Here is a 44,742-nt window from a genome sequence, read left to right as displayed (position 1 = left end):
CTTCGCAACTTTGAGTGCTTTCCCCCTCGTACCTGCCCATGCCAAAATGGTCCCCCTGAAAGGGAAAGTACCTGCGTTTCAAGCATCCTCCCGGAAAGGGCATCACCTGCGTTTCAAGCATCCCCCCGGAAAGGGCATCACCTGCGTTTCAAGCATCCTCCCGGAAAGGGAAAACATCCTCCGGAAGGCGATCAGGCTTCGGTTTCATCATGGAACTGCGGGATCGGAGTTACCGGAGGATAAGTATCCACCGGAGGTTCATCAAACTCTCCGGAAATATTCCGATAGAAAACTGCCATACAGGTTTCTATATAAGGCACCAGCCAGATCAGTGCCAGATACAATGTAAATATGGAAAAAATGATCCACGGAACAAAACTTAAGAGCATTTTCATATATTCCCAGTAATGTCCCTTCATAAGCTTCGCACTGGCTTTCAGTGCCTGTACTCCTTTTATGTCCGAATTATCGGACAGGATGTAATAGCTCATGGTGAACGGCATAGCTGCCAGCAGGTTCAGCGCGAACCCGAGAAGTGTGAGCAGCATGTAAGTTACTGCCCAGTTCATCTGCTCCTCCGTTGTATTTCCCATATTGCTTGTAAAAGAAAACCACGCCAGTGGAAGTGATGTCACCAGATTGATCAATGCCAGCACAAAGGATGCCACGATCACATGATCCGGCTGATGGCTGAAAAAGTACAGAAGGTCTCCGAAAGAGTAGGCTTCCCTTCTGGAAATATTCAGATAGATCCGGTAAAGTCCTGCGGAAAAAATACAGATCACCAGAGAAAGGACAAAGCTGAATACCTCTCCTCCAATGATCGCATACAGGGAATCTCCCGGAAAAAGTGCTGTAGAAATATAGCTTGAAACTGCGCTCATCGCCGCAACCGCAATACTCCCGATCACAGGGACCGTAAAATTACCGGCCAGAGTTTCCCCTGCCAGCTTCTTACAACCCTTCAGATTTTTTCTCATAATTCTGTATCCCTTCGTTATAGAAGGCGGAGACTCATCCAAGCCTCCGCCCCGTCATTTTTTACTTCAGATATATCATATTCTCATATTTCACATCTGTTTAGTCTGCAAGATTAAACGCATCATGTACCGCATTCATGGCACGTACGCCATCTTTCTCGTTAATGAGAACCGTCACACGAATCTCAGATGTTGCGATCATATTGATGTTCACACCCTCATTGTAAAGGCTTTCGAACATTTTTGCAGCAACACCCGGATTGCTCATCATACCTGCTCCTACAATAGAAAGCTTGGCAATGTTTTTCTCCGCATGAAGCTCAGAATAGGCGATGCGTGCCTGGTTAGCTTCCAGAACACCCATTGCATCGTCCAGATCATTTTTATCAACAGTAAAGGAAATGTCCTTGGTTCCGGCACGGCCGATAGACTGAAGGATCATATCCACATTGATATTTTTCTTAGCCAGGGTATCAAAAAGCTTAAATGCCACTCCTGGTGAATCTTTAAGTCCGATCACAGCAATACGTACTGCATCTGTATCCAGAGCAACACCGCTGATCAGCATTCTCTCCACTGTTACTTCCTCCTTTACCACAGTTCCTTCGCTGTTGTTGAGACTGGAACGTACCACCAGCGGCACGCCGTATTTCTTTGCCATCTCCACAGAACGGTTATGAAGCACTCCCGCACCCAGAGTTGCCAGATCCAGCATTTCATCGTAAGTGATCTCCTTAAGCTTGCGGGCATTCGGAACCTTACGCGGGTCAGCGGTATAAACACCGTCCACATCGGTATAGATCTCACAGGCATCTGCATGAAGCGCTGCCGCAAGAGCTACAGCTGTGGTATCAGAACCGCCACGTCCAAGTGTGGTATAGTCATTATATTTATCAATGCCCTGGAAGCCTGTGACCACAACGATCCTGCGGTTATCCAGCTCTCTGCGGATACGTGCCGCCTCGATCTTTTTCAGGCGTGCGCTGCCATGTGCACTTGTTGTGTGCATAGCTACCTGAAAAGCGTTCAGAGAAACAGCCGGTACTCCCAGACTGTCCATAGCCATGGACATCAGTGCCACTGACATCTGCTCTCCGATGGTAAAAAGCATATCCATCTCACGTTTCGGAGGTTTGTCATTGATATCCTTTGCCATGGTGATCAGCTCATCGGTATACTTACCCATTGCAGAAAGCACGATCACCACGTCGTTTCCTTTTTTGTAATCTTCGATACATCTTCTTGCAACATTAAAGATACGCTCTTTGTTTGCCACAGAAGTACCGCCGAATTTTTTTACAATCAACATGTTCTTTTCTTCCCTTCGGCATCAATCCTTTACACGGATCATTGCCAGTACTTTTCCGGTGAGCTTGCTGATCTTCTCATAATATTCAGCCTGCTTCATCACCGGTGTGATAAATCCGAATTCGTCCGGAAGGTCATCCGGCTCGATGGTCTGTACATCACCAAAAGCTTTTTCCACTTCATCCATAGTAGTATCAGACACACGTACGAAGAAACGTCCCTCAACTTCATCCATATCCATAAGCTTCAGGGCATAGCTGCTCCAGTTTGTCATGATATTTCTGTGGAGATGCTTTGCTTCATCCACAACATCTGCAACTACTGCACTTGCAGTCGGAAGCTTACCTGCTCCGCTTCCGTAGAACATGGCATCTCCAAGAACATTTCCGTGCACAAATACTGCATTGAACACATCATTTACACTGTAAAGCGGGCTACTCTGGCCTACCAGGAACGGCGCTACCATTGCATAGAAAGAATCTCCGATCCTGCGGCTTGTGGCAAGAAGCTTGATAGTCATGCCAAGCTCTTTTGCATATTCCATATCTGCCGGTGTGATCTTTGTGATTCCTTCTGTATAAATATCCTCGTAATTCAGGAATTTTCCGTATGCAAGTGAAGAAAGGATGGCGATCTTACGGCATGCGTCAGCACCTCCTACGTCTGCAGTCGGATCTGCCTCTGCATAGCCCTTTGCCTGAGCTTCCTTCAGAACCGTATCAAAATCACAGTTCTCTGTGCTCATCTTGTAAAGCATGTAGTTGGTGGTTCCGTTAAGGATTCCTGTGATCTCATCGATCTCATCTGCTGTCAGTGAAGAATTCAGTGCGCGGATGATCGGGATACCGCCGCCGCAGCTTGCCTCAAAAAGGAAATTGATATTTTTTTCTTTTGCGATCTCCATGAGCTCGGAACCATGCTTGGCTACCAGAGCCTTATTGGATGTGCTTACGCTCTTTCCTGCCTGAAGCGCTCTTTTTACAAAGGTATAAGCCGGCTCGATCCCGCCCATAACCTCAACAACAATATCTACCTCCGGATCGTTTACGATCACTTCATAATCATGAACCAGAACTTTCTCAACCGGATCTCCCGGAAAATCTCTTAAATCAAGAACGTACTTGATGTTAATCTCATCTCCAGCTCTCTTGTTAATGCTCTCATGATTGGTGTTGATGACTTCAACAACTCCGCTTCCTACTGTACCGTAGCCTAATACTGCTATGTTTATCATATGCTTACTCCCTGCCTAAAATTTTCAAATAGTGTATACCGTCTCTCTGCTCAATATTCTCCACCATAGCCTCTGCGTCACCTTCTCCCGGAAGGATGTCAACGCTCAGCGTCAGCGTTGCGACTCCGTTAATGGGAATACTCTGATGTATGGTCAGGATATTACCGTGAAAACGGGCAATCGTCTGCAGCACCATTGATAAAAGCCCCGGCTCATCGTCCATCTGAATGATAAAGGTGATGGTCTTTCCCTTGGTCTCCTCGTGGAAAGGAAAAATATCGTCCTTATATTTGTAAAAAGAACTGCGGCTGATCCCGGTCCTTTCAGCAGCTTCCTGAACAGTAGCCACCCGTTTGGATTCCAGCAGTCTCTTGGCCTCAACCACCTTGAGAAGTACCTCCGGCACTGCCCGTTCTCTTACTACATAGTATTTTTTCTTTTCAACCTGTTTCTGCATAGCAACCTCTCTAACTGCTGTTCACATTGTGGCCAGCAGCCTCCTGTCCGTTTCATAAAGACAACTGTTTTTGTACAAGAGATATATTATCATAATAAAAGAAACTCCACAAGCGCTTTTTTGCCTGCGGAGTCCTTTTCTCTGTCTTTATGGGGTTCCGTGACAGTAATGTTATTCTTTCTTTTTCGCCAGCGCGATCCATTTCAGGTATGCATTGATAAAAATGTCAATACCACCGTCCAGAACTGCGTCAACATTACCGGTTTCTTCATTGGTTCTATGGTCTTTTACCATGGTGTATGGCTGCAGGACATAGGAACGGATCTGGTTTCCCCAGCCGATATCTGTCACTTCGCCTCGAATGCCGGAAAGCTTCTCCTCGGCTTCCTGCTGTTTCAGCAGATACAGCTTGGCCTTCAGCATCTGCATGGCCTTGTCCTTGTTCATGTGCTGAGAACGTTCATTCTGGCACTGTACCACGATTCCTGTCGGGAAATGGGTGATACGGATCGCAGAGGATGTCTTGTTGATATGCTGTCCACCGGCACCACTGCTTCGGTAGGTATCGATACGGATATCGTCATCATTGATCTCAACATCCAGATCCTTCTTGATATCCGGCATAACATCGCAGGATACAAAAGAGGTCTGTCTCTTTCCTGCTGCATTAAACGGAGAAATACGTACAAGACGGTGAACACCCTTCTCGGATTTCAGATAACCGTAGGCGTTCTCTCCGTTCACCTGGAAGGTTACGGATTTCACACCGGCCTCATCACCGTCAAGGTAATCCAGGACCTCCAGCGCAAAGCCTTTCTTCTCCGCCCATCTGCTGTACATACGGTAAAGCATTCCGCACCAGTCGCAGGCTTCTGTACCGCCGGCTCCTGCGTTCAGCTTGATGATGGCATTCTCTCCGTCGTACTCTCCGGAAAGGAGTGTCTTCACACGGATGCTGTCAAAGCTTGCCTGGAACTCGTCCAGCATTTCCTGGATCTCAGGGACGATCTCTGGATCATTCTCCTCATATCCCATCTCGATCATGGTTTCCATATCTTCCATCTGTGTTTCCAGATTATGGTATGTCTCAATATCGTCCTTGAGACTCTTTAACTGTTTCATCTTCATCTGGGATGCTTCCGCATTATCCCAGAAATCAGGCGCCTCCATCTCGCGCTCTAATTCTTCGACCTTCTGCTCTTTGTTAGCGAGGTCAAAGTGAATCCCTCACTTCCACTAATGGCTCTGTGTATGTTGCAAGAATACTCTTGAACTGATCTAACTCAACCACAGCTTCACCTTCTTTCTATATATTGATACAGGATTTCCTGCCTGTCTTATACAATACCATATGGGCATGGAAATTACAACGAAAACGTGGTCAGGGCGTAAATATCCCCTCTCCTGTGCTTCAGAAGCGGCAGCTGCTCACGGACTTTTTTTACCTCGTCCAGTTCCAGTTCCACAACCTTCACAGCCGGCTTCTCTTCCATCTCCATGAGGACTTTTCCCCAGGGGTCTGCGGCAATGGAGTGGCCCCAGGAATGATACCCGGCGTTCAGGTCTCTGGCGGGGGCAGCTCCGATGGTGTATACCTGGTTATCCACGGCTCTCTGGCGGAACATCAGCTCCCAGTGAAGGGGCCCTGTTGTCATGTTAAAAGCAGCCGGCACGATGATTACCTGGGCGCCTTCGTCCACCATCAGCCTGGCAAGCTCCGGAAAACGGAAGTCGTAACAGATGCAAAGGCCCATCTTTCCAAATTCTGTATCAAAAACCGTCACCTGGTCTCCCGGTGTCAGAGTATCGGATTCTTTAAAATACTGGCCGCCTTTTACATCAATGTCAAAAAGATGCATCTTCCGGTGCTTACCGATCTGATGACCATTTCTGTCAAAGACATAGGAAGTGTTATAAATATTGCCGGCTTCATCTCTCTCCGGCATACTTCCTGCTACGAGATAAATTCCGTGTTCTGCCGCCAGTCGGGAACATTTTTCCCAGGTATATCCCCTCTCTGGTTCCGCATATTCCGGGAAGTATTTGTTCTCGTAGGGGCAACAGAACATTTCGGGCAGGACTGCCAGATCGATCCCCTGAAGCTCCGGGCTGGCAAGAAGTTCTGCTGCCTGGGTGATATTGCGAAATTTATCAGTATATACATGTGTCTGAAGAATTGCAGTTTTTATAATTGCCATATTATCATGTCCCTTCTCTTACAGCGAAAATTAAGTATCTGCTCTATTGACGCAGGATGACTTTCTCATATGCAGGGCGGGAGAATGAAGCGTAGCGGTGGCTACGGCGATTGACGACAACGCAGCATATAAAAAATCAGACAAGTCTATATGACTATTATTTAATATTCGCTGTACTCTGTTCCTATGTAACAGAAATCCCAGAAAAAATAGCCCCACCACATCATCCGGGTGAGACTATTTTTATCTTCCTTCTCAGATCTTGGCAGCCTTACGTCCGCAGCACTGTTTGTATTTCTTGCCGCTTCCGCATGGGCACGGATCATTCGGGTATACTTTATCTTCTTTTCGCTGAACCGGTTTCTTCGGGCCTGCGCTGTCATCTTTGTTTGTGCCGGTTACCTTAGCAACCTGCTCACGCTCGATCTTCTGCTCCACATGAACATGATACAGCATACGTACAGTGTCTTCCTGAATGGAGCTGATCATGCTGTTAAACATCTCGAATGCGTTCATCTTGTACTCAACAACCGGATCTCTCTGGCCGTATGCCATCAGACCGATACCCTGACGGAGCATTTCCATATCATCGATGTGATCCATCCATTTGCTGTCGATGCATTTCAGAAGGACAACTCGCTCAAGCTCACGAAGCTGCTCCGGTTCCGGGAACTCAGCCTCCTTCGCTTCATAAAGCTTCACAGCCTCTTCCTTCACAATGTGCTTAATCTCATCTTTCTTATGGCCTTTTACCTTCTCTGCGGTCAGCGGGTGGATCGGGATGATCGGAGTGATCGCAGTGTTAAACTCATTAAGATCCCACTCAGAAGAATCCATGTCATCGGAAAAGCACATGTCTGTCATGCTGTCTACGATATCTGTGATCATCTTATAGATGGCATCACGCATATTCTCACCGTCAAGTACCTGGCGGCGCTCCTCATAGATGATCTCTCTCTGCTCATTGTTAACCTGGTCATAGTCGAGAAGGTTTTTACGGATACCGAAGTTGTTGAACTCGATCTTCTCCTGAGCTTTCTCGATGGCATTGGAAAGCATCTTGTGCTCGATCTGCTCATTCTCCTCAACACCAAGGGATGTGAACACCTTCATCAGTCTCTCGGAACCAAACAGACGCATCAAGTCATCCTCAAGGGAAATGTAGAAACGGGATTCACCCGGATCTCCCTGTCGTCCGGAACGTCCACGGAGCTGGTTATCGATACGTCTTGACTCATGACGCTCGGTACCGATGATCTTCAGACCGCCGGCCTCTCTTGCCACATCGTCAAGCTTGATATCGGTACCACGGCCTGCCATGTTGGTCGCGATGGTAACGGCATCTGCCTGTCCTGCCTGAGCTACGATCTCAGCCTCAAGCTCATGGAACTTGGCATTCAATACATTGTGGGGGATTCCCTCTCTCTTCAGCATTCTGCTGAGAAGCTCAGAAGTCTCGATGGTGATCGTACCAACCAGTACCGGCTGATGTTTTGCGTGAGCTTCCTTAACTGCCTCTACAACGGCGTTGAATTTCTCTTTCTTTGTCATGTAAACAGCATCGTCAAGGTCTTTACGCTGTACTACACGGTTGGTCGGGATCTCTACAACGTCCATGCCGTAGATATCACGGAACTCTTTTTCCTCGGTGAGGGCTGTACCTGTCATACCGCCTTTTTTGTCATATTTGTTGAAAAAGTTCTGGAAGGTAATGGTTGCGAGAGTCTTGCTCTCTCTCTTAACCTTCACATGCTCTTTCGCCTCGATCGCCTGATGAAGACCATCGGAGTAACGACGGCCCGGCATGATACGTCCGGTAAACTCATCAACGATCAGGATCTCGTCATCTTTTACAACATAATCCTGATCCTTGTGCATCAGATTATGTGCACGAAGTGCAAGGATGATGTTGTGCTGGATCTCCAGGTTTTCCGGATCTGCCAGGTTCTCGATATTAAAGAATTTCTCAACCTTCTTGATACCCTGCTCGGTAAGGTTGACGATCTTATCTTTCTCATTTACAACGAAGTCACCGGTCTCGATAACCTCCTCACCCATGATGGCTGCCATCTTGGTCATCTCATGGCTGGCCTCACCACGCTCCAGCTGCTGTGCAAGGATATCGCACACCTCATAAAGCTTGGTGGACTTGCCGCTCTGTCCGGAAATGATCAGAGGTGTACGTGCCTCATCGATCAGGACAGAGTCGATCTCATCGATGATACAGTAGTGAAGATCTCTCTGAACAAGCTGTTCTTTATAGATGACCATATTGTCACGAAGATAATCAAATCCAAGTTCGTTGTTTGTTACGTATGTGATGTCACATCCGTATGCCGCACGACGCTCTTCCGGCTTCATGTCGTTAAGTACCACGCCTACAGTCAGGCCAAGGAACTCGTGAACCTTACCCATCCACTCAGCATCTCGTTTTGCCAGGTAGTCGTTGACGGTTACGATGTGGACACCTTTACCCTCAAGGGCATTCAGATATGCAGGAAGTGTGGAAACAAGAGTTTTACCTTCACCTGTTTTCATCTCGGCGATACGGCCCTGGTGAAGGATGATACCACCGATGATCTGTACACGGTAATGCTCCATTCCAAGTACACGTTTGGCTGCCTCACGTACGGTGGCAAATGCCTCCGGAAGAAGATCATCCAGTGTTGCACCTTCTGCAAGACGTTTCTTATATTCTCTTGTCTTGTCTCGTAACTGCTCATCCGTAAGCTGCTGCATCTGAGACTGATAGCTCTCGGTTTTTTCAACCAGCGGCATGATACGTTTTACCTCACGCTGGCTGCGGGTTCCAAATACTTTTGAAAAAACATTCATGTTTCTGCTCCAATCATTTTATTCGAATAAGACTGCTGTCTCTGATCTGTCCAATTTTGGATCATTCCAGTTCTCTGTTGATATCCGTTATACTGGATCACATATGGTATATATTCTACCACTTTCCTGTTATAAAAACAATGAACAATTATTTAACAAATCATGTCAGGAATAACAGAAAATATCCCGCATAGGATCCTGTTTTCGAGGATCCCGCGGGATATTACAGATCTTATTTTCTTACTTTTACATTTTTCACACTGCTCCAGGCACCGTAATATGTCTTTCCGCTCACTTTTTTGTATGCACGGATACGAACATAATAAGTGCTTCCCTTTTTCAAACCGGAAAGTGTTCGGGTCAGTGCACTGGTGGACACTGTTCTGGCCCCTCTCATGGACCTTGAGGCCGCATACTGGATCTGATAGCCGGAAGCGCCAGCTGCTTTTTTCCAGCGGACAGTCAGCTTCCCGGAAGCCTTGCTGGACGGTTTGTACTGCACCGGAGCTGTCAGACGGACGATCCGGCTGCCGTTTTTGTTATAAGCACTTAAAGCAGAGCCCTTGTATGCGCGGACTGTATAGATATACATGGTTCCTGATTTTACTGATCCGTCTGTATAGACCAGCGTATTGCTTCCGCTTACGGTAGCGATATTGACCCACTTGCTGCTGTTTCCGGTCCTTCGATAGATCTTGTAGCCGGAAGCATTTGCAGCTCTTTTCCATTTGAAGACGATGCCGGCAGGACTGTTGGAAGTGCCGGATAACCCGGGCGTGGTAAGCTTTACCGTTGTAAGGGCCGCGGAACGGAACTGGTATACGGCTGACTGTACTTCATCAGTCTTTTTCCATTCAGCTTTCTGATAAACATACTTCTGGAAAAAGATATACATGTTATAAGTTGCGGCTTTGTTTATTCCTTTGGCAGATCCGATCCGCCATGTAGTATTCTTCCTGTTATCGGTTGGATTTGGTGAAGTACTCCAGTAAACTGGCACCCACTTCACATCTCCAGGCCCGGGATTTGAATTTGTAGTTCCCGCACCGGTCACGGTAAAATTATAATATTTATTCGGAGTAAATTTCAGCGGAGAATCCAACCCTCTTACAAAACTATCTTTGACATCTGGTATAGAAGGTATATAGGTCGGTGTCGGCGTCACATCATATTTCGGGCGGGTTCCCCTGTAATTCAACTTTAATTTTTTCAGGTTGCTGGTTCTTCCGTCTGAACCCAATACCTTAAGATACAGATCAAATTCTTTCTCTGTATCCAGATTCTTAAGATATATCACAAAGCTTCTGTTTGCAGTAACCGCCACACGAGAGTTTCCCGTATCGACCCTCGGAACATCAGATGTTCCGTCCTTTTTTCTCGCTACAGCTTTGTAGTAGCAGGCTCCGTTTGCATCAACTTTAAGTGTCACATTTACAGAATTGCGGCTTACCCATTTTTCTCCGGTCCATTTTACGTTTATTTTTGGCACCGGTGTTGGTGTCACTGTCAGTTCAGGATCCGCTGTCGGTGTCACTGTCGGTTCCGGATCCGTTATCGGTGTCACTGTCGGTTCCGGACCCGCTGTCGGTGTCACTGTCAGCTCCGGATCTGACGATGACATAGCTTCTGCGTTTTCTTCTTCCATACTGTCTCCTGCTTCTTCAGGTATCAGTTCTGTCAATAATACTTCCGGATCATCCTCACTGGAGATCTCTTCTGAAACTCCTTCCTCAGCTCCGCCGAAAGCATCCTCGCTGTTCTCCGCATTTTCTGCGTTTTCCACATCTTCCATGGTTGCATCGGAAGAGTTATCCACCATTTCCTCAGAAATATCCTCACTGTCTTCTGCAGGCTGCTCAGTCTCTCCCATAGACTCTGTAGTTTCCTCTGCGGAAAACACTTCCTGGCTGTCCGCAGCATTTTCTGTGATTTCTGCATCACCGCTGCCAAACTCTGCAGCCATACCGGTTGCCGGAAGCACCGTCACACAAAGTGCAGCACTTAAAAAAAGTGCCAGAACTTTTTTCTTCATTTACCTTCCTCCTTTTCTCCGTGAGTTACATATTTGTTATGTCAAGGAGATATTCGCACTCCACACAGTATTATTTTTCAGAAAGTGGGGCTGACTGAAACTTGTACTGTACAGACTGTATCTTATCCGTAGACTGCCATTTGGAATCCTTGCAGGTATATTTGCGGAAGAAAACATACAGATTAAAAGTTCCCTCCTGGTCGATTCCTTCCTTGGAACCGATCTTCCAGGTGCTTCGGATCCGGTTGGAATTCGGATTCGCAGATGTGCTCCAGTAAACAGGCACCCACTTAATGTCTCCGTTTTCCGGATCCTCATTATCGGTACCGGCACCGATAACCTTAAAATCATAAAATGTATCCGGGTAGAATTCCAGAGGAGAATCCAGCCCCTCTACCGTACTGTCCTCTGCCTTTGGTTTGGATGCTTTATGTTTTTTTGCAGAATCTGTTTTTTTCGCCGGGCGGCTGTCCTGATCCAGCTCCATCCGCTTCAGATCACTTAATTTCCCATTCTCATCCTCAATCTGGATATACAGATCAACTGCCTGGTCTGTATCCAGGTCTGCAAGTGTGATCCCGAACTCTTCATCCTCACTGATCAAAACCTCATCATTCACGGTATTTCCGGTCTCGATCTGAGGCACCTGGGGATTTCCGTCTTCCCCCCGCTCTGCCCATTTATAATAGCAAACGCCGTTAACGGCTGACGTAAGCGTTATCTCTGCCTGGGAATAGCTGTCCCATTTAAATCCTGTCCATTGTATTTCTGACTTTTGGAAATCCTTTGTATTGTTTTCTCCGGAACTCAGTTCCAGGTCCTCCACAGTCTGTTCTTTTATGGTGTCACCACTGTTAAATTCCGCTGCCATACAGGTAGCCGGTATCATGGTCATACCAAGAGCTACACTTAAGATCACCACAGGAAGCTTCTTTTTCATTTTTCCTTTCTCCTTTCGCATATGTCTTCATTATATAATTCTCCCCTATTGCTTGCAACAGAAAAGAAGCCTGATTTTGCTGTGACATAAAAGGCTCCGGAAACCTGCCGATTTCTCACACAGATTCCCGGAGCCTTCCATTCAATATTCAGTTGTGATAATAAAATCCCCTATCAGAACTCTGGTTCGATCAGTCCGTAAGTATTTCCTTTACGTTTATAAACTACGTTAACCTGCTCTGTCTCAGCATTAAAGAATACAAAGAAATTATGTCCGAGAAGCTCCATCTGTACGCATGCATCTTCCGGATACATTGGTTTGATCCCGAATTTCTTGGTACGGATGATCTTAACTTCCTCATCTTCTTCATAATCCTTATCAAGGTATGCCTTCTGGAAGTTTGTGGATTCCTGCTGCTTGTCAACGATCTTGTTCTTGTATTTACGAAGCTGACGCTCAATTACCTCTTCAACTAGATCGATGGATACATACATATCATTGCTTACCTGCTCGGAACGGATAATGTTACCTTTCACAGGGATCGTTACCTCGATCTTCTGGCGATCCTTCTCAACGCTTAAGGTTACTGAAATCTCAGTTTCAGGAGTGAAATACCTTTCAAGTTTACCAAGCTTGTCCTCAACAGCTGTTTTAAGTCCTTCGGTTACTGCTATATTCTTTCCACTAATAATAAATTTCATGACTTCCATCCCCTTTGCTGTTTTATGTTGCTATTATAACATATTAAATTGAATTTTAACATCACTTTTCAAAAATTTCATAAATTTTTTCCAAATTTATTCGATATATTCCTTCAAAATGTTTTTTTTGTCGTGAATGCGCAACTATTAGAGTATTTCATCTAATTAATTCATTACAAATGTATATCTGCACACCAGTGCCAGAAGATTGATGGGACAAAAGCATCTGCTTCACTATTTGTATATACTATTTCATTTTAGCCAGAGCTTCAAAGGGTATACTTCCGCCAAAAATATCCAAAGCACTGCCAACAGTCACATCCAATCTGCCCTGACCTGCTTTTCGAAGCTCTTCAATATCTGCCATAGAACCCACACCGCCTGCATAGGTCACTGGATGAGCTGTATACTGTCCCAGAAGCTTTGCAAGCTCTGTTTCCACACCTCGGGCCTTTCCTTCCACATCCACTGCATGGACCAGAAATTCGTCGCAGAAGCTTCCAAGCCTTTCCATCAGCTCCGGTGTCACGATCTCTTCTGTAAATTTCTGCCATCGGTCTGTGACAATATAATATTTGCCATCTTTTTTGCGGCAGCTCAGGTCAAGTACAAGATGTTCTTTCCCTGCAGCATCACGGATCTTCTCCAGATTTTCCCAGGAGATCACTCCGTTTTTAAACACATAGGAGGTTACGATCACGTGGCTGGCGCCAGCCTCCAGATATTCTGCCGCATTCTCCGGGCAGATGCCGCCTCCGATCTGAAGCCCTCCGGGATATTTTCCCAGAGCCTGAAGTGCCTGGGCTTTCGTTGCTCCATAGTTCGGGGAATCCTTTCCGTTCAGAAGGATCACATGACCGCCCTTTAATCCTGCCTTCTTATAAAGCTCTGCATAGAATGCCGCATCCTGCTCTGACACAAAATTTTCTGCCGCCTGATCCCCCTGATCCTTCAGGCTTCCTCCTACGATCTGTTTTACCTTTCCGTTATGTATATCAATGCATGGTCTGAATTTCATAATCCTGTCCTCCATTTTCTTTCCATGCACTGATAATAGCATCTGAAACAGTTTTATGCAATGCTGTGGTAAAATATCTGTTATCTTCCTTCTACCGCATTTCCCACTGCGTTTCCGATATCATCCACTGCATTACCTACGCCGTCGCCAAGGTCCTTTACACTGTCACCCAGCTCACCGGATACAGTTCCGTCATTTTCGTTTCTGTCAGCATCCGCAGCTCCGGGTGCTGCTGTCCCGTTATTTCCATTTCCTGCAGGCGTCACGGTAATATTTCCATCGGATATCTCATTGTTATCCGTGCCGGAATCCTTAATGCTCTCTCCATTGTCCTTCACACCGTCATTGTCTGCTTTTTCTTCCATAGTTTCATCTTCTGCGGCAGTATTTTCGTTTGTATCTTTTTCCTTATCCTTCGTGTTTTTATCTTTTTCATCCACTGTTTCATCCGCATTGTTTACCTCTGTGCCGCAGGCTGTAAATGTACACAGAGACAGGGTAAGCAAAGTACCAAAAAGAATCGCCTTCCATTTTTTCATATGATCTTCTCCTTTTTCTAAAAAATTCTGTATTCCTAATATGGCACTTTTTCCGCTATCCTATTCTGGGAAAAATTTCAAAAACCGCAATTTCATCAAAAAAAGACGGGGTCCGATCTTACACGAACCCCGTCTGTATTACCTGTAATTTTATTCTGTTGCGGCTCAATCTGTCAGGATCAGCCGATCACGTCACTCATATCATAACGTCCTGCCGGTTTGCCTGCAAGGAATTTGGCTGCTTCTACAGCACCTTTTCCAAAAATAGCCTTGGAATATGCAGTATGCTTGAACTCGATCACTTCGTCCTGACCTGCAAAAATTATCTCATGCTCACCTACGATAGTTCCGCCGCGAACTGCGGAGATACCGATCTCCTTATCATCGCGTTTTTCACGTTTCTGGCTGCGGTCATATACATAATGATACTGATTATCCATAGCTTCATTAATGCTGTCTGCCAGCGCAAGTGCAGTACCACTTGGTGCGTCTAATTTCAGGCGGTGATGCTTCTCTACGATCTCCATATCAAAGCCTGCAGCCGCAAGAACCCTGGCTGCGTCCTGAACCAGCTTCAGAAGTGTGTTGATACCAAGAGACATGTTTGCGGATTTCAGCACTGCTACCTTTCGGGATGTTTCTTCCACTTTTGCAAGCTGCTCCTGGCTTAAACCGGTACTGCACAGAACAACCGGGATCTGGCGTGCCGCGCTGTACTCAAGAAGCTTGTCTGTTGCCTTTGCGGAAGAAAAATCAATGATCGCATCTGCCTCTACCTGACATGCGTCAATATCGGTAAATACCGGATAGCTGTTTTTTCCCTGATCTGCAATATCAATACCTGCTACGATCTCAGCATCCGGATCTTTCTCCACAATGCCGCTGATGACCTGGCCCATATGTCCGTTGCAGCCGTGCATGATGATTTTTACCATAGTATATTCTCCTTTACCTTTCGCTTACAGTCAGATCACTTAGCAAGCTTAAGGCCGAATTTCTCGATCTCTTTTGCAAGAGCTGCCTTTGTGTCCTCTTCCATCTCGCAGAGCGGCATACGAAGCGGCCCTACGTTCATTCCCATAAGATTCATAGCTGTCTTAACAGGAATCGGATTTACTTCGCTGAACAGCGCATTGATCAGCGGAAGAGCTTTCAGCTGATCCTCTGTTGCTCCCTTGGTGTCGCCGTCGAAATATTTCATGACCATGTCATGTGTAAACTTCGGTGCAACGTTGGAAAGTACGGAAATAACTCCAAGTCCGCCAAGAGAAAGAATCGGAAGTACCTGATCATCATTTCCGGAATAAAGCTCAAGCTGTCCGTCTGCCAGAGACATCATCTTGGCGATCTGGGAAAGATCTCCTGTTGCTTCCTTGATTCCGACAATGTTCTTTACATTCTTTGCAAGGTAAGCTGCTGTAGCCGGCTGGATGTTGCAGCCTGTACGGCTCGGTACGTTGTACATGATGAGCGGAGTTTCCGGAACTGCATTGGCAATTGCTGTGTAGTGAGCGATAAGACCCTTCTGTGTAGCCTTGTTATAGTAAGGTGTTACAATAAGAAGAGCGTCTGCGCCATAGGAAGCTGCTTCCTTGGACATCATGATCGCTGTCTCTGTACAATTGGAACCTGTTCCTGCGATAACAGGCACACGTTTGTTAACTTTATCAATTGTGAACTTAATTGTCTGAAGATGCTCTCCGTGTGTCAGAGTAGAAGATTCTCCTGTTGTTCCACAGATAACGATGGCGTCTGTGCTGTTCGCGATCTGATCCTCAAGGATTTCCTCAAGTTTCTCAAAATTCACCTTACCGTCTTCATGCATAGGTGTTACGATTGCAACGCCTGTTCCTTTAAAAATTGCCATTTGTCTTCCTCCTTCTTTCTTCTGTGAAATATTGCTTATTCCCGTTCCTGGTCAGTCAGCTCTGTTGTTATCGTGGTAATACTATCCACATAGGGCTTCAAAGCATCCGGAAGCCAACGTCCGGTCATAATTATATGCATACTTTCATCCTTCTGCTTAAGCATATCGATGATCGTCTCAACTGGAGCGATTCCTTTATCCATAAGCCCGAGGATCTCATCCAGTAGCAGAAAATCACACTCTCTGGTAGCAATTACCTTCCGTGCGAAATTAAGGCCATTGAGAATATTGGTTCTCTCTTCTGCCTTTTCCTGCTCACTTAGGTCATTATAGCAGGTGTCCATTTTTTCGAAACGGAAAATCTTGAAATCAAAATTATCCAGTTCCTCAAGGAAATCCAGTTCTCTGCGTTCCCTGCCCTTGAGGAACTGTATGATGATCACACTTTTTCCCTGTGTAGCAAAGCGCAGCCCCCGGCCTACAGCCAGAGTTGTCTTTCCTTTCCCGTTCCCGCAATAAACCTCTGTTATTTCTCTTTCCATGATTTTTCCTCTTACTGTTAGTGAAACCGGTAATTCCCCATTTTTCTGATTTTTTTAATATTACCGCAGATTGGCTGGAAATGCAAGTGTTACCTTAATGTTCTCACCACTATTCCAAAATATATCCAATGTTACTCAACATATTCCAATTTACTCACCGAAACTTCATAGGCAATCCTTTTTTCTGTTTCGTTTTCACTAATCCGTTTCATGTACTCCCTGCTCTGGATCCTGCCCCAGATCAGTACATGCCCGCCTACTTCAAAAGCAGAAGCATATCTGGCATTTCTTCCCCAGCATATACATGGTATGTAATCGGATTTTCCGTAAGGTCGATTGACTGCCATCAGAAGATCTGCGATCTCTCTTCCCAACGGTGTTTTTCTGTATACAGGCGGTTTACAGATATATCCGTCCAGAAAGATCTGATTGACCGGCACAGTTTCTTCTTCCTCCCCCACAAACTTCACTTCCCGGGCAAAGACTGAAAGCACAAGCCGGTTTCTCTTTTCTTCATGACGGTTATAGGATCGGAACTGTCCGTGGATCTCGATATATTCTCCCACATAATCCTGTGTGATATCGATCAGCCGCTCAGACACCATCACCGGGATCCTGTCCTCCGAATCGCTGAGACGTTTTACCAGGATATCCATCATGTAAAATCCTTCTCCAAAGACCTGATGGCTGAAAGTAAACCCCGTAGCGATCCGTCCCATAACGGATACCTGATTGTTTTCAATAATTTTATCTGCCATAATAAGTAGCTCTCCTTCCTCTTCGTGTATTTCGTCTATATCAATCTATGTGTATTTACGGTATAATATGCCTGAAAAATGAAAAACCAAAAATATTTTTTTATGTCTTGTAATCTCACAAAAATGTGATAGACTATAAATTTGGACATCATTTTTAACAAAAAAGATTACTTATATATGGAAAGAAAGGATTTGGATTATATGAAGACCAAGCGTGAAGATGTTCGTAACGTGGCCATTATCGCCCATGTCGATCACGGTAAAACAACACTTGTTGACGAGCTTTTGAAACAGAGCGGTGTTTTCCGTGAGAACCAGGAAGTCCAGGAACGTGTCATGGACTCCAACGATATTGAGCGTGAGCGTGGCATTACGATTCTCTCCAAAAACACCGCAGTTCATTATAAGGATGTAAAAATCAATATCATCGATACTCCAGGTCATGCGGACTTCGGCGGCGAGGTAGAGCGTGTGCTGAAGATGGTAGACGGCGTTATTCTTCTTGTGGACGCCTTCGAGGGTGCCATGCCTCAGACTAAATTTGTACTTCGTAAAGCTCTCGAACTGAACCTGCATGTTATTGTCTGCATCAATAAGATCGACCGTCCGGAAGCACGTCCGGAGGAGGTTGTCGACGAGGTTCTGGAGCTTCTCATGGATCTGGACGCATCTGACGAACAGCTGGACTGCCCGTTCCTGTATGCCTCCGCAAAAGCCGGCTATGCAGTTCGTAACCTTGAGGACAAGCCTGAGAATATGGCTCCGCTTTTTGAGACCATCCTTGATGCAATTCCTGCTCCGGAGGGAGATCCGGACGGAGATACACAGGTTCTTATCAGCACCATCGACTACAATGAATATGTAGGCCGTATCGGTGTCGGTAAAGTTGAGCGCGGAACCATTTCCGTGAACCAGGAGCTGATGCTTCTGAACCATCATGACCCGGACAAACACGAGCGCGTAAAGATCAGCAAGCTCTACGAATTTGACGGCCTGAACAAGGTTGAAGTCAAGAGTGCTACCATCGGAGCCATCGTTGCGATCTCCGGTATTGCAGATATCCACATTGGAGATACACTCTGTGCAGGAGATAACCCGGAGTCCATTCCGTTCCAGAAGATTTCCGAGCCTACCATCTCCATGAACTTCCTTGTAAACGACAGCCCGCTTGCAGGACAGGAAGGTAAATTTATCACTTCCCGTCACCTTCGTGACCGCCTCTACCGTGAGCTGAATACAGACGTCAGCCTTCGTGTGGAAGACACAGATACAACTGAGTGCTTCAAGGTTTCCGGCCGTGGTGAGCTTCACCTTTCCGTTCTTATTGAGAACATGCGCCGTGAAGGATATGAATTTGCAGTCAGCAAACCGGAGGTTCTCTATCATACAGACGAGCGCGGACGCAAACTGGAGCCGATCGAGATCGCATATGTTGATGTTCCGGAGGAATTTTCCGGTACCATCATCCAGAAACTCAGCGAGCGTAAAGGTGAACTTCAGGGTATGAGCACAGCAAGCGACGGAACTGTACGTCTTGAGTTCTCCATCCCTTCCCGTGGACTGATCGGATTCCGTAACGAATTCCTTACCTCCACCAAGGGTACCGGTATCCTGAACACCATGTTTGACGGATATGCACCATACAAGGGAGACTTCCCGTATCGTAAACAGGGTTCCCTCATCGCTTTCGAGGCAGGCGAGACTGTAACTTACGGTCTTTTCTCCGCTCAGGAGCGTGGTACTCTCTTCGTCGGACCTGGCGAGAAGGTTTACAGCGGTATGGTTATCGGACAGAATGGTAAGGCTGAGGATATCGAGCTGAATGTCTGCAAGACCAAGCACCTCACCAACACCCGTTCTTCTTCGGCAGACGATGCGCTGAAGCTTGTTCCGCCTAAGGTATTAAGCCTTGAGCAGGCAATCGAGTTCATCGACCAGGATGAGCTTCTTGAGGTAACTCCTAAGAGCCTTCGTATCCGTAAACGTATCCTGGATTCCAGAGATCGAAAACGTGCTGCATTCCGCAAGAGCTGATAGAATTTTGACGATTATTTATTGTTTACTGGATTCTGGCAGTGTTTTGCAGTTATAAAGGATTCGGATATATCTTTAACACGATTTACACAACTGTCATACGGGAATCATTTCCTGTATGGCAGTTTTTTTCTGGAATCATTTCCTGCATGACCGTTTCTTTCTGCAGGAAGAATCCAGGCTGCAGGATTCTCTGCCTGTGGCGAATTTCCCTGAACAACATCGGGCTTTCCTGCTCGCAGGATTCTGGCAGTTATCTCCTGCCCTGTTTTTCATTTTCAGACAAATCTATCCATTTCTTTCTGCATTCCTGAAAAAATTCTCCATATATTTTGCTTAATTGTTCTGAAAACTCAAATAATTTCAAGTTTTTTTGTCAATTATGGTTTGACGCTTTACCGTGACATGATATTTTTGTGAATTATTTATCAAAATTCTTCGTTATTTTCGTTAATTATTTATCATATTCGCTATTGACGTCTGGAATCTGTTAAATTATAATGTGTTCATGATCGATTGACAAAAGTTTAACGTTAATGTTTTAACTGCATGATACGTTTTATCTTTTGCCCGCCCCTCATATGTGTGCATGTTTTTTGTCAGTGCTGACAAATATTTAACATGTTTTTTGTGCACAGTGCTGAATTTAAAGATTTTTTTGAAAGGATTTTTCAATAATTCAGCGTTCTGCGGAGTGAAATTTACAGTATTTTCCCCTGATTTTCTGTTCGTCATTTTGCACATAGCGGCAAAATTCAGAATTTGCGTTTTTTTCTGAATTTTGATACTATATAATCATTGAAACAGAAAATTCAATCAGATTGAATCAACAAAGAAACGCAGCGCGGGGACTTACAAAAACTCTGCAGCATCTGCCGGCGAAAAAAACAGGCCCGCAGAACCACAGATCATTATCATATGAAAACAGGAGGATTCCACATGGCAAAGAAAGAAACTATCCCTACCATCATCGACACTCCAGAAGCCCTGACCGCGAAAATGGCTGCAATGAAAGAAGCACAGAAGATCTTCGCTACCTACACACAGGAGCAGGTTGACAAGATCTTTAAGGCAGCTGCTACTGCCGCCGACAAAATGCGTATCCCACTTGCCAAAATGGCCGTTGAAGAAACAGGCATGGGTATCATGGAAGATAAGGTTATCAAGAACCATTACGCAGCAGAGTATGTTTATAATGCATACAAGAACACACAGACATGTGGTGTTGTAGAAGAAGACAAGGCATACGGAATCAAGAAGATCCTGGAGCCTGTAGGACTGGTTGCCGCAGTTATCCCGACTACCAACCCGACTTCCACAGCAATCTTTAAATCTCTTATTTCTCTGAAAACACGTAACGCAATCATCATCAGCCCGCATCCGCGTGCCAAGAAGTCTACCATTGAAGCAGCGAAAGTTGTTCTGGATGCAGCTGTTGCCGCTGGTGCACCGGAAGGAATCATCGGATGGATCGATATCCCGAGCCTTGAGCTGACCAACATGGTTATGCAGAACGCAGATATCATCCTCGCAACCGGTGGTCCTGGAATGGTTAAGGCAGCTTACTCCTCCGGTAAACCTGCTGTTGGTGTTGGACCTGGAAATACACCTGCCATCATTGATGACAGTGCAGATATCCGTCTTGCAGTTAACTCCATTATCCACTCCAAGACATTTGACAATGGTATGATCTGTGCTTCCGAACAGTCCGTAACTGTTCTGGAGAGCATTTATAAAGAAGTAAAAGAAGAGTTCCTTTACAGAGGATGCTACTTCCTTAAAAAAGACGAGATCGAGAAAGTCAGAAAGACAATCCTCATCAACGGCGCTCTGAATGCCAAGATCGTAGGCCAGAAGGCAGCTACCATCGCCGAGATGGCAGGCGTTACCGTACCGGCTGAGACCAAGATCCTTATCGGTGAGGTTGAGTCCGTTGATATCAGCGAGGAATTCGCACACGAGAAACTTTCCCCTGTACTTGCCATGTACAAGGCTAAGAATTTTGACGATGCTATCGCAAAAGCTGAGCGTCTTGTTGCTGACGGCGGCTACGGCCATACATCTTCCCTCTACATCAACGTGAATGAGACAGAGAAGATGGATAAATTCGAGGCAGCTATGAAGACCTGCCGTATCCTTATCAATACGCCTTCTTCTCAGGGTGGTATCGGTGACCTTTACAACTTCAAACTTGCTCCATCCCTCACTCTTGGCTGCGGTTCCTGGGGCGGTAACTCCGTATCCGAGAACGTTGGTGTCAAGCACCTTCTGAATATCAAGACCGTTGCTGAAAGGAGAGAGAATATGCTCTGGATGAGAACACCGGAAAAGGTTTACTTTAAGAAAGGCTGTATGCCGGTTGCTCTTGACGAGCTCGGTACTGTTATGGGCAAGAAACGCTGCTTCATCGTAACAGACTCCTTCCTCTACAAGAACGGTTACACCAAACCTATCGAAGATAAACTGGATCAGATGGGCATCGTTCATACATGCTTCTCTGATGTAGCACCAGATCCATCTCTCGCTTCCGCAAAAGCCGGAGCCAAGGCTATGACAGCATTTGAGCCTGACTGCATCATCGCTCTTGGTGGTGGTTCCGCAATGGATGCCGGCAAGGTTATGTGGATGCTTTATGAGAATCCGGACGCTGACTTCTCCGATATGTCCATGGACTTCCTGGATATCCGTAAGAGAGTTTACACCTTCCCGAAGATGGGTAAAAAAGCTTACTTCGTAGCAATCCCGACATCTTCCGGTACAGGTTCCGAGGTTACACCTTTCGCCATCATCACAGATCAGGATACCGGCGTTAAATGGCCGCTGGCTGACTATGAGCTTCTTCCGGATATGGCGATCGTAGATACCAACAACATGATGAGCGCACCGAAGGGACTGACCCGTGCTTCCGGTATCGACGTTATGACACATGCAATCGAGGCTTATGTTTCCATGATGGCTTCCGATTACACAGACGGTCTTGCACTGAAAGCGATCAAACTGGTATTTGAGTATCTGCCACGTGCATATAAAGACGGCAACGATGTAGAGGCAAGAGACCATATGGCTAACGCTTCCTGCATGGCAGGTCTTGCATTCGCCAATGCATTCCTCGGTGTTAACCACTCTCTCGCTCACAAACTTGGTGCTTTCCATCACCTGCCACACGGTATCGCAAACGCAGTTGTTCTTCTGGATGTTATGCGTTACAACAGTGCTGAGGTTCCGACCAAGATGGGTACCTTCCCACAGTACCAGTATCCAAAGACACTTGCCCGCTATGCTGAGATCGGCCGTTCTGTAGGTCTTACAGGCAAGAACGATGCAGAAGTATTCGAAAAACTTCTCGCCAAACTGGATGACCTGATGAGAACAATCGAGATCATGCCTACAATCCGTGACTACGGCGTAGATGAGAAATACTTCTTGGAGACTCTGGATGAGATGTCCGAGCAGGCCTTCAATGACCAGTGCACCGGCGCTAACCCGAGATATCCACTTGTATCCGAGCTGAAAGATATCTATCTGAAGGCATACTACGGAGAAATGCCAAAGAAAGAAGAGAAAAAAGCCAAATAAATGTGGAACACCCTTCTAAGGGAAACACGGCCGGGAGTTTATTCGCTCCCGGCTGCGTTTCCTTTGCTTATTTCCCTCTTGCAAAAGATCCCCGATACAGTTCTGTATGAACAGGCTGTACCGGGGATCTCTTATATAATCGCTTTATAATTATCGTTTATTCTCGTTAATTTATTTCAGGCCATACTCTGCTGCAAGTTTCTTAAACTCCGGAAGAGAATTTACAATGGTATCATAAGATACACAGTATGCCAGTCTCACATAACCAGGGCATGCGAAGGAGCTTCCCGGTACCATGAGGATGTTATATTTCTTGCCGGCCTCGCAGAAAGCTTTTTCATCAGCTACCGGAGATTTTACGAAGAGATAGAACGCACCCTGTGGTTTGATGCACTCAAAGCCGCATTCTTTCAGGCCATTGTAAAGTGCCTGACGGTTTTTATCGTAAGCTGCAAGATCTGTCTTTGCATCTACACATTTCGCAACTACTTTCTGGATCAGGGATGGTGCATTTACGCAGCCAAGTGTACGGTTTGCGATGGTTGCAGCTGAGATCAGTTCTTCACTTCCGTCCGCCTCATCCGGGATCACCAGATATCCGATACGCTCTCCCGGAAGGGAAAGAGATTTGCTGTAAGAATATCCCACAACTGTATTGTCATAATATTTCGTCAGGTACGGAACTTCCACGCCATCGTAAGCCAGTTCACGGTATGGCTCATCGGAGATCAGGTAGATCACGGTTCCGAACTCTTTTTGTTTTGCTTCCAAAATTGCGGAAAGTTTCCTGATTGTTTCTTCTGAATATACAACTCCGGTCGGATTGTGCGGAGTATTTACGATAACTGCTTTTGTCTTCGGTGTGATCTTCTGCTCAAATTCAGCGAGATTTGGCTGGAAGGTTGTGGTATCCGGAGAGATTTCCACAAGGACACCGTCATAATTGCGGACATATGCACCGTATTCCAGAAAATATGGTGCAAAAACGATCACCTCTTCTCCCGGGTTCAGGATCGTCTTCAGAATTACGTTCAGGCCGCTTGCAGCGCCTACTGTCATGATCAGGTTCTTTGCAGAAAATTTTGTATCAAAACGTCTGTTTAAAGATTCTGCGATAGTCTGGCGTACATCTTCAAAACCTGCGTTGCTCATATATCCGTGAAGGACGGTCGGGTCCGTATTATTTACAAGATCGATAATGGCTTCACGAACACTGTCCGGCGCCGGTACACTTGGATTTCCAAGGCTGAAATCAAAAACCTTATCTGCGCCGTATTTTGCACGGAGGCGGTTTCCTTCCTCAAACATCATACGGATGGCAGAATTGTTTTTTACGTAGGGTTTCATTTTTTCTGATATCATTTCGTGTTCTCTCCTTATTTCTGCGTCATCATTTTCACTGTTTCCTGACAATCTTGTTTATAATTGTACCCCGTTTCCGTCTGGCATGTCAATACTTTATCAGATTAAAGTGCACTTGCAAAATTCCTGGGAAAGTGACACACATTCCCAGGGAACTTCCTTGATTCGGTTAATCCCATCCTATATACCTCTGTTATCAAACTTATCGATTTCCCATCTTCATCCTCACAATCCACACAGCCACCGTACTTCCCACCAGTGCGACCACGAACCCAACCAGGACATCTGTTGGATAATGGACACCAAGATATAATCTTGAAAATGCTACCAGCGCTGCCAGGACTACTGCCGGAATTCCGATTTTCTTGGGAAGCATCCGAAACATTACCAGGGCAACGGCAAAGGATGCTGTGGTGTGGCCTGAAGGAAAAGAGAAATCCGTCGGTTTGGCGATCAGCGGGATCAAGGCTTCGATTTCCGCAAAAGGTCTTGGCCTTGCCACTATGTTTTTGAGAAGCAGGTTGGTAACGATTGCTCCGAAAATCAGGGAGAAAACTGCTGCATAGCCTGTTTTTCTTGTCTTTGGAATGGCAAGTAGAACAACCGCACAGAGGATCCAGAACCATCCTCCGTTTCCCAGAAATGTAACGATCTTCATAAATGGTGTCAGCATATCTGTTCTTAAATGCTGCTGGATCTGGAGCAGGATTTCTCCGTCCAGATTCTGTACTGACTGTAAAAAAGTATTCATATGTATTCCCTTCTCTTTCTGCTGCGACAGACAGATAAAATACCAGGACTCATCTTCCGCCGCGCATTCTTTACTGTTGATTATTATACCGTACATCTCTTGATTTTCTGCGAACGAAAACTAAATATTTTATAAATAAAACGCCCCTACACTGTCCAAAACATCGCACAGCACAGAGGCGTCTCCTTCCCGTTACGTAAAACTTTCTATATCAATTTTTCTTTTTCTTACAAGATGCCTGCGCTTTGTGTTTTATGCTTTACGCACCGCGCTCGGCTTCCCGCTCCTTGTAATGATGTGCTTCCTCCAGCATCATATCTTTCACCTTCATCAGTCGGATCTGGGTACTTCTCTCGTTCTCATCCAGCTTCATGGTGATGTATTTGATGTTTGCCTGTGCTTCCGGTATGATAACATGCTCCAGGGCGTTTACACGGCGCCTTGTTTTTTCGATCTCAGAAGCCATCAGCTGACAGGCTTTTTCCACTTCTGCCAGGCGGAGCATGTCCGGAAGGATATCCGCCAGGGATTTCACCGCTCCGTCCAGATCACTGGAGGTAAAAGCAAAACCATAGGAATAGATATCGTTGGCGTCCGGTGTTCTTGTTTTGTATTCAAAAACAGGAATATCCACACTCATGACATTCTTTTTGCCGGTTTCCAGATAGACTTCCTGCTTGGGAGCCATCAGGGCGGTGTTCAGAGTCTCCTCCGACATTCCGGCTTTTGCAATGACAAAATTCGTGTTGGCGCTTCGGATACCAGCTTCTACTTTTTTACGCAGTTCCATGTTCTCGCGCACCAGATCCAGGAACTGTCTCATCAGCTCGTCCCGCTTATCCTTCAGAAGCTTATGGCCACGTACTGCAGTCACCAGCTTTTTTTTCTGCTTCGTAAGCTCCATACGGGTAGGATTCACCTGTGTTGATGCCACAAATCATCCCCCCTTTATACTTTTCCGTAATACTGGTCAAGGAATTTGTCATCGATACGTTTCAGCTCGCTTCTCGGAAGAATGGAAAGCAGCTTCCAGCCGATGGCCAGGGTTTCCTCGATATCACGGTTGGCCTGATAGCCCTGGGAAACATATTCCTTCTCAAAAGCATCCGCAAATTTTGCATAGATCAGGTCAATGTCAGAGAGGGCAGCCTCACCAAGAATGGTCATCAGCTCTTTGGCCTCTTTACCACGGGCATATGCGGCAAACAACTGGTTCATGGTGTTGGCATGGTCTGCTCTTGTCTTGCCTTCACCGATACCTTTATCTTTCAGTCGTGACAGAGACGGAAGAACATCAATGGGCGGTGTGATTCCTTTACGGTAAAGCTCACGGCTCAGAATGATCTGTCCCTCTGTGATGTAACCGGTAAGGTCAGGGATCGGATGGGTCTTGTCATCCTCAGGCATGGTCAGGATCGGAACCATGGTGATACTTCCTGCTTTTCCTTTCTGACGGCCTGCACGCTCGTAGAGAGAAGCAAGGTCTGTATACATGTATCCGGGATATCCACGACGGCCCGGAACCTCTTTACGCGCTGCGGAAACCTCACGGAGAGCATCCGCATAGTTTGTGATATCTGTAAGGATTACCAGTACGTGCATATCTTTTTCGAAGGCAAGATATTCTGCTGCTGTCAGTGCCATTCGCGGAGTAGCGATACGCTCAACAGCCGGGTCATTTGCCAGGTTTACAAAAAGAACAGTACGGTCTATAGCTCCGGTTTCCTTAAAGCTCTCTACGAAGAAGTTTGACTCCTCGAAAGTGATACCCATGGCAGCAAATACAACGGCGAACTGCTCGTCTTTTCCGCGAACCTTCGCCTGTCTCGCGATCTGTGCCGCAAGCTGTGCATGAGGAAGACCGGATGCGGAGAAGATCGGAAGTTTCTGTCCACGTACCAGGGTGTTCAGTCCGTCAATAGCGGATACACCGGTCTGGATAAACTCCTCCGGATAACTTCTGGCTGCCGGATTCATCGGCAGGCCGTTGATATCTCTTCTCTCTTCCGGAAGGATCTCCGGACCGTCATCAATGGGACGGCCCAGTCCGTCAAAGACACGGCCCAGCATATCGCCGGATACACCAAGCTCCATGCTTCGTCCCAGAAAACGTACTTTACTGTTGGAAAGGTTGATACCTGTGGAACTCTCAAAGAGCTGTACCAGCGCATTGCTTCCATCAATCTCCAGAACACGGCATCTTCTTGTTTCGCCATCGGCAAGTTCAATCTCGCCCAGCTCGTCAAATGCCACATCTTCAACGCCTCGTACCAGCATCAAAGGGCCGGCAACTTCCTGTATGGTCCTATATTCTTTTGGCATTTTACAGGCCCTCCTTTCCCAGAAGTTCCGCAGTCTCTGCTGCAAGCTGGTGGGTTACCTTCTCATATTCCGCTGCCAGCTGATCTTCTTTTGTATATTTGTAACGGCCGATCTGCTCACGTACCGGCAGTTTTACGATATCATTGATATCTGCACCCTGTTTCAGCGCATCCAGGCCTGCATCATAGAATGCAAGTACCAGGCGCATCATGTTGTGCTGTTTTTCCAGAGATGTATAGGTATCGATCTCATGGAAAGAGTTCTGATGAAGGAAGTCCTCGCGGATGGAACGGGCTGCTTCCATTTTCAGGCGGTCGCCCGGAGAAAGTGCATCCATACCTACCATCTTTACGATCTCTTCCAACTCTGCCTCTTCCTGGAGAAGGGTCATCATTCTCTGACGGAGCTCCATCCAGTCCGGCGCCACATTTTCATCAAACCATCCACCTACACTGTCCAGATACAGGGAATAACTGGTCAGCCAGTTGATTGCCGGGAAGTGACGTTTGTATGCAAGGTTTGCATCCAGTCCCCAGAATACCTTCACGATTCGAAGTGTTGCCTGGGAAACAGGCTCGGAAATATCACCACCTGGAGGAGATACCGCACCGATAGCTGTCAGGGCACCTTCTCTTCCGTCTTTTCCATTACAGATCACGTGTCCGGCACGCTCGTAGAACTGTGCAAGACGGGAACCCAGATACGCCGGGTAACCTTCCTCACCTGGCATCTCCTCCAGTCGTCCGGACATCTCACGGAGAGCCTCGGCCCATCTGGAAGTGGAATCTGCCATCAGTGCTACAGAGTAACCCATATCACGGAAATACTCCGCAATGGTGATACCTGTGTAAATAGAAGCCTCACGTGCCGCAACCGGCATATCTGAGGTGTTTGCGATCAGAACAGTTCTCTCCATCAGAGACTGTCCGGTTTTCGGGTCTTTCAATTCCGGAAACTCGTTCAGAACGTCTGTCATCTCGTTTCCACGCTCACCGCAGCCGATATAAACTACGATATCTGCCTCTGCCCATTTTGCAAGCTGATGCTGGATAACGGTCTTGCCGCTTCCGAACGGGCCAGGAACTGCTGCCACACCACCCTTGGCGATTGGGAACATGGTATCAATAACACGCTGGCCTGTTACCAGAGGTTTTGCCGGCGGAAGTTTTTTCTTGTATGGACGGCCACGTCGTACCGGCCAGTGCTGCATCAGTGTCAGTTCTTTATCTCCGTCTGCCGTGGAAAGAACTGCAACGGTCTCATCTACGGTAAACTCACCGGATCTGATCTCTTTCAGAGTACCTTTCATATTGGGTGGTACCATGATCTTCTGTGTAACAACGATGGTCTCCTGAACAGTTCCGAGAACATCGCCGCCTTCCAGCTCATCTCCCACTTTCGCAACCGGGACGAAATTCCATTTTTTGTCCCGCTTCAGTGCAGGTACCTCAACACCTCGTTTCAGGTTGTTGCTGCCTGCTACTTTCATAATGTCATCCAGCGGACGCTGGATTCCATCGTAAATACTTGTGATAAGGCCAGGTCCCAGTTCCACGGAAAGGGGAACTTCCATAGACTCTACCGGTTCTCCCGGGCGAAGTCCTGAAGTCTCCTCATATACCTGTATGGAAGCCTCATCTTCATGCATCTCAATAATCTCACCGATCAGACGCTGGCTGCTTACACGAACCACGTCATACATATTCGCATCTCGCATACCTTTGGCAATTACCAGCGGTCCTGCTACCTTCTTAATGGTCCCTCTGCTCATCTGAACCAATCACCTGCTTTCTCAGGGGATCTGCTGAAACTTTTTCAAAAAAGTTTCCCCCTTCTTATTCATATAAAGCGTTCAACATGCATCACGGAATATTTCCTGATGAATATCATTCATTGCTGAAAAGAATATCGGAGCCAACTGCCGTCTCCACAGATTTCTTTACATTTTCAATTCCTGCGCCTGTATTTCCGGCAATTCCCGGTATCTGAATGATCGCCGGCATCAGCGTTTCACTGTATTTACTGATCTCAGCGGAAAGCTGGGCTGCCAGCTGTTCCGTAATATAAATAACCGCATATTCACCGGCTGCCAGACGGTTTAGCTTCTCTTTTCCCTCTGCGGGATCTTCCACCGGAAAGGTATCAAGGCCAAGCGCCGCAAACCCGTAAATGCTGTTATAATCACCCAAAACCGCGATCTTATACATACATTTCCCTTGCCCTTTCCCGGATAAACTCTTCCGGAAGGCCGCTGCGCTTTCCGGTGAGAATGATCCGCACCGTCTTGATCTCATTCTCACGGGCGAGCACATAGGCTACCAGCGGTCCCAGTGAAAATGAATTGTACAGCTGAGGTCGGATAGTCTCCATGATCTGGTTGTCACACCATCTCTCAAAAGCGGAAGCCGATTCCGCCAGTGCCAGAGCTCCGTCCCCGTATTTCGTTTCTGCCAGATAACTCATGATCTGATCCATTCCGCTGACTGCAGCGTGGATCAGTCTTTCCTTATCCAGTGTGTCACATTCTGCCATAGCTTTTTTCATGAAGTCCGAACTTTTTCCTGTTTTGCAGGCACGGACTGCGATCCGGATATCTGCTACCGCAACTGTAGATTCCGCATACTGCCGGACGATCTCTTCTTTCGATCTCTCCCCGGCCGCTCTTATGGCATCCAGTGCCGCCCGGTCTACGATAATATCCGCAAGCTGTCCATCTCTTGTGTGCAAAAAGGTCTCATAGGCTTCTCTTGCCGCTTCCCGCATATCTTCCGGAAAACGGTCGTATTCTTTATCCTTCAGGAATTTCACCATATCCTCGCCGTCAATGGCACAGTCGCTGAAAAAAATATTCGGCGTTGTCCCATCCAGGATGCTGGCCTTCACAGCCGCTTTCAGGTTATGGAAAAGATCCTGATAAGAGAGAACGGAAAAAACAGATCGGTCCGCTACCAGCGAATCCATGATCTCCCAGATCTTTTCTCGCTCCCTGGAAAGAATGGCGTCCGCACCGGCTGCAGGATCACCGTTTCCCCAGCCCTTCTCTGTAAGGATCTGAAGGCACTGCTGCTCATCCTGACATGCCAGAAGCTGTTCGATCGCCGCCTGATTCAGAAGTCCGGTCTCCAGAACACGTATCCGCGCCACCGCATAGGCATAATCTTCACCAAACATATTTCACGCCCTCCTTTTTGCGATGGTGTTTTACGCAAACAAAATCTTTCTTACCTGATCCAGAAGTTCATCCCGTTTCTCTGCAAACATGGCATCAATGGAACAGTTTTCCTCAATGCCGCCGTATACCAGGATAAAACCTCCGTCTATATTTCTGGCTTCACCGGAAATCTCCAGTGTGCCGCCTTTTTTCTGTGCCAGGCCTTTAATCTCCTCACGGAAATTCGCCGGCATACGTTCCAGATCCTTCTTTGAAAAACAGATCTCTCCTTCTCTTGGAAGCAGATATTTCTCTGCCATACTCTTAAGGATCTCAAAATATTTTCCTTCATCCAGATTCTTCACACGGTCACAGGCATCCGCAATCACCTTCCCGATCAGCTCCTGCTTGGCTGCAAGAACTGCGGTACGTTTCTTCATATCTGCGGCGGAAGCTGTCCGCTCTTCATAGCTTTTCACCTTTGCCCTGGACTGTTCTTCCCTCTGCTGCCGAATCTTATCAGCTTTTTCTCCGGCTTCCCCGAGGATCTCCGCGGCTTTTTTCTCCGCGTCACTGATCATAACGGCTGCAGAAGCATCGGCTTCTTCAAGAATCTGGCTTACCATCTTCTCTAATCCTGTCATGATCTGCCCCTCCTGATGAATCAAACCTGAATTCCGCTGACTGCAAGAATAGAGATCAGAAGAGCCAGAATCGCATATGTCTCAACCATTGCCGGGAAAAGCATAGCTTTACCGAACTGCTCCGGCTTCTTGGCTACGATGCCGATGGAAGCTACGGAAGTTTTTCCCTGATGGATCGCGGAAAGAAGGCCTGCAATGGCGATCGGGAGACATGCCACAAAGATCATAAGTCCGGTTTCCAGAGAAATATCGGCAACACCGCCGCCCAGGATCCCGACCTTGGAAAGTGCAAGGAATGCTACCAGCAGTCCGTAAATACCCTGGGTACCAGGAAGAAGCTGAAGAAGCAGAACCTTGGCAAATTTGTCCGGATCTTCTGTTACAACACCTGCTGCTGCACGGCCGGCTGTACCAACGCCGATAGCGGAACCTATACCTGCAAGAGCTACGGAAATTGCTGCTCCCAATAATGCCCAAACGATACCACTCATAATATTAATCCTCCTTAATATCTACATATTTTGTATTTTCGCGGAAGGGGTGGAACTCTTTTCCTCCGCCCTCAAAGAATTTGCCGAAGAACTCTACGTACTGTAATCGGCAGGTGTGCACGTATGCACCCAGAAGATTGATCAGAAGGTTAAATGTATGACCAATCACAAATACAAGAATAAATACGATCCATCCAAAAATACTGTCTCCCAGCATACTGCCCATCTGGTTCATAACCGACGCAATAACACCGGTGGCAAGTCCCAGGGCCAGAAGTCTGGAATAGGAAAGGATATCACTGACCCATCCTGTGATGTTATAAAGGTCGTAAGCTCCAAGCGCCAGCCGGAGGAACGGATTCTTCTTATCTCTTCCTGACATGAAGAGAATTCCCACTGCTCCGATGATGGCCATCCATTTGCCCACCTGTATCACTGCGGGCGGAAGGTTCAAGTCCATCTGAGAAATAGAACGGAACATGCTGCTTGGGATAAAGATCAGGATCAGTCCCATAAGAAGCAGGAACCAGAGTACTACGTCACAGAAAAAGTCGAGATATTTTCTGTCACGTAACAGCATGTAGCCCTTAAGACCCATTCCCAGAAACATATGGATCAGGCCAAACAGCATGGAGAACACCAGAAGTCTCATTGGCTCATTTAACGGTGCAAACCATACCGGCTTCACCGTGACCGGCCTGTGCAGATATACCCTCGAAAATACATCGATAAAATCTCCGAAATATCCGCCAAACATCACGCCCCAGAACAAAGTGGACAATCCACAGTACATAAAAAGCCGGATGGATTTCTGCATTCCGCTCTCCATCCTGGGGAACTTCAGAAGTACTCCCAGACAGACTGCAAAGACGATCAGTCCATATGCTGCGTCTGACAACATCAGTCCGAAAAGAAATACATAGCAGGCTGTCATGATCATGGAAGGATCGATCTCTCCCTTTCCGGGAAGACCAAATGCTGCCAGAACTCCCTCTCCTGCTGCTCCGAATTTACCGTTCTGAAGGGCAACCGGAACATTTTCTCCCTCAGCATCTTCTGCTTCAAAAACAATATCGTACTTCTCCGTAAGCCGTTTCTCCATTGCAGGAACCTGTTTCTTCGGAAGATATCCTGTCACAAAAAAAGTGCTCTCCGACTGGCGGATCTGTCCTAATACCTCATATTTCTGTGCACGGATTCGGAAATAATCGGACAAAAGCTGAAGAGAGCTCTTCCTGTCGTGAAGAGCGCGTATCTGTTCCCGAATCTGTTCGGACTCTTCCTGAATGCGTACCACTTCATTCTTAAGGTTCTCCAGCTCCTGTGCCGGAACCTCTGATACCAGCTGTGCCGGTCTTGCAAATCCCTGCATCCGAAGCGCTTCTTCCAGTTCCTGTGCCTGTGCTTTCAGGCAGACAACCACAAGGCTCAGCTTACCGGCATCATTTGAGATTTCCCGGATGTTAAAGGCTTCAAGCTGCGGTGCGTCCGCTGCCAGCTGACTGTATACCTGATCCAGAGTTATATTTCCATCAATACTTCCCACAAGTACCGCTGCTTTCGCTGTACCGCCGAAGTTCATCGGAATATCCAGCTTCAGCCATGGAGCAAGAGCTGCTTCCTGCTGCTCGATCTTAACTGCTGCCGCATTGTTCTCTGTAAGCTTCTTCCGGTATCCCTGGATTTCTCTAGCTGTTCTCAGGATCTCTTCCTGATCCCGGATAGCTTCTTCCTCCTGCTTCCTTCCGATCAGCGGTTTCCCTGCCAGGGATGCCAGCATGGATTGCTTTTCCTTCGAAAATTCATCCAGTATTTCGATTGCCTGATCACAAAGGGATGCGTTTTTCTCAAAGATCAGCCGGGCATTCATAGTATCCATCGTTTTAAGCTCCGGATCCAATTCCGCTGCATCGATCTCCAATACTCCAAGTGACTGCAGTTCTTCCAATATGGCCTTACGGTTCTTTTTCATTGCGCAGATACTGATTCGCTGCATCTGCAATACTGCCATTTTCGCACTCCCCCTCTCAGAACAAACTGTCCATTACTGTCTGGATCGCCTGCTCGTGCTTCGACTCCGCTTTCTTTTTCAAAGCTGCAAGCTCTTCCTCCGCCTGTCCAACGACAGTGTTCTCTGTACTGTGTGCACGTTCTTCGGCTGCTTTCATATCAGATGCCGCCTGTTCGCCGGCGGCTGTTTCCGCCTTTCTGATAATATTCTCTGCCTCTTTCTCAGCTTCGCTGATGATACTCTGTGCACGGACGGATGCATCCTTTATCTTCTGCTGTGCTTTTGCCTCCGCCTCTTTCACTGCCTTGATCGTTTCCTGGATCATCTGATCACCGCCTCTCTGCATATCCAAATTGTACCACAATCGCTTTTTTAAAACAATGTTTATTATGCAATTTAACGATAAATTTATTTGTATTGTGTCAAAAAGTCGTCATATATGTTATATTTTTGCCATTTTTCGCACACTTTTTATTTGTTTATTCTATTCATATTTTTTATTTTTATTCAAAAAAGCCATCAGCCCGATGAAAATGTTTTTTACATCTTCATCGGGCTGATGGCTTTCAATTATGAACAGACGGTGAATGCGGACTAACCTATTCAACCGACCTACAGTGGCTATCTGTTCTATTTGTTAATTGTACAAGTAATTTGCAATGTCTTCGCTTTTGATATTCTCAGCATCGATCCATACCGGATCAAGTAAAACCTTCTTATCAATCTTTGTTTCCTTCTTCGGTGCAGTAGACTGAATAGCCGCCCACATGGTCTGATATCCCATCGCATAAGGATTCTGTGAAAGCACTCCCAGTTCTTCCCCTTTCTGGATCGCTTCCTGCTGTTTGCTGGTTGCATCTACGCCTACCATAGCAACTTTATTTTCTCCTGTGTCCTTATTTACCTCCAGAAACATTTCAGAAACCTCGGCATTGGTGCAGAAAACACCATCCAGTGCCGGATATTTATCCAGAACTTCCTTCATGGCTTCCTTCATATCATCAACCTGGTCAGAATATACGGTTTCCACCACTTTAATATCCGTATAATTTGCAATATTATCCAGAAATCCCTTTACACGTTCCTGAGCGCTCTGTGTTTTCTCCTGTGCGGAAAAAACAGCCACATTTCCCATTTTTCCAATGGCGCTGCCAAGCTTATATGCTGCATATTTGCCGATCTGTGTATTGTCTGTTCCACGGAAAGCTCTGACCAGCTTTGTATCACTGACATTGGAATCAAATGCGACCACCGGAATTCCGTTCTCTTTCGCTGCTTCCAGCTGTGCCTGACAGGAATCCATATCTCCGGCAGAAAGACACACTACAGATGGATTCTCAGCAATCACTGCATCAAGAGTATTGATCTGACTTTCTACGTCCTCTTCATCATCCGGACCCTCAAAGGTCATCGTGATCTGCTTGTCTTTTTTGAAACCATACGCTTCATTTACGTCCTTGACAGTAGCTTCCATTCCTTCTTTTACTTTATTCCAGAACTCGCCTTTTTTGCTTTTGCTGACAACAGCTATTCTGGCACCTTCTTCAATAGAAAGAGTGTCATCGATCTCAGGGATCAGCGGGCTTTTTTCTTCTTCCACTTCGGTTGCTTCAGGGGTTTCCTGGACGTCTGCTACAATCGGTGCAACAAGCTTTTCTACTTCTTCTTTCTGACAGCCTGTCAGCAGGGTTGCCACAGCCAACAAGGCTGCTGACGCTACTGCAGCTCTTTTCATTGTAATCTCCTCTTCCTCGCTGGTTACTGTTCTTTATCGTCTGCCTTGTCCGTCCACAGTAACTTATACTTTACAAAAATCTTACATTTGGTTACTTGCTTTTTACATTATACACTTTTTCGTATTTCCGTCCAGAGTTTTTACACTTTTTTCACAAAATCCAGAAACGCGCTTCCCTGTGGCTCTGTTTCAAACTTCATCATTTTTCCTGTTCTGGGGTGTTTAAATTCCAGACAATTGGAACAAAGTCCCAGTGATGTACCTTTTTCTCCCGAAGGATTATATTTCCGGTCTCCGAGAAGGGGCAGTCCCTCATGAGAAAGCTGCACACGGATCTGATGATGCCGACCTGTTTCCAGCCTGATCTTAAGAAGTGTCCGGGATTTTCCGTTTATCTCCTGCTGATCCAGAACTTTATAGTGAAGGATCGCTTTTTTTGCTCCCGGTGTATTGGCAGACACCACCTGAGACATGTTGGCTTTTCCATTTTTTTTCAGATAGTCTGTAAGAGTCCCTTCTGAGCTCTTTGCTTTTCCCTCTGTTACTGCCAGGTAATATTTTCCGGCGCCTCCTGCCATCATCTGTTTACTCAAATTTCCTGCTGCTTCGGATGTTTTCGCAAATACAAGAATGCCTTCTACCGGCTGATCAAGGCGATGTACTACTCCCAGATATGGGATCTTTCCCGGTGTTTTTTGTGCCAGATAATTTTTCAGAGCACTTTCCATATCCATTGTTCCTATTTTTGCTGCCTGCACCGGCATTCCTGCTGTTTTTCTGCACACAAGGATCTCTTTGTCTTCATATAAAATATTTTCTTCAATCTGATAATTCCACATATTTTCTCATCTTACTTCCTTTCTCACAGAAGTATAACTGATGATGTTTTTGATGGCAACTGATAAATATAACTGTCCGGAAAAATCTCTGATTGAAAATTTTGCTCTCTGCTCGGATCATATTATTTTATCCAGGGCTTTTCGGAACGGTTGTATACTTAATATATGCAATCTTATATACACAACGAGACGGTCATCACTTTTTTTACTTTTACAGTTTCCAAAAATGATGACCGTCTCAACACTCTTCGTTATTCAATTTTTCTTCCTCTTCGTTCTTTCGAATAAAGTTTTCTTGTTATACTTATTATACTTATCAATCGAAATCTTTGATTTTATATACTTTATAAAATAATTTCGATTCTCTTTATTCAATTTTGAAATTTTTCTTTTTCAGATTCTCTCTTCTTTTTTATTTCCTGCTCATAAACGACTGATATATGTAAGTATATCTCTTCGATTATTTAGAAAGTTTTATAGATCAGAAATCATTTTTTACGATGTTTGATTTCCTGTTTATCTGAAGAATTTCGGTGGTTATACTTTTTCCTGTTCACTAAACAATTCTGGACTTAACTTCTTAAATTCAAAACCATTTGTCATCTCTGTACTTTGCAATCTGCTGATTCAAATCGACCTATTGGGATTTTCTCCTCTGCAGTTCTTTAAAGTATCCTGGAAAAAAGTTCCTGCCCGATTCTTCTATTTTTAATATCCTCTCAGATATTCTTCTGATGCAAAGCTTCAATCCATATCCTAATGGTTCTGATATGCATTTCAAAGTATCGTTCTCATCTTCACGTTTGTTCTTGGAATCTCTTCTTTCCAACGAACCGGTGAGTTGAGGGTTTTACTCTTTCGGGAAATATTTCTTTACATATTTCCTGAAATCTTTGTATCAGGTGTGTGACAGTTGTTCAATATGAGTTACCGATTCTATATTACCTGAAATACTGATTTCCTTTTGTTTCTGATTTCTTAAAATATAAGTAAGATTTAAGAGGATCTTATTTATATTTCATAAAAGAAACTTCTGTTTTCTTAAGGTGTATCATATGTGATCTGTATCAGGTCTTTCTTGCAGGAAATCCGGTTCCTGTCACTCTCATATTGATGATGGTGTTTGTTTATGTTCCCACTGGAATCACCTTTTCCTTTCTTCATCCTTCATGTGCATCTATGCTATGAATTGAATGATTTTCTTTTTTGTTTTTCTCTTGTTGTTTTTGATGGTCTTATAATAACATCGTTGCGGGTATTTGTCAATACATTTTTGTGTTTTTATGCTATTATTTTTATTTATTTGTTTTATTAGGTGTTTATATTTTATAATTTGTTTGTGTTTTTTATTATTTTCTGTTAATTTATGCTATTGTGAAGTTGTGAAGGTAGGGTATGTCGCGAACGGACGGCCGTGAAGGACGGGCGGGGCGGGTGAGGCTTCGGAGGTCTAGTGCTTCTAAGGCTGCAGGGATTCTGCTAAAACCGCTGAAAAAATCCCAGAACTCGCTTACGCTCAAACAGCTGGGATTTTTCCAGCAACGCAGCCTCCCCGCGGCCTAAGAAGTACTACGACTCCTGCAGAGTCACCCGCCCCGCCCGTCCTTCCCGCCCTGACTTTCGAACATGGAAAATTAGTTAGAAAAGTTTCTGTGTGACTGTATTGGCACTGCAAACATTGCAATGTTTGTACTTTACAATGTTTGCAGGGGATTGAGATAAACTTTATTCGAAAGAACGAAGAAGAAGAAAAATTAAATAACGAAGAGTGTTGAGACGGTCATCATTTATTGAGCTTTTCTTGATATTTTTACCGGGGCTGGGGTTTGTCTCTGGGAATGTCAGCGTGAGGTGTCCTGTGGGGAGCAGGGGCTTCGGAGTGAGCCTTTGGTCATACTTGGCGGCTGAGGTGACCTGTGGAAAGGTATTCTGCGGATACAGGCCGCAGAATAAGGCCCATCTGTCTGAGCCAGGTACGCATCAGCGTACATGGCGAGTTATGGGCCGGACTTTTCACAGGTTGCCTCAGACGCTTAGTATGACCAGGCGAAACGACAGCCTCTGCTCCCCACAGGACACCTCACGCGTCCGCATCGTCATAAGTATCCACAACCCTAAAAACTCCCCACAACCACACCTCTAAAAGTAAAAAAGCAGACCGGCGACCTCGATCAAAACGGTCACCAGTCTGCAAAACAACACGGAAATTCTTAAATTACTATATTCCGCTCTGCAGCATATTCATGAACACACTTCCATCACCTTCACGCTCTATATGTGTTCAATCCCTGCATCTATTTACGATTATAATTGATCAGACAACCCTTAAGGATGATCTCTCTCTCATCATCTGTCAGCTCACCCAGAGTTACATCGAACTCCTTCAAAGAATCACCTTCAACAGTATATCCCTTGATCACGTCTGCCTTTTCCTCAACTGCCTTACGGATTCCCGGGAAGAACAGGTAATCACCGTTCTTGAACGGAAGATCTCCGGACGGGATCAGGAATGGAAGCATACCCCAGTTGATCAGATTGGAACGATATCTCTTGGTTGCATACTCATTGGCAATGTTTGCCCAGCCGCCAAGTACCTTCTGGCAGGATGCAGCCTGCTCTCTGGCAGAGCCATCGCCCGGTTTCACTGCAAAGATGGTGCTTCCTACACCAAGGTTTGTCTTGTCAACATCCGGGTAGGATTTATGGATGGTTTCCATAACCGGTTTCAGTTCCGGAACAGCCTCTGCCGGGCAGTTACCTGCCTGGATCGCCTTCTGTGCTGCCTGGATCTCTTTTGCACGGCCAACATAAGCCGGATCCTTTCTGGACAGTGTGAACTCTGCAAGTCCAAGCGGATTGGAACGGTAGGAAGATGTCTCGCCAGACGGGATCAGCTCGTCAGTGGTAGTAACCGGATCGTGGATCTCGGAAACAACCTTCAGGATCAGGTTGTCTGCAAGTGCAGCCATCTCCGGCCAGTCTTTGATATTCGGTCCAAACTGGATCTCTACGCTTGGATCTGCCACGCCCTTGCTATCAAATACACGGTTCTCGTAGATAGACTTATCGAAGTAGTATTTATGCTCGGAATAGCTTCCGTCAAACTCCTCTGCTGAGGTAAGGAATCCCTTGTTTGCTGCTGTAGCTGCAATGGAACGTGCATCCATAAGTGCAACCGAAGAGATCTGACCGTTCTGGATCTTGGAGCCTTCACGGTTCGGGAAGTTTCTGGTTGTATGACGGATACTGAATGCATTGTTTGCAGGTGTATCTCCGGCGCCGAAGCACGGTCCGCAGAATGCAGTTTTCACAACTGCGCCTGTTCCGATCAGTTCTGCAAGAACACCATTCTTAGCCAGTTCCATGTAGATTGGAGTACTTGCCGGGTATACACTTAAGGTGAAGGCATCATGGCCGATATTTTTGCCCTTGAGGATATCTGCTGCAGCGCAGATATTCTCGAATCCACCGCCTGCACAACCGGCAATGATTCCCTGCTCAACATAAAGCTTGCCATCAACTACCTTGTCTCTCAATGTGAACGGAATCTTTCCGTCAAGGCTTACCTGTGCTCTCTTCTCCACATCTGCAAGGATATCGTCAAGGTTTGCCTTCAGCTCATCGATGGTGTAGGTGTTACTTGGGTGGAACGGCATTGCGATCATTGGTTTGATCTCACTGAGGTCGATCTCTACACAGCCGTCATAGTATGCAACGTTGCCCGGTTTCAGTTCTTTGTAATCCTCCGGTCTTCCGTGGATCGCATAGAATTCCTCGATCTTCGCATCTGTCTGCCAGATGGAGGAAAGACATGTGGTTTCTGTTGTCATAACATCAACACCGATACGGAAATCTGCGCTTAAGCTGGCAACGCCTGGTCCAACGAACTCCATAACCTTATTCTTCACATAGCCGTTGGCAAAAACCTCGCCGATGATGGCAAGCGCAACATCCTGCGGTCCTACACCCGAACGTGGAGCACCTTTCAGATAAATAGCAACTACTCCTGGCATATTAATATCGTATGTCTGGCAGAGAAGCTGTTTTACAAGCTCCGGTCCGCCCTCTCCCATAGCCATAGTTCCAAGTGCTCCGTATCTTGTATGACTGTCGGAACCGAGGATCATCTTTCCGCCGCCTGCAAGCATTTCTCTTGCAAACTGATGGATAACTGCCTGATGAGGCGGTACATAAACTCCGCCGTACTTTTTGGCACAGGTGAGACCAAACATGTGGTCATCTTCATTGATGGTTCCGCCTACTGCACAAAGGGAGTTATGGCAGTTGGTCAGTACATATGGTACCGGGAACTTCTCAAGTCCTGAAGCTCTTGCAGTCTGGATGATTCCCACAAATGTGATATCATGGGAAGTCAGTTTATCGAATTTGATCTGAAGCTTCTCCATGTTATCGGATTTATTGTGAGCCTTGAGAATAGAATATGCGATGGTATTCTTAGCAGCCTCTTCTTTCGCTACAGGCAGATCAGCCTGGTTCTCGGGAATGATTTCCTTTCCGTTCTGAAGATAAACGCCGGTATCGTAAAGTTTCATTTCGGTTCCTCCAATCTGTAATGATTCTTTTTTTCATAATTTCGTTTATTATAGAGGATTTTTACACATTAGTCAATAAAAGTGAGCACGCCTGGTGCATTGTTTTGCGTACAAGCGTTATTGCCCTGTGCTTTACTTTCCCTGCAAAATCCGCTATACTGAAGACCATATCGGACGGATATTCATATTCTGCCGGCTGTGGCAGTTTCAATACGGAGGTACTGTTTATGTTTCGTTTATGGGGAAAAATATGGAAAGACAATCGCATGCTTCAGGACACCGTTGTCTGTGATGACAGCGATGATACCAGAACCCACAAGATCTTTCACGGACTTGAGGAAATCTGTTATCAGATGGATCTGGGAAATCCTATCTGGCTGGATGCCACAGTGCGGGATTTCAAAAAGCATGATAAGGCCCGCTTTTATCAGGATAATTTCATTGAACATATTGAATTCGACTACCTGGAGATCCAGGTGATCGAGGAAGACTGAGTAACATATAAAAGGACGCAGGAAAGCCACGAATGCTTATCCTGCGTTCTCTTTTTACTGTCACACAAAAAAACTCTCCGGCGGATACAGAGAATCGTATCTGCCGGAGAGTTTTTTTTGCATCCGGTTCCCTTATTCCGGAATATCTTTGTGTACATTTCTGTATTTTCTCAAATATACCGGGATATGTTTTTACTCTGCATTCATAAACTCCCGTATGATCTCCCGCATGATCTCTTCCTCCTCCGGAGAAAGCATCTTGCTGAAGTGACTTCCGGTAGCAGCCGTCTGACGGATACTTCTGGTGATCTTATCTACGATTTCTTCCTGCAGAACAGGATCCGGCTTTTCTGCGACCGGTACTTCCTCCACCCAGGTACGGACCTGTTCCACATAATCTGCAAGAGAAGCCATCACAAGCTCTTCCTTATAAGAAAAGTCCAATGCCTGACGAAGAAGAAGCAGTACTACCGGCACTGCCGCCCCTATATAAAGATAAAGCATAGACAATCCTTCCCTATATCCCAGTCTGCTGTTGAGAAAAACAGACATTCCAAGAAGAAATGTACAAAACAGTGACGGATACCACACAAATCGGTTCATCCGATGCCAGAGCCTGTCCCTTGATTTCCACAGGTTCAGCCATTTTTCTTTGAGATTCTGTAATCGCTGCGTATTTCGGATCATTCTTCGGTAGGTAAGGTTTGTTGCCAGCATCCCCAGACCGCCGATACATCCCATGGATGTCATGACGTAAAGCGGGATGTTCAGCTTCATGATCATCTCCAGCATAAGCCCTCCCTTTTTCACTGCCGCACAGTGCCTGAGCGTGCTTTTGTTCTTTAGCCGCACTGCTCATCGCCTTAGGAATATTATACTTCTATATAACTTAACTGGAAAGAATTTTCGTTCGTCAAATGCTGCCCCTGTTTTTGGTCTTTTTACATTTCCTGCAGTGCTTTGACTACATTTTCAAATTTCATGAAGTGAGAAGCTTTTACGAGGATGGTATCTCCAGGTTTCACATATGTGTTCAGGTTCTTAAGAAGGCTTTCCAGATCTTTTTCCCGGATGACTGTCAGGTCCGGATTGGTCTGAGATGCTTTTTCCGCGATATGGGCTGCAAGTGGTCCTACGCAGATGCATGCATCGATCCTGCACTGACCTGCATGAACGCCTACACCTTCATGAAGTGCAGCTTCATCCGTTCCAAGCTCACCCATATCGCCAAGGATAGCAACCTTTCTTCCAAGTCCGTCCTGAAGAACATCCAGGGAAGCCTTCATGGACATGGGATTTGCGTTGTAGCAGTCATCTACGATCATAAATTTATCGGTCTCGATCATATTGAATCTTCCGCTGACCGGTTCCAGGCTTTCGATGCCATTTTTGATCTGCTCTGCATTCAGTCCGTAAAGTCTGCCCACAGCTGCTGCTGCCAGTGCATTGGATACCATATGACGTCCCGGCATTGGAATATCTACATGAAATATCTGGAGCTCTCCGTTCTCTGCCATTTTTCCTTTCAGACAGATGTCACAGCTCATTCCCTTCAAGCCACGGCTTTCCACATTTTCACAGGTAACAGAAGCATTTTCTCCGTTTCCGAAAAATACCGGCTGCATGCTGTTGTATTCCTTTACTGTGGAGAGCTTATCATCATCACCGTTAAGTACGATATTTCTCTTCACATACTGAAAAATCTCTGTTTTTGCCTTCAGGACGCCGTCTCTGTCCCCAAGGTTTTCCAAATGGCAGGTTCCGATGTTTGTGATCACGCAGGTGTCCGGTTTTGCGATCTTTGCAAGACGGGTCATCTCACCGAAATCACTGATTCCCATTTCCAGAACTGCGATCTCATCTTCATCACGAAGGCGGAATACTGTCAGTGGAAGTCCCAGCTCATTGTTGAAATTCCCCTGGGTTTTCAGTGTACGGTATTTTTCCTTCAGCACAGAGGCGATCACCTCTTTTGTGCTGGTCTTTCCAACGCTTCCTGTGATTCCCACAACCGGAATATCAAGCTGCTCCAGATAAAACTCCGCAATGTCTTTTACTGCCTGAAGGGAGGAGCCTACCTGGATATACGGATGATCCGCCCCTTCAAGAGTTCTCTCGGATAAGGTCGCGAGTGCACCTGCTTCCATTACCTGCGGGATAAAACGGTGAGCATCCACACGCTCTCCTACTACCGGTACAAAAAGACCTCCTTTTTCCACCTTACGGCTGTCCGTTGTGATCGCAGTCACTTCCTCCTGAAGTTTTTCCTGCGGGCCGTGGTAAATACCATTGCAGACTTTTGTGATATTTTCCAATGTAAGATTTTTCATGAATAAAATCCTTTCTTTTGCCAGAAACTCCTCCTGTCAACAGGAGGAGTTACGGTCAGATATTTTATTTGCTGTATTTCTTAAAAGAAATGCGGATCAGTTCTTCACAGAGGTCCGGATAGTCGATTCCCAGGACCTTTGCTTCCTGAGGGATCAGACTGGTGGGTGTCATTCCCGGAAGTGTGTTTGCCTCCAGGCAGTACATATCACCGTTTTCTTTCATCATGAAGTCAAAACGTGCATAGCCCTCAATGCAGAGAGCCTTTGCGCCAGCTTCCGCATAATGCTGCATCTTCTCAGTCAGTTCCGGTGAGATCTCAGCCGGACAGGTTTCTACTGTGGAGCCTGCCTGATATTTGTTCTTGTAATCATAAAAGCCCTGCTTCGGTGCGATCTCGATGATCGGATAAGCCTTTCCGTCTACAACTGCAACGGAAAACTCACGGCCATTGATATACTCTTCAACAACTACCTCATCTTCATAAGAATAAGCACCATCAATGGCATCCTCATATTCTTTCTGGTTGTTTACAATATAAACACCTACGCTGGAACCACCGCAGCATGTTTTTACAACAACAGGAAATTCCATACCAAGATCATGGATGTTTCTTGTACAGTTTTCTTTCAGCATGGAAACGCCTTTCGGTGTCGGTACCTGATCCATGAGAAAGATCTTCTTGGTGAGGCCCTTATCCATAGCAAGGGCACTGCTTAAATATCCGGTTCCTGTGTAACGGATTCCCAGAAGATCGAAGGTTGCCTGAACCTTTCCATCCTCTCCGTTGGAACCGTGAAGTCCCATAAATACAATGTCTGCTGCCTGACACAATTCCAGTACATTCGGTCCGAAAAAGCTTCTTCTTGTGCGTTTGATCTCTTCGATATCATCATCGAAGCTTCTCATATACTCTGCCGCAGAATCTACCTCATAATCTTTATCTCCAAAGGGCTCATCCCAGTCCACCGGCTCCAGTCCACAGAAAATATCTACAAGAATGGCATTATGACCTTTTTTACGAAGTGCCTTGCAGACACCG

General features: G+C 46.1%; 37 protein-coding genes. 3 read left to right on the top strand and 34 right to left on the bottom strand.

Annotation, left to right across the window (positions count from 1 at the left end; genetic code table 11):
- Nucleotides 1-191: 191 nt before the first annotated feature.
- The 16 genes from AB5026_RS06240 to AB5026_RS06165 all read right to left on the bottom strand — a co-directional run bounded on the left by AB5026_RS06240 (nt 192) and on the right by AB5026_RS06165 (nt 17,409).
- Nucleotides 192-980, bottom strand: coding sequence for a DUF975 family protein (locus tag AB5026_RS06240; RefSeq protein WP_022427326.1), 789 nt, complete (start codon nt 978-980; stop codon nt 192-194).
- A gap of 100 nt (nt 981-1,080) precedes the next feature.
- Complete coding sequence (locus AB5026_RS06235; RefSeq protein WP_059086692.1) at nt 1,081-2,289, bottom strand: aspartate kinase; 1,209 nt, start codon at nt 2,287-2,289, stop codon at nt 1,081-1,083.
- Nucleotides 2,290-2,310: 21 nt separating this feature from the next.
- Nucleotides 2,311-3,522, bottom strand: a complete 1,212-nt coding sequence (locus AB5026_RS06230; RefSeq protein ID WP_021652697.1) for a homoserine dehydrogenase — start codon at nt 3,520-3,522, stop codon at nt 2,311-2,313.
- Nucleotides 3,523-3,526: 4 nt separating this feature from the next.
- A complete protein-coding gene (locus AB5026_RS06225) occupies nt 3,527-3,979 on the bottom strand; it encodes an ACT domain-containing protein (RefSeq protein WP_021652696.1) in 453 nt (150 codons plus the stop codon).
- Nucleotides 3,980-4,150: 171 nt separating this feature from the next.
- Nucleotides 4,151-5,270, bottom strand: a protein-coding gene (gene prfB, locus AB5026_RS06220) for a peptide chain release factor 2 (RefSeq protein WP_110104007.1) whose coding sequence is annotated in 2 segments (ribosomal slippage) — nt 4,151-5,194 and nt 5,196-5,270 — 1,119 coding nt in all. Because the reading frame shifts where the segments join, the coding sequence is not laid out codon by codon here.
- A 73-nt stretch (nt 5,271-5,343) separates the two neighbouring features.
- Nucleotides 5,344-6,177 carry a carbon-nitrogen hydrolase family protein gene (locus tag AB5026_RS06215; protein WP_173758940.1) on the bottom strand — a complete coding sequence of 278 codons (834 nt, stop codon included), beginning with the start codon at nt 6,175-6,177 and terminating at the stop codon, nt 5,344-5,346.
- 255 nt (nt 6,178-6,432) lie between these two features.
- On the bottom strand, nt 6,433-9,012 hold the full coding sequence (gene secA, locus AB5026_RS06210; RefSeq protein ID WP_021652694.1) for a preprotein translocase subunit SecA: 2,580 nt from the start codon (nt 9,010-9,012) through the stop codon (nt 6,433-6,435).
- A gap of 232 nt (nt 9,013-9,244) precedes the next feature.
- Nucleotides 9,245-11,044: a fibronectin type III domain-containing protein gene (locus AB5026_RS06205; protein WP_173758939.1), complete on the bottom strand. Its 1,800-nt coding sequence runs from the start codon at nt 11,042-11,044 to the stop codon at nt 9,245-9,247.
- 70 nt (nt 11,045-11,114) lie between these two features.
- Nucleotides 11,115-11,984 (bottom strand): hypothetical protein, encoded by an 870-nt coding sequence (locus AB5026_RS06200; protein WP_368212980.1) that lies wholly within the window; start codon nt 11,982-11,984, stop codon nt 11,115-11,117.
- A 173-nt stretch (nt 11,985-12,157) separates the two neighbouring features.
- Nucleotides 12,158-12,685 carry a ribosome-associated translation inhibitor RaiA gene (gene raiA, locus AB5026_RS06195; protein WP_015526242.1) on the bottom strand — a complete coding sequence of 176 codons (528 nt, stop codon included), beginning with the start codon at nt 12,683-12,685 and terminating at the stop codon, nt 12,158-12,160.
- Nucleotides 12,686-12,932: 247 nt separating this feature from the next.
- Nucleotides 12,933-13,703: a phosphoribosylformimino-5-aminoimidazole carboxamide ribotide isomerase gene (gene hisA / locus AB5026_RS06190; protein ID WP_250789675.1), complete on the bottom strand. Its 771-nt coding sequence runs from the start codon at nt 13,701-13,703 to the stop codon at nt 12,933-12,935.
- An 80-nt stretch (nt 13,704-13,783) separates the two neighbouring features.
- A complete protein-coding gene (locus AB5026_RS06185; protein ID WP_250789674.1) occupies nt 13,784-14,242 on the bottom strand; it encodes a hypothetical protein in 459 nt (152 codons plus the stop codon).
- Between the two features lie 179 nt (nt 14,243-14,421).
- A complete protein-coding gene (gene dapB, locus AB5026_RS06180; protein ID WP_021652686.1) occupies nt 14,422-15,177 on the bottom strand; it encodes a 4-hydroxy-tetrahydrodipicolinate reductase in 756 nt (251 codons plus the stop codon).
- Between the two features lie 35 nt (nt 15,178-15,212).
- The gene (gene dapA / locus AB5026_RS06175; RefSeq protein ID WP_015526246.1) at nt 15,213-16,109 is read right to left on the bottom strand and encodes a 4-hydroxy-tetrahydrodipicolinate synthase; all 897 of its coding nucleotides are present in this window, start codon (nt 16,107-16,109) and stop codon (nt 15,213-15,215) included.
- A gap of 35 nt (nt 16,110-16,144) precedes the next feature.
- A complete protein-coding gene (locus tag AB5026_RS06170) occupies nt 16,145-16,651 on the bottom strand; it encodes a cob(I)yrinic acid a,c-diamide adenosyltransferase (RefSeq protein WP_015526247.1) in 507 nt (168 codons plus the stop codon).
- Nucleotides 16,652-16,782: 131 nt separating this feature from the next.
- A complete protein-coding gene (locus AB5026_RS06165) occupies nt 16,783-17,409 on the bottom strand; it encodes a single-stranded DNA-binding protein (protein ID WP_015526248.1) in 627 nt (208 codons plus the stop codon).
- Nucleotides 17,410-17,610: 201 nt separating this feature from the next.
- Between AB5026_RS06165 and typA the strand changes: the two genes are divergently transcribed.
- A complete protein-coding gene (gene typA, locus AB5026_RS06160; RefSeq protein WP_195656613.1) occupies nt 17,611-19,443 on the top strand; it encodes a translational GTPase TypA in 1,833 nt (610 codons plus the stop codon).
- Between the two features lie 85 nt (nt 19,444-19,528).
- On the opposite strand, the gene AB5026_RS06155 is transcribed toward typA, so the two are convergent.
- On the bottom strand, nt 19,529-19,666 hold the full coding sequence (locus AB5026_RS06155; protein WP_244832667.1) for a hypothetical protein: 138 nt from the start codon (nt 19,664-19,666) through the stop codon (nt 19,529-19,531).
- A 716-nt stretch (nt 19,667-20,382) separates the two neighbouring features.
- On the opposite strand from AB5026_RS06155, the gene adhE reads away from it, so the two are divergent.
- On the top strand, nt 20,383-23,019 hold the full coding sequence (gene adhE / locus AB5026_RS06150) for a bifunctional acetaldehyde-CoA/alcohol dehydrogenase (protein WP_118061794.1): 2,637 nt from the start codon (nt 20,383-20,385) through the stop codon (nt 23,017-23,019).
- 171 nt (nt 23,020-23,190) lie between these two features.
- On the opposite strand, the gene AB5026_RS06145 is transcribed toward adhE, so the two are convergent.
- From AB5026_RS06145 to AB5026_RS06080, 14 genes are all read right to left on the bottom strand, one after another.
- Nucleotides 23,191-24,381: a pyridoxal phosphate-dependent aminotransferase gene (locus AB5026_RS06145; protein ID WP_118070896.1), complete on the bottom strand. Its 1,191-nt coding sequence runs from the start codon at nt 24,379-24,381 to the stop codon at nt 23,191-23,193.
- A 202-nt stretch (nt 24,382-24,583) separates the two neighbouring features.
- Nucleotides 24,584-25,132: a phosphatase PAP2 family protein gene (locus tag AB5026_RS06140; RefSeq protein ID WP_368212978.1), complete on the bottom strand. Its 549-nt coding sequence runs from the start codon at nt 25,130-25,132 to the stop codon at nt 24,584-24,586.
- Nucleotides 25,133-25,391: 259 nt separating this feature from the next.
- Nucleotides 25,392-26,066 carry a V-type ATP synthase subunit D gene (locus AB5026_RS06135; protein WP_021975777.1) on the bottom strand — a complete coding sequence of 225 codons (675 nt, stop codon included), beginning with the start codon at nt 26,064-26,066 and terminating at the stop codon, nt 25,392-25,394.
- Between the two features lie 14 nt (nt 26,067-26,080).
- A complete protein-coding gene (locus AB5026_RS06130) occupies nt 26,081-27,454 on the bottom strand; it encodes a V-type ATP synthase subunit B (protein ID WP_118061791.1) in 1,374 nt (457 codons plus the stop codon).
- A 1-nt stretch (nt 27,455) separates the two neighbouring features.
- Nucleotides 27,456-29,225, bottom strand: a complete 1,770-nt coding sequence (locus AB5026_RS06125) for a V-type ATP synthase subunit A (RefSeq protein ID WP_215707236.1) — start codon at nt 29,223-29,225, stop codon at nt 27,456-27,458.
- Nucleotides 29,226-29,340: 115 nt separating this feature from the next.
- Nucleotides 29,341-29,661, bottom strand: coding sequence for a V-type ATP synthase subunit F (locus tag AB5026_RS06120; RefSeq protein WP_250789672.1), 321 nt, complete (start codon nt 29,659-29,661; stop codon nt 29,341-29,343).
- Complete coding sequence (locus tag AB5026_RS06115) at nt 29,654-30,625, bottom strand: V-type ATPase subunit (protein WP_021977447.1); 972 nt, start codon at nt 30,623-30,625, stop codon at nt 29,654-29,656. The genes AB5026_RS06120 and AB5026_RS06115 overlap by 8 nt, the downstream gene beginning before the upstream one ends.
- 30 nt (nt 30,626-30,655) lie before the next feature.
- Entirely contained in the window at nt 30,656-31,249 is a 594-nt protein-coding gene (locus AB5026_RS06110) for a V-type ATP synthase subunit E (protein ID WP_021977448.1), read from the bottom strand.
- A gap of 20 nt (nt 31,250-31,269) precedes the next feature.
- Nucleotides 31,270-31,740, bottom strand: a complete 471-nt coding sequence (locus tag AB5026_RS06105) for a V-type ATP synthase subunit K (RefSeq protein ID WP_015526259.1) — start codon at nt 31,738-31,740, stop codon at nt 31,270-31,272.
- 4 nt (nt 31,741-31,744) lie between these two features.
- Nucleotides 31,745-33,751, bottom strand: coding sequence for a V-type ATP synthase subunit I (locus tag AB5026_RS06100; protein WP_368212975.1), 2,007 nt, complete (start codon nt 33,749-33,751; stop codon nt 31,745-31,747).
- A gap of 16 nt (nt 33,752-33,767) precedes the next feature.
- Nucleotides 33,768-34,076, bottom strand: a complete 309-nt coding sequence (locus AB5026_RS06095) for a V-type ATPase subunit subunit G family protein (protein ID WP_022427344.1) — start codon at nt 34,074-34,076, stop codon at nt 33,768-33,770.
- Nucleotides 34,077-34,388: 312 nt separating this feature from the next.
- A complete protein-coding gene (locus AB5026_RS06090; protein ID WP_368212974.1) occupies nt 34,389-35,486 on the bottom strand; it encodes a substrate-binding domain-containing protein in 1,098 nt (365 codons plus the stop codon).
- 140 nt (nt 35,487-35,626) lie between these two features.
- Nucleotides 35,627-36,325: an RluA family pseudouridine synthase gene (locus AB5026_RS06085; protein ID WP_250789670.1), complete on the bottom strand. Its 699-nt coding sequence runs from the start codon at nt 36,323-36,325 to the stop codon at nt 35,627-35,629.
- Nucleotides 36,326-38,619: 2,294 nt separating this feature from the next.
- Complete coding sequence (locus AB5026_RS06080) at nt 38,620-40,878, bottom strand: hydratase (protein ID WP_250789669.1); 2,259 nt, start codon at nt 40,876-40,878, stop codon at nt 38,620-38,622.
- Nucleotides 40,879-41,105: 227 nt separating this feature from the next.
- On the opposite strand from AB5026_RS06080, the gene AB5026_RS06075 reads away from it, so the two are divergent.
- On the top strand, nt 41,106-41,372 hold the full coding sequence (locus AB5026_RS06075; RefSeq protein ID WP_015526267.1) for a hypothetical protein: 267 nt from the start codon (nt 41,106-41,108) through the stop codon (nt 41,370-41,372).
- Between the two features lie 192 nt (nt 41,373-41,564).
- Here AB5026_RS06075 and AB5026_RS06070 read toward each other — a convergent pair whose 3' ends face one another.
- From AB5026_RS06070 to AB5026_RS06060, 3 genes are all read right to left on the bottom strand, one after another.
- Nucleotides 41,565-42,164 (bottom strand): hypothetical protein, encoded by a 600-nt coding sequence (locus AB5026_RS06070; RefSeq protein ID WP_215638044.1) that lies wholly within the window; start codon nt 42,162-42,164, stop codon nt 41,565-41,567.
- Between the two features lie 149 nt (nt 42,165-42,313).
- Entirely contained in the window at nt 42,314-43,702 is a 1,389-nt protein-coding gene (gene murF, locus AB5026_RS06065; protein ID WP_250789668.1) for a UDP-N-acetylmuramoyl-tripeptide--D-alanyl-D-alanine ligase, read from the bottom strand.
- A 64-nt stretch (nt 43,703-43,766) separates the two neighbouring features.
- Nucleotides 43,767-44,742: D-alanine--D-alanine ligase (locus AB5026_RS06060; protein WP_368212973.1), on the bottom strand; the 976-nt coding region annotated here is incomplete at its 5' end.

It is taken from the genome of Blautia sp. RTP21359st1_E11_RTP21359_211015 (assembly GCF_040910705.1).
Taxonomy (GTDB): Bacteria; Bacillota; Clostridia; order Lachnospirales; family Lachnospiraceae; genus Blautia_A; species Blautia_A fusiformis.
This window is presented reverse-complemented; position numbering and strand designations above follow the sequence as displayed.

Excerpts from the sequence above, each read along its gene's own strand:
- AB5026_RS06240 (WP_022427326.1), bottom strand. The coding sequence starts at position 980 with ATGAGAAAAAATCTGAAGGGTTGTAAGAAGCTGGCAGGGGAAACTCTG.
- AB5026_RS06235 (WP_059086692.1), bottom strand. The coding sequence starts at position 2,289 with ATGTTGATTGTAAAAAAATTCGGCGGTACTTCTGTGGCAAACAAAGAG.
- AB5026_RS06230 (WP_021652697.1), bottom strand. The coding sequence starts at position 3,522 with ATGATAAACATAGCAGTATTAGGCTACGGTACAGTAGGAAGCGGAGTT.
- AB5026_RS06225 (WP_021652696.1), bottom strand. The coding sequence starts at position 3,979 with ATGCAGAAACAGGTTGAAAAGAAAAAATACTATGTAGTAAGAGAACGG.
- AB5026_RS06215 (WP_173758940.1), bottom strand. The coding sequence starts at position 6,177 with ATGGCAATTATAAAAACTGCAATTCTTCAGACACATGTATATACTGAT.
- secA (WP_021652694.1), bottom strand. The coding sequence starts at position 9,012 with ATGAATGTTTTTTCAAAAGTATTTGGAACCCGCAGCCAGCGTGAGGTA.
- AB5026_RS06205 (WP_173758939.1), bottom strand. The coding sequence starts at position 11,044 with ATGAAGAAAAAAGTTCTGGCACTTTTTTTAAGTGCTGCACTTTGTGTG.
- AB5026_RS06200 (WP_368212980.1), bottom strand. The coding sequence starts at position 11,984 with ATGAAAAAGAAGCTTCCTGTGGTGATCTTAAGTGTAGCTCTTGGTATG.
- raiA (WP_015526242.1), bottom strand. The coding sequence starts at position 12,685 with ATGAAATTTATTATTAGTGGAAAGAATATAGCAGTAACCGAAGGACTT.
- hisA (WP_250789675.1), bottom strand. The coding sequence starts at position 13,703 with ATGAAATTCAGACCATGCATTGATATACATAACGGAAAGGTAAAACAG.
- AB5026_RS06185 (WP_250789674.1), bottom strand. The coding sequence starts at position 14,242 with ATGAAAAAATGGAAGGCGATTCTTTTTGGTACTTTGCTTACCCTGTCT.
- dapB (WP_021652686.1), bottom strand. The coding sequence starts at position 15,177 with ATGGTAAAAATCATCATGCACGGCTGCAACGGACATATGGGCCAGGTC.
- dapA (WP_015526246.1), bottom strand. The coding sequence starts at position 16,109 with ATGGCAATTTTTAAAGGAACAGGCGTTGCAATCGTAACACCTATGCAT.
- AB5026_RS06170 (WP_015526247.1), bottom strand. The coding sequence starts at position 16,651 with ATGGAAAGAGAAATAACAGAGGTTTATTGCGGGAACGGGAAAGGAAAG.
- AB5026_RS06165 (WP_015526248.1), bottom strand. The coding sequence starts at position 17,409 with ATGGCAGATAAAATTATTGAAAACAATCAGGTATCCGTTATGGGACGG.
- typA (WP_195656613.1), top strand. The coding sequence starts at position 17,611 with ATGAAGACCAAGCGTGAAGATGTTCGTAACGTGGCCATTATCGCCCAT.
- AB5026_RS06155 (WP_244832667.1), bottom strand. The coding sequence starts at position 19,666 with ATGTTGTTCAGGGAAATTCGCCACAGGCAGAGAATCCTGCAGCCTGGA.
- adhE (WP_118061794.1), top strand. The coding sequence starts at position 20,383 with ATGGCAAAGAAAGAAACTATCCCTACCATCATCGACACTCCAGAAGCC.
- AB5026_RS06145 (WP_118070896.1), bottom strand. The coding sequence starts at position 24,381 with ATGATATCAGAAAAAATGAAACCCTACGTAAAAAACAATTCTGCCATC.
- AB5026_RS06140 (WP_368212978.1), bottom strand. The coding sequence starts at position 25,132 with ATGAATACTTTTTTACAGTCAGTACAGAATCTGGACGGAGAAATCCTG.
- AB5026_RS06130 (WP_118061791.1), bottom strand. The coding sequence starts at position 27,454 with ATGCCAAAAGAATATAGGACCATACAGGAAGTTGCCGGCCCTTTGATG.
- AB5026_RS06125 (WP_215707236.1), bottom strand. The coding sequence starts at position 29,225 with ATGAGCAGAGGGACCATTAAGAAGGTAGCAGGACCGCTGGTAATTGCC.
- AB5026_RS06120 (WP_250789672.1), bottom strand. The coding sequence starts at position 29,661 with ATGTATAAGATCGCGGTTTTGGGTGATTATAACAGCATTTACGGGTTT.
- AB5026_RS06115 (WP_021977447.1), bottom strand. The coding sequence starts at position 30,625 with ATGTTTGGTGAAGATTATGCCTATGCGGTGGCGCGGATACGTGTTCTG.
- AB5026_RS06110 (WP_021977448.1), bottom strand. The coding sequence starts at position 31,249 with ATGACAGGATTAGAGAAGATGGTAAGCCAGATTCTTGAAGAAGCCGAT.
- AB5026_RS06105 (WP_015526259.1), bottom strand. The coding sequence starts at position 31,740 with ATGAGTGGTATCGTTTGGGCATTATTGGGAGCAGCAATTTCCGTAGCT.
- AB5026_RS06100 (WP_368212975.1), bottom strand. The coding sequence starts at position 33,751 with ATGGCAGTATTGCAGATGCAGCGAATCAGTATCTGCGCAATGAAAAAG.
- AB5026_RS06095 (WP_022427344.1), bottom strand. The coding sequence starts at position 34,076 with ATGATCCAGGAAACGATCAAGGCAGTGAAAGAGGCGGAGGCAAAAGCA.
- AB5026_RS06090 (WP_368212974.1), bottom strand. The coding sequence starts at position 35,486 with ATGAAAAGAGCTGCAGTAGCGTCAGCAGCCTTGTTGGCTGTGGCAACC.
- AB5026_RS06085 (WP_250789670.1), bottom strand. The coding sequence starts at position 36,325 with ATGTGGAATTATCAGATTGAAGAAAATATTTTATATGAAGACAAAGAG.
- AB5026_RS06080 (WP_250789669.1), bottom strand. The coding sequence starts at position 40,878 with ATGAAACTTTACGATACCGGCGTTTATCTTCAGAACGGAAAGGAAATC.
- AB5026_RS06075 (WP_015526267.1), top strand. The coding sequence starts at position 41,106 with ATGTTTCGTTTATGGGGAAAAATATGGAAAGACAATCGCATGCTTCAG.
- AB5026_RS06070 (WP_215638044.1), bottom strand. The coding sequence starts at position 42,164 with ATGCTGGAGATGATCATGAAGCTGAACATCCCGCTTTACGTCATGACA.
- murF (WP_250789668.1), bottom strand. The coding sequence starts at position 43,702 with ATGAAAAATCTTACATTGGAAAATATCACAAAAGTCTGCAATGGTATT.